Source organism: Sediminibacillus dalangtanensis (genome assembly GCF_017792025.1).
Taxonomy (GTDB): Bacteria; Bacillota; Bacilli; order Bacillales; family Amphibacillaceae; genus Sediminibacillus; species Sediminibacillus dalangtanensis.
Map to the genome: position 1 here is coordinate 3,804,475 of NZ_CP046956.1, position 57,671 is coordinate 3,862,145.

Genomic DNA, 57,671 nt, shown 5'->3' on the forward strand with positions numbered 1-57,671 from the left:
ATATGCCGTTTTCCTTCTTCTGGCCAAGTTCAGCCCGGGGCGCTTTTTCTCCCAGGCTCGAACTCCGATGCTGACCGCGTTCGCCACCCAAAGCAGTTCAGGGACATTACCGTTGACCTTGAACGCTGCTGATAATTTAGGACTGTCCCGCAGCCTCTACGGTTTCAACCTGCCGCTCGGAGCCACGATAAACATGGATGGTGCAGCCATCCGAATCGCCGTTTCTGCAGTTTTTGCGGCCAATATAATCGGTGACCCGCTTAGCTTTACGGATATGCTGCAGGTTGTATTAATCGGGACACTCGCCTCGATCGGCACGGCGGGTGTTCCCGGGGCCGGAATCATCATGATCGCCACGGTTTTCGCCCAGCTGAACCTGCCGATGGAAGCAGTCGGTCTTCTGACAGCTATCGATGCCCTTGTCGGGATGGGCTGTACCGCCCTCAATGTCACCGGCGACCTGGTCGGCACCTCGATTATTGACAAAACCGAAGCAAGAAAACCAAAAACAGCTGCCAATGGATGATCATTGTTATCCCAGCCTGTCTACGCTTGGTGTAGGCAGGCTTTTTGCTGTTAAATAATCTTTTTAATTGAAGGGATTCTCCTCCATATAGAGAAGTAATTAGATTAACAGTCTTAAAAACAGGAGGATAACAATGACACCATCATCCTTTTCTAAGCATCCGATCATACAAGCACCCATGGCCGGGGGAACAGCGAATCCAGCATTGGCAGCAGCGGTGTGCAATGCCGGGGGACTCGGCTTCCTTGCTGCCGGCTACAAGACCGCTCAGCAAATGCGGGAGGAAATCAAGCAAACTCGAAAACTAACGAGCGGCCCTTTTGGAGTCAATCTATTTGTCCCAAGCGAGGATACGGCAGAGTCTGCAACACTCCACGCCTATGCCGACAGACTAGAACACACAGCGAAGCGGTTAGCTGTGTCCCCAGGTGAACCCAGAAACGATGACGACGACTGGGAGAACAAGCTTGAAGTAATAATCGACGAGCACATCCCGATTGTCAGTTTTACCTTTGGCTGCCCCGCTCCCAACGTCCTGGACAGATTAAAACAAAGCGGCAGCTATGTCATCGTAACCGTCACTTCGCCTGAGGAAGCCGCTGAAGCTGCTCATGCAGGAGCAGATGCCTTGTGTCTGCAAGGAATAGAAGCCGGCGGCCACCGCAGTACGTTTCAAAACAACGACGAAACGGAAGATTTTTCGCTCCTTCCTTTACTGCGCCTGGTTAAGCAGCAGGTAGATCTCCCCTTGATTGCCGCCGGAGGCATCATGCATGGACAAGATATTGCTGCTTTGCTGACGGGGCGGGGGCGGAAGCTGTCCAATTGGGCACTGCCTTTTTGCGTTGTCCGGAGAGTGGGGCAAAACCCCTGCATAAACAGGCACTTGCAGGCAACCGTTTCTCGGGAACAATGGTAACCCGAGCGTTTACCGGAAGACGGGCCCGGGGGCTGAAAAATGCGTTTATCCAGCAAAATGAAGGAGCTGTCCCTGCAGCCTATCCTTTTGTCCACTACATGACCAAGCCGATTCGAAAAGCTGCGGCAGAAGCAGGGGACCTGGAAGCAATGGCGTTATAGGCTGGACAAAGCTATCGGATGGCCTTGGATTTACCGGCTGCGGAAATCGTTACAAGGCTAATGGAGCAGCAGCAGAGAGCATTTCAAGCGCAACAAAAGGCTGGACATAACAAAAAATCATGATGATAACAGGGATAGGAAAAAATCTTTTTATGGATTCGGTGATTGGACAATGTTAGTAAAAGCGAAGTAAGGTGGACTTTCCTTAAATGGACTTCCCTTCATTCTGTTGATTGAGTTGCGTTTGCAACCGCTGCGGCAAGATACTTCGCTTTCCACGGGCACGACTTCAACTTCCTCAGTAAGCACAAAACGCTGTCTTCCGGGATTTTCAGTTCGTGCTGTTCCCGCAGGAGTCTCCATAGGCAATTAAATATATAATTTCCTATACAAAGTAAAAACAGGCTTGATTTTGTCAGGCCTGTCCTCTTTAACTCCCTCCTTCGTTACAATAAACGGAAACACGATAAAATTGGCTGTGCATCAGGCACTCTCCTTCATGCATAAGGCATTTTCCATCGGGTTCGTTCATGAAAAAAATCCTTGTGGTGAAAATAATTGTTAACAGAATAGGTATTATGTAGTATATTAGAAAAAAATAGAGTATAGTTTGCCGAATTTATAGTTCTTTTTTCTTATTTGCTTTTTCTCATTCTTACTCTATTTTAAAAAAATTGAAAGGATGAGTGGAATGAAAGTTACACTGCAAAATGAAGCGGGTTTAACAAAAGTAGTGAAGGTAGGCTTTAGTTGGACTACTTTCTTTTTTGGATTTTTCCCTGCCTTGTTCCGCGGGGATTTAAAATGGGCGGCGATTATGTTCATAATTGAAGCCATTCTTGGTTCTTTTACATTAGGAATTGGGGCTTGGATAAGCGGGGTAGTTTTTTCCTTTGTCTATAACAAAATCTACATAAAAGAGCTTATCGAGAAAGGCTACAAACCTGCTGATGAAACAGCCAAAGCGCAATTAGAGCAAAAACAAATCCTTTCTCCAACAGCTTAACCTTTTCTATTAGCTTCAGTGGAGAACGCAAGATAAAACGCTTGGATGAATTCATTATCATTATCCAAGCGTTTATTTGTTATCCCCGGTGATAACCAGATTTTCCCTTCTTTATGAATGGACATGATCAGCACAAAATAATTAGGCCTCCCCGGTTTGATTCACCTTGCTTTGCTCCTGTTTGGCAATCAACGCATAGTACGTGACATTCCGCTTAAACTGACCTTGTTTTTTTAAAAACTCCTGCAACTCCTCTATCCCGATCCCTAGATCCTTCGCTTCTACCATCAAATCCACCCACTCCTGATCAAGCTTTTCATAAAAGTCCACGGTAATTCCCTCCTAAAATACATATGTATTTCAGGCGGCCCAGCCGTCATTATTGTTACCAATAGAAGACCTGTGGCTTTGCGTCCCTATCTTTCAACAGGTTTGCCTTTATCTGAGTTTTTCCGGCAAGAAGCATGAATGAGAACCCTGACATTCGATTTTTTCTTAACCCCATTTTACAAGATGACTCATTACACCTTCATTACATAACCCTTTAAAAAGGGTAATGGACCGAAAAAGATAAAGAAATTTTTTAAATGGTAACCAAAAAAACAGACATGATGGAAAACTCCTCCCATCAGGGACCAAAAAATACCCCTAGCGGCAGTTTTCGGTTTCCTTCATTTTAGTTTGTTTTTATATGAATTCCGAGGTTCCTTCAAATACAGCATCCGATCGTTCAGTTCCTCGTCTTCACCATAGTAGCTACCGTATAATTCCAGATAGAAAGCAGCTGATTTATAATCCCTTGCATCTTCAAACCAGTCGGCCAAAAACAAAGCCATGTCAGCCCATTGCTTCTCAATCCAGCTGCGCATTTCAAGAAACCAGTCTTCATATAATCCAGGCATCATGTTTTCACTCTGTTCAGACAGCAGCTGTTTAAATCTTGCCACCTTTTCTTCGTCGCCTTTCAAGCGATTTGCCAGACGGATTGCATCGATTAGACTCTGGAGATCCGATTTTACTTTTGCTTGGAGAAAAACATGTTCCCTGTCCGTTATCAATATTGGACTTTCATAGGCAAAATTATTTTTTTCCAACAACTGTTTCAAATGATGCAATGCTACACGCAGACGATTCCTGGCGTTGTCCAAGTCGGCTTCAGGCCAGAATAGGTCACAAAGCTCCTCTCTGGTTGCTGATTGTTGAATGCTCAAATAGATTAGGAGCTGTTTCGCCTTCCGTTTTCCCCATCCTTCAAATAATCGGTTACCATTCAAATAAACCGAAAAACCATGGATCGTATTTACCAGAAGAATATTGTCCTGTCCGGATGTTTCCATTTCCTGCTGCATCAACCCTCTTATTTCGGAGTACAATTCAGACGTCAGGTGTTTTTGGTAGTCATATTCCTGCAAACTGATGAAAGAAGTGGAATTCCGATGTTTCTTGATGAAACCGTCGATCCAGTCGGCAACCAATTTTGGCTGATCCATTTGAATCATGAATGCAGCCTCAGGCACGGTATAACACCTTGCATTCGGATTAAAATTCAGGATGGCACTGGAAAGTTCAGGTGGAAATATAATATCCTCTGAACCGGACAAAATCAGAATAGGAACCCTTATCCTGCGTAGGTTTTCGACCCCATCTGGGCCAAAACCGGTGTGGAACAATTCAAAGTAGACCGTCGTAGATACCTTTTTGTAAGCATTCAGCAGTGTAGAAGCCTTTGCTTCTGTGGGTATATAGCAAGCTTTATCGACGATTTCTTTTCCCATGGCCAGCATGTTGTCCTTCCCGTCAACCATATACTTCCTCTGACTGACAACCTTGTCCCCCATCTGTTTCGGATAATGGATGGGTACACTGAACAATACCACTGTCCTCAATTGGTCAGGCTGCTGCCCCGCTATCTTGATACCGATAAACCCACCCAGCCCCTGTCCGATTAAATGATATGCTTCTATTGATAATTCCTTCATCAAGAAGGTAAGATCCTCTGTCAGCAAATCGATGTTTCTTTTCTCCCTGCCTGCATCGCTGTCTCCATGACCTCGCAAATCATAGCGTAAAATATGATAATGTTTACGAAAATAAGGAATGACAAAATCCCATGAGTACATATCCAAGCCAACTCCATGGATAAGAATCAGCGTTTCGTTGGCAAACGGGTCTTGCGATTCAATCCACTGGTAATGAATCGTTAAATCACCACGTTTCATGCAGGACATTCGACCGCCTCCTGTTTGGTAGACTAAGTAAAAATGACTAAATTTTCTTACTACTATGGTTCGCTAAAAGTGTGGAAATTCCTTTATACTCGGTCGTTTGGGGTTCCAAACGACAGCTTGGTGGAGAGATGTTTCCTGAGCATGCAAGAAACTGCCAGTTTATGGTATGCTTGAAAGGATATCCTTAGAACCAGACACAAGTAGGTGAATCGATGGAGCAAAACGCATTGCAGGTGGCTAAAAACTATCAAAAGCAGCGCCAATGGGGGAAAGCGGCAGCACTTTTTCAGCAGTACATGAAAAACAACCAGGAAAACTGTGATGCTACCGTATTTGCTGCTTATGCGCGCAGTCTGCGTTTTACCGGAGAGACAGATAAGGCAGAAAAAGTCCTGCAAACAGGAAAACGACAGCATCCTGAAAGTGAACGGATTTTATTGGAATTCCATAACCTTTATGACTTTTTAGGGCAATGGGAGACTGCTGAAGAAATAGCAAAATCCCTGATCAAGAAAAACCCCAACAAACCAAACTACCATTTCCGATTGGGAAGGACCTATTCGTTTTTAGAGAAACCAAAGCAGGCAAAAAAAGCCTATCGGAAAGCATTGGAGCAGCAGCACGGCCTTTCCTTCAAACAGCTGACAACAAAAATCCAAGCCGGTTTCGCAACAAATCCCGAGGAGGTCTCTTCGACCTATGTATTCATGGACGGGAAGAACAATTTAGGTGCCTTCATCCACGACTATAAAGGAAAGAAATACTTTACAAAAATTGCTTCTTATAAAAACAACAAGGTGGGCGCCGGCCGGGAAGAAACCTTCTACAAGCAATTGTCCGCAGACTTTCCGCAACTGGAAGGCTTGGCACCGAAGTATATCGATGCACAAGTGATCGATAAAATCGCTTATTTAACGATTGAATGGATAGATGCTGTCCCGGCTGCACAAAAAGATATCAAAACGATTATCCCGGCAGTCCAGCGTTTATCCAGTATTGGTTTTCAGTCGCTTAACAACAGCTATCCAAATCCTGATTATGTTTTCCAATACAAAAAAGGCCGTGCCATTTCGGTCGTACATTTTTTCACCCAGATTCATCAGGCAATCTATAATGAGAAAATGTTTGAATCGATACAATTGATCATGAAGCAGCATCGTTACCTAAACGGTGTCAGGAAAATCATCGAGCGATTGAAGACGGTTGTGGTGGGATGCCGATTGTATGAATTTATCGAACCGGAAAAACATTATGCATTGTTGCACGGCGATTTTGCTTTTCAAAATGTGATGATCGACAAAAAAACCGGATCGCCGAAAGTCATCGACTGGACTTCTTTTACAACGGGACCACATTTTATCGATGTCGCCAGGCTGTTTACGAGCCTGCTGATTCCTTACCAGGAAGTGAAACGACTATATTTGGAGGATGATCAAACCGGAGGAAGACTCTCTCAAGTGGAACAAATCTTCTTTTTATACGCACTCATACTCTTTTATTTCCAGAAGCTTGGCCGAAAAGGGCTAGAGACCGAGTTGTCTATTTACTTGCTACCTGCTCTTAAAGACTTGGAAAGACTGGTAGTGGAATTTTCACAAACGGAAGAAGGGAAACATGTGGAGAAAAACCTATCCTTGCCAGAAGACGAAAATGCTTTAAAAATCAAGCAGCTGGAGCAAAAGCTGGACATCATCCAGGAGGAACGGGACCATTTGCAGGAGCGACTAGATGGGGTGTTGAATAGCAAGTCGTGGCGGATTACCATGCCGCTTCGCTTATTTACCGAACGGAAACAAAAAAAGCGTTAGATACATAAAACCGGGACAGCTGTTGGCTAGTTCCGGTTCTGTTTATTTAGCCGGAAGTTGATGGCTTCCTTTCCAGCTCGCTTTTTCGTAAAGCTCCCAGCAATTCTTTTACCATCCGCTTTTTATTCCTTATTGCCTGCTCTTCCTCTCCCAGTCTTTCCTGCATTACCATCAGAGTTTCCGAAACACCCTTTATTAAATGTTCGGAACCACAGCCATTCATCCGCCTCAACCTAACGATAGCCTGAATATCCTTTAATGAAAGTCCGAGTGATTTCATTTCCCGAATTGCCTCAAAATCGCGTTTTTGCTGCAATCCATATAACCGCTGGCCATTATTCCATGCGGGTTCAAGCAATTCAAGATCTTCATAATGACGAACAGTGTCCTTTGTCGTTTTCATTTCTTTTACAAATTCTCCGATTCTCATCATCGAGAAGCCTCCTATCCTTTCCACCAAAACTATTGACGTGGGGTCGACCCCACCGTTTAATCTACCTTTACATCAATAGTAAAAGGAGAGATTTATTTGATTAGCAGTATCTTGATTATTTTGTTCTCATTAATCAGTCTGTCCGGTGTCTTTGTTTTCCTAGGAGCCGGCAATGATCGTCTGGCTCCCCAGCTGCAGCCATTCCAAATCATCGCTTTGACCTTCGCCCATTTGAGCTTTCTCCTGTTGGGGATGTTCGCATTTATCATGCATGCTCCAATTAAATGGATGATATTCGGAATGGCAGCAGTAATCCTTTCGAGAGTGTGTAATGGCTACTTTCTTTATGGAAAGAACAACTGGCAGCATTACCTCGTTACGGGGGGATGGATGGCATGCAATCTCGTACTCCAAGTATCGGGCCTATAACCTTTCCATTCGACTTTAAAAAAAGCGTCTTCCAGGTAAATCTCCGGAAGACGCTTTTCCTTACGCGATGTTGTATTGGGCACTTTTCTGCTTGATACTGCGGTATTTGATGATTTGGCTGGCATACCACAGAATGACAACAAAGGTAAGCGTAAATCCGATAATGGCAGACAGCTGGTAATCAAGGTTCAAGCCTTCGGGCGCATAGAAGATGTACATACAGACAACACCGGTCATAAAAACAGCCGGAATGCCGCAAATCCAATGCAGCTTGAAATTCTTCAGCAAATACAAAGTTCCAGTCCAGAGCATTACTGTGGCCACGACCTGATTAGTCCAGCCTACATACCTCCATAGAAACGTGTAATCGATCGTGGCCAGGAAAAATGCCGGGATGGAAATCGGAACCGTGACAAGCAGTACTTTCCACTTGCTGTCCATCCGATAGAATTTAGACAAAACATCCGTAGCAATCATCCTGGATGAACGAAGTGCCGTATCACCGGTTGTTATCGGCAGAATGATAACTCCGAAAATGGCAAGAATCCCGCCAATCGTACCTAGTAACGAGGTAGAAATTTCATTCACCACTCCGGACGGACCGCCTGCAGCTAGTGCTTCCGAAAGACCAGTTGTTCCGTTAAAAAATGTCATTCCGGCAGCCGCCCAAATCAATGCAATTACCCCTTCCATAATCATTGCTCCATAAAAGATTTTACGTCCATCAGATTCCTTTTTCATCGTACAGGCCATAATTGGACTTTGGGTACAATGGAACCCGGAAATCGCCCCGCAAGAAATGGTGACCATTAGCAATGGCCATATTGGCAGATCCCCTGGATGGAGATTCGCCATCGTCAGGTTCGGCATCGGTTTGCCGGATACAATCGTACCAATCGCAACGGCCACCGCCATGATAAGCAAAATCGCTCCAAGCAACGGATAAATTTTGCCAATAATCCGATTGACAGGAAGAATAGTCGCTAAGAAGAAATACCCGAAGATAATGATCAAAGCAACCATAAAGCTAAGCGGTGTTATTTGCGAAATCAACTGGGCAGGTCCCGCTGTAAAAGCGGCTGCAACCAGCAGCATCAGCACGAGCGAAAGACCGTTAATAAACACCTTCGCCGGTTTTCCTAAGTAACGGCCTACCAGTGCCGGAAACTGTGCGCCATTATGGCGAAGCGACATCATGCCGGAAAAATAGTCGTGTACCGCCCCGGCAAAGATACTGCCGATTACGATCCATATAAATGCCACTGGCCCATAAAGGGCACCTGCTACCGCCCCATAAATCGGACCGAGACCGGCGATATTCAATAGCTGAATGAGGTTGCCCTTCCACCAGCTCATCGGTACAAAATCCAGATTGTCCCGCTTAGTATAGGCAGGAGTAAGTGTTTGATCATCGATTCCAAAAGTCCGTTCTACAAATTTCCCATAGAATACATAACCGAGAATAAGTAAGATGAGTGCCGCAAAAAATGTTACCATTGCCAATCCTCCTGTTGAAAATCTAGTAGAGTATGAACAATCTTAACATGTTTTCGGAGAAAGTAAATATAATTTTCAGAAAAAAGTTACTATTAAGTATATTAAAGGGCTTACACGGTCACCTAACGAAGGAACCTCCTAAGAGATCTTCTTTTTGTTTAGCTCGGCGTCCATATTACGTTATATTCATAAGCAGTCCCGGGAGAGGAAACGATGGAAAAGGTTCAATTTTCAGGCGGATTTGATCTTCTTTGGCCGGGGTTTGATCTTCTTCCGGGCGAATTTGCTCTTCTTCCAGCCGGAGTTGCTCTTCTTTGCCCGCCATTTGCTCTTCTTCCAGCCGGAGTTGCTCTTCTTTGACGACAATTTGATCTTCTTCCAGGCGGGATTGATTTACTGAAAATAGAACAGAAAAAGGTGCCAGCAACGGTTACACTGGCACCTTGTTTATTTACTCTAAATTGGCATGTCTTCCATACATTTTGTCTGATTGCATGTCCTTTTTTTCCATAAGTCGTAATATAATAGAATCAAACAACAGGAGCAGCGATTGTTCAAATAACGACCCCATCGGCTGGATGGATTTTCCGCTAGCGTTGTCTGCTTTTGCCTGCGCCGGGACTTCTAGGACGTTGTCAGCCATTTTTCCAATCGTGGAATCGGGGTTTATAGTAACAGCGGCAACCCTTGCACCAATTTTTTTTGCTTTCTCCGTCATGGCTGCCAAACTCTGTGTTTCGCCTGAACCGGAGCCGACAATAAACAAATCTCCCGGTAACAAACTTGGGGTAACCGTTTCTCCGACTACGTAAGGTTCAAATCCTATATGCATCAACCGCATCACAAAGGATTTCCCCATAAGTCCAGAACGTCCACCGCCTGCAACAAAGATTTTCTCAGCGCCAATAATAGCATTCACCAAACCCTCTACCTGCTGAGTATCCACCCTATTCAGGGTTTGTTTCAGCTCTCCTAAAATTTCGTCGGTATAGGCCATGGTCTGCATCTTATTGGTTCACGCCTTCATCAATCATTTGCTTGATTTTGGCTGCTTCCGTTTTTTTATCATCCTTACTAGTGATGCCACCGCCGACAATGATGAGGTCCGGTTGTGCTTTCATTACTTCAGGCAATGTTTCCCGTTTTATCCCCCCAGCGATCGCTGTCTTGGCGTTTTTGACAACCTGCTTGATGGTACGCAGATCTTCAAATGAATCCTTGCCTTCTGCTTGGAGGTCATATCCTGTATGCACACAAATATAATCTGCGCCAAGCTGGTCAAGCTCCTCTGCACGCGTCTTTATATCTTTTACCGCAATCATGTCGACAAGAATTTCTTTGCCTTGTTTTCTTGCTTCTTCCACAGCTCCCTTTATGGAACTATCCTCGGCAGCGCCCAGTATGGTGACAATGTCGGCGCCTGCAGCGGAAGCTTGGGCCACTTCATATCCTGCAGCATCCATAATTTTGACATCTGCAAGTACCGTCAAGTCAGGAAAAGCGTCTTTTACTTCACGAACTGCTCGATGCCCTTCACTATTTATAATCGGTGTCCCGATCTCCACAATATCAATATGCTCTTCTACTTCCTTTATCAATTCAATAGCTTGTGGGATATTCACTAAGTCTAAAGCTAACTGTAATTTCATGTATACTAACTCCCTTGCATTTTTTTAACTTCTCTACCAGTGTAATGTACTTTACCAAAAATCATAAGTACGCACTTTTCCCTCATATAGTGATCAAAACTATACTGTTTCATGCATGGATCTTGCCCTCCACCGCTCCGTATAGGTGCGTAAAAAAGGGATGAAACAACGTGTTTCATCCCTTGATTAGTTACTGCGATTTCTCCGTAGTTTCTTTAATATGGATTGAACCGGGGACTTCCTTGTCTAAATAGGTTTTGTATGTTTTGCCCCAATCATACATTCTTTCCAACACCGGCATAAGGGATTTACCTTGTTCGGTCAACGAATACTCTACCTTGGGAGGAACGACTGGATACACGTCTCTATGCACGATGAAATCTGACTCTAACTCACGAAGCTGTGTTATCAGCATTCTTTGTGTAATTCCTGGTATAAGCCTTTTAAGTTCGTTAAATCGTTTGGTCCCTTCCCTTCCCAGATGCCATAAGATAATCATTTTCCACTTCCCGCCAATTACCGAAAGTGTTAGTTCTTTTTCACAGTTATATTCTTTTTCGCACACGTGTCCCATGATGATTCCCTGCCTCCTAAAAAGTCTATATGGTATACTTTTTTACACTACTCACATAAAACCCACATACACCACATTATGTCATCACAGTATACAGGCTCCACCCGTTCATGTAAAAAGACCCGTTTCTCCGAAAATATAACCGACAAGCAACATATGGGCTGGCACATAATAAGACAAGCCCTAAACTGAAGGGAAGTAATCCGTCAAATCGCATATGAATTGGTCTCTTATTTTCCCATGTATATTAACGATTTTTGATATTTACACTTTGATTATCAAATCAAAACAGCAATCCAACTAGTATGTTGACCATAGCTGTTGTCAATGTACAAATTACTTGTCAGTTGGTCAGCCATTTTAAAATATTAACTTTTAGTAAAGCCAGTAGGAAAATGAAAATAAATGCAGAACGTGTAGAGGACTGTTCCTAAGCGAATGAAGCAGATAACCTAAGATCAGTTAATCAAGAGGGAAACATTGGTCTATTTATTCGTAATACTCGTATCTTATTAATGAATACAACAAATTTGAGGTGGATAGATGAAAGCAATCTCGTACCAAAAGTATGGTTCCCCCGAAGTTCTTCAACTGAAAGAGGTAGAAAAACCTGTTCCTAAGGAAAAGGAAATACTGGTGAAAGTAAAAGCGACAACTGTAACAGTAGCAGATATCCGTGCACGGAGTTTTACAGTTCCTCTCCCCGTTTGGCTGCTTGCCCGAATAGCATTGGGTGTTAGACACCCCAAAAAAGAAATATTGGGGATGGAGCTGGCTGGAGAAGTAGAGTCAGTAGGAAAAGAGGTCAAGCGATTTAAGGAAGGGGATCAAATTTTTGCAGCTTCCCTAGTGGATTTTGGGGCTTATGCAGAGTATAAGTGCCTGCCTGAAGACGGATCAGTATCTATTAAACCCAACAATTTAACCTTTGAGGAAGCCGCAGCTATCCCAATAGGGGCACGTACAGCACTATTTCATCTTAGAAAAGCTAACATTCAGAGTGGTCAAAAGGTGCTTGTTTATGGCGCATCGGGAAGTGTAGGAAGCTATGCCGTACAAATTGCCAAGTATCTTGGTGCAATCGTTACAGGTGTATGCAGTACCACGAATGTAGATATGGTAAAATCGCTAGGAGCCGATAAAGTAATTGATTACACTACCGAAGATTTCTCTAGTATGGGAGAGACTTATGATGTTATTTTTGAAGCGGTAGATAAGAGCTCGTTTTCAGCTTGTATGAAATCCCTCAAGAAGGAAGGAACCTATATAAATGTCGCTGTGTCGTTACCACGTGGTAGAATGCTATGGACTCAATTGACAAGCGGCAGGAAAATAATTTTGGGTAAAAATTCACCAGAAAATCCTGAAGCCTTAAGCTTCCTCAAAGAACTTGTTGAGGCGGGGGACTTAAAAGTGGTCATTGACAGGTACTATGCGTTGGAAGAGATTGTGGAAGCCCATAGATATGTAGAGAGAGGACACAAAAAGGGAAATGTCGTCATAAATATGGAACGTCCCAATACATCCAAACAAATGAACGCCACCTAAGTGAATAAAAAGTTTGCGTTTCGTAGAATAAATCACCATATTATGTTAATAGGTTTGTGAAGAAACAGACGTAAAGTATCAAGGGCTTTCGTTTAAACAAACAGAACGCTTGGATGTTAATATCCAAGCGTTCTGTTTGCTATTTGTCCGGTTATTCATGGCTCTAACCTTCTCCAGGTTATCGAAACTACTCAATCTGAAGGGGCTGTCTCTTTGGAAACTATCCTTTTTTCTATCGCTCTTCTCCATCTTCCTGCATCGCTTCGAAAGTCCATTCCAAGTTCAATCGCAATCCCTGCAGTTCATTTTGCGATTCGCCGCTATCTTTGAACCTGAATTTCACGTAAAGACTATCCTCTGCATTTTCTCCATTACCCGCTTCAATACCGTCTATTAAACCCATGAAATTACCAGATAATAATTCATGTTCCGTTGCCGCATTTTCCAATACCAAATCTTTTAATTCAAATAATGATGTGCTGTTAACGATGATTGGATAAGCAAAAACGTCGCCATCCCCGGTATTTTTAAGGAAATCAACCCTCAGTGCCTGTGCATACTGATTAGCCAGTTCCTCACTTACAGGATTTCCGTCTTGATCCGTTACCGTATAATCGGTATGGAGCAAAACCTTTTTAATATCCAAGCTTCCTTCATTCGTAAGGAAAAAGCTTTTTTCTGTCCAATCCCCCGGTTTTAAATTTTCCAACTCTACTATTGTGGACGGGTTGGCGCTAAGTTCCAGTGTTCCTGAAGAAAAAGTGCTTGCTGAAGTGGCCGTGTCACTGAAATAAGCAAACGTCCCCCCTCCTACTAAAGCGATCCCCAATACCGCTGCCATGATTGCTGTGCTGATTTTTTTATACACAATGATTCCTCCTCTGTTTTTGTTATATTTCAACCCATTTAAAAGAATGGGAGTGCTTGTTATTTCGTTGATTAATAAAAACGTTCTTTTTAAAGAACGATAAAACCATTTTAACTTCTGTGCAATAAAATTAAAACCGCCATATCCAGTTATTTATTCTTTATAAAGAACAATTTACTGTTACTTGCTCCTTCTTCCGCTTTTTTCCTTTTATTTTCTTATTTTTTTCACTCAAAAACAGATTCCTGTCCTTATTTGAAACCAGTAATCTGTTTTCGCAGTCCGATAGGGAAATTTTTTAATTAGTACCAGTTAGACACGACCTGTTTATCAACCGATTAAGATTCCTACAATTTAGTTCGGGCTAAAATCGGCTGGAAAGTAGAGAATAAAGCATAGATCTTTGCTATACTTTTGCTAGAAGATTAAAAAAGCGTGGTGAACGTTATTGTTTAAAATCCTGCTGATCGAAGATGACACAACCTTGTTTCAGGAGATCAAAGACCGGCTCGGGCAGTGGTCGTACGATGTATATGGAATCGAAGATTATGAACGGGTAATGGAAACATTCACAGCTGTTCAGCCTGAATTAGTCATTATCGATATCCAACTCCCAAAATTTGATGGATTTCATTGGTGTCGGATGATCCGAGAGCACTCCAATGTTCCAATCATTTTCCTGTCTTCCCGTGACCATCCGACAGATATGGTCATGTCGATGAATCTCGGGGCAGATGACTTTGTCCAAAAGCCCTTTCACTTTGATGTATTGATTGCCAAAATCCAGGCAATTCTGCGCAGGGTATATAATTACAGTAATGATGTGAACGAACTGAAGACCTGGGCCGGAGCGACCATCGACCTGGAACGGAACCGTGTCAGCAATGAAACGGGAATGATCGAACTGACCAAAAATGAAATGTACATTTTAAAACTGTTGATCGAACGAAAAAACAAAATTGTCACCCGCGAAGAGTTGATCAATCGATTATGGGACGATCAGCGATTTGTCAGCGACAATACGTTAACCGTTAACATCAACAGACTGCGGAAGCGGCTCGGCGAGCTGGGACTTGGCGACATGATCGAAACCAAATTCGGCCAGGGTTACGTAGCGAAAGAGCAGGGAAGCCAATGATCGGAAGCTTCTTACGAGAACGATTAAGCTGGATTATCCTGTACTTGTTGATACAGCTGCTGGCCCTGCTGATTGGATATTTGGATGAAGCCATCCGCTTTTCATCGATCATTTACTTTGTGTTTCTTTCCCTTGTCGTCTTTGTCATTTTTCTAATCGTCCGGTATCAACGGGAAGCAAAGTTCTTCCAGGAGCTTGCCGACCGCGAATATGACCTGGACGTGACCAGCCTGCCGGAACCAAAATCGCCCTTCCAGCGGCTGATTATCGAGAGCATCGTGATTCCAATCGAACAATTGAAGAAAGATGCTTCAGCCAATCAACAGCTGCTGGAACAAGAAAAAGACGATTTGCTTTCCTGGATTCACGAGGTAAAAACACCGATGACGACCTTGCATTTGATTATTGACCGGATAAATGATCAACAATTGAAGTCACAGTTGAAGAATGAATGGCTGCGTATCCACTTGCTGCTGGATCAACAACTCCATCAAAAACGGATTCCTTTTATTGAAAACGATCTGTATATGGAAACAATAGAACTGGAGCCGCTTTTGTTCGGTGAAATAAATTCCCTCCGTTCTTGGTGCATGCAAAAGCGGATCGGCATCGATGTCGACCTCTCTGTTTCCACTGTCCTAAGCGATGCAAAATGGCTTTCCTTTATTATCCGCCAACTCCTGACAAATGCAATTAAATACAGTGAAGTCTCTTCCGAAATCATGGTCAAAAGCAGACAGAAGGACGGCCGGGATCAACTGCAGATCATCGACAACGGCAGAGGAATCGAAGCCAAAGATCTTCCCCGGATTTTTGACAAAGGCTTCACTTCTACGACGGAGCACCAGGACAATGCAGCAACCGGAATGGGATTATACCTTTCAAAAATGGCAGCGGACATCTTGAAAATGGACATCCGTGTGCAGTCAGAACCCGGTGCAGGAGCCATTTTCACGTTGACTTTCCCGGATCCGGACGAATTCGTGAAAATCCGAGGCATGTGACAAAAGTGTCACATGCTTTTGTTATTTTGTTAGAAGAATGAAAGGACTCCTGGAATCAGACATTATAAAATAAGACTATCAACGCATTGGAGGGTTACAAATGAATGTATTGGAAGCATCAAAAATCCATAAAAGCTATGGAAATAAATTCACCAAACAAGAAGTCTTGACAGGGATAGATATTAGCATCGCAGCGGGAGAGTTCGTCACCATCATGGGTGCGTCTGGTTCGGGGAAAACCACGCTGCTAAACGTGCTCTCGTCCATCGACCGTGTCAGCCATGGGACGATCAAGGTCAACGGAGAGGAAATCACCGGCAGGAAAGACAAGCAGCTGGCGGAATTCAGAAAGCATCACCTGGGATTTATTTTTCAGGAATACAATTTACTCGACACCTTGACGGTTAAAGAAAATATTCTTTTACCGTTATCCATTGCAAAGGTGTCCAAACAAGAGGCTACCAAGCGATTTAAAGGTGTAGCCGATGAATTGGGCATCGCCGATATCCAGGCCAAGTATCCAAATGAAATTTCCGGCGGACAAAAGCAGCGTACGTCTGCAGCCCGAGCCTTCATTCATGAACCAAGCATCATTTTTGCCGACGAACCGACCGGCGCACTCGATTCCAAGTCGGCATCCGACTTACTTTCGAAAATGAGCGACCTGAACGAAAAACGCAAGGCCACCATCGTCATGGTTACCCACGATCCTGTTGCAGCAAGCTACAGCAGCCGGGTCATTTTCATCAAAGACGGCAGCATTTATACGCAATTGAACAAAGGGGATCAGACAAGGCAAACCTTCCTGAAGGATATCATGAAAACCCAAGGCGTACTGGGCGGGATTCAATATGAACATTAATCAACTGATTGTCCGCAACCTGAAAAAGAATTTAAAAAACTACTACTTGTATGTCTTTGCATTGGTTTTCAGTGTGGCTCTCTATTTTGCCTTTGTCACCATGCAGTATGATCCGGCAATGGACGAGGCGAAATCAGGAATAAAAGGTGCCGCAGGAGTACGTGCGGCGTCCGTCTTGCTGGTGGCAATCGTCTCCGTGTTTCTATTGTATGCCAACAACTTATTTATCAAGCGGCGCAGCCAGGAAATAGGACTCTTTCAGTTAATCGGGATGACGAAAAACCGGATTTTCCGGATTCTCAGTGCGGAAAATCTGATGATTTATTTTGGATCACTGGCAATCGGAATCGCAGTAGGGTTTTCGGTCTCCAAGCTGATTACAATGGCTTTCTTCAAAGTAACCGGGATCGAAGCCGTAGCGAATCTTTATTTTTCATCGCAGGCACTCGTTCAAACCCTTATCGTGTTCAGTGCGATTTATCTGTTAATCATGTTGATGAATTATCTGTTTATCAGACGGCAGAGCATTCTTTCCTTATTCCGTGTCACTTCGCGTACCGAAGAAAAAGTGAAAAAAATATCAATTTGGGAGATTTTGATGGGTATTTTAGGACTTGGCTTGATCCTGACGGGTTATTATGTTTCTTCCAAATTGTTTGATGGGGACTTCAACTCCATAACCCAGTTGTATATGTTAATGCTTTTCATCTTGGGGTCGGTTATCATCGGTACGTACTTCTTTTACAAAGGATCCGTCCGATTCGTAGCCAATCTAATCCGGAAAAACAAAGACGGTTATCTGAACATCAACGAAGTGCTGTCCTTATCGTCGATCATGTTCCGTATGAAATCGAATGCCTTGCTTCTGACCATCATCACCACCGTCTCAGCACTTGCGATTGCTTTATTATCCTTGACTTACATTTCCTATTATTCGGCGGAAAAAACAGCAGAAACCATGTCACCGGACGACTTTTCTTTGATAAGTCAAGAAGCTGCCAAAAACTTCGGAGATAAACTAACCGAACATGGCATTGCCTATCAAACAACCGAGATCGAGGTGTTGACGGCCAACGTCGATATTACAGAAATTACCGATGCAAACTTGGAAGAATTTAATACAGACGGCGGAAAAATGACCGTACCTGTTATAAGCGATGCAAGTGTCGAAGGGGTTGATGTGACTGAAAATGAGACACTGTTTACCGGCTATAGTGACGCTCTTCAAAAAATGATCAACCTGGACGGGGAGGGCAACGTAAAGATTTATGGAAAAAATGAAGAAATACTACAACGCTATGCCGGACTTTCCAAGGAAAAAATAATATCCAACTACTTTACCGTAGGCGGTCTTCCTACTGCCATCGTTGATCGTACGACTTATGACCAATTGAAGCGTGATGTAGATCCAGCGTTACAGCAGGAAGCATCGACCTATATCGGCATCACTCTGACAGATGAAGACCAGGTTAAGGTAGCAAATGACATCTTCCAAAGTATGGAGATGAGTGAGGAATTCGGTAACTATTCCCTTTACCAATCGACACTTAACCAAAAACAAATCATGGGATTAACCATGTTCATTGTCGGATTCTTGGGACTGACCTTCCTTGTTACTTCCGGCTGCATCCTTTACTTCAAGCAAATGGGAGAAAGCGAAGAAGAAAAACCCAGCTATACCATTCTGCGCAAATTAGGCTTTACCCGGAAAGACTTAGAAAAGGGGATCCGTGGAAAACAAATATTCAACTTCGGAATTCCGCTAGTTGTCGGGCTGCTTCACAGCTACTTTGCCGTTCGATCCGGCTGGTTCTTTTTCGGCACCGAACTTTGGACACCGATGCTTATCGTGATGGGACTGTATACAGCGCTCTATTCGATATTCGGGTTCCTTTCTTTCCTTTATTACAAAAAAATTATTCATGAGTCTTTGTGAATACAAGCCCTGATTCCGTTGGTATCAGGGCTTTTTTCTTTAGGCTCTTTTCGTCGGTTTTGTTGCTTTTCACTTTTTACACTTTTGATAGAAATTGCGCACTAATGAAAATAACCTTTTATAAGGATCTCACTCGACCTAATGAAGTTGAGTGCTAGTCCAGCGTTGCGGAAACACTCCCCTTCCGGGGGCAGCACAGCCAGTACATCCAGTCAGAAGTAAAGCTTGCGGCATGGCCAAATGCTTTCGTGGCATAGGTGCGGAAAGAACCTGGTGCCGTGTCGTTTATCGTCATTTCTGCCAGGGCGTTGAATACAAAAAATATCGTAAGACCGGCTATCAGATAACCAATAAAAATGGACGGGCCCGCCGTTTTGATGGAAAGTCCTGTACCGAGAAAAAAAACCGCTCCGATGATGGATCCGACTCCGATCAAGGACAGCTGCCACCAATGTAAATTGCCCTTACCTTTTTCTATTTGCTTCTGTTGGCGATGCTTTACAGCTTGTTTTACCAAGTGATGATGCTTCAATCCGATTTCCTTCCGCAACCTGACTTTACCCTTATTATGTTCCAGTTGCAGCTTAAGCTATTACCCCTGCCTGTCACCTATCTTCTTTACGTGACGATAGTGGATGGAATAATTGCAAAGAAAGTAGCAAGGAGTCCTCTTTACTCTCCCCAAATGGTGGCTTGAATATCTTTCAACGTTTTCACCGAATGATCAAACTGGTTTTGTTCTTTTTCATCAAGTGCCAGCTCAACGACCTTTTTCACCCCTGTCCGGTTGATCACGGCCGGAACACCGATATAGACATCCTTCTGACCGAATTCCCCATCCAGCATGGCGCCAACCGGAAGGACGACATTTTCATTTTTCAAGATGGCTCTCGTAATTTTCGCCAATCCCATAGCGATTCCGTAAAAAGTCGCCCCTTTGGATTCGATGATTTTATAAGCTGCCTCCCGCACCTGGGTCGAAATCTCCTGTTTTCTTTCTTCCGTCAACTTAGGGGCTATCGGTGTGCCGGAGATATTCGCAGAACTCCAAACCGGAAGCTGAGAATCTCCGTGTTCCCCGATAATATAGCCGTGAACGCTCGTAGGGGCAGTTTCAAATTCTTCCCCAAGTAAATAACGGAATCTTGCCGAGTCCAAAATCGTTCCCGAGCCAATCACTCGTTCTTTTGGCAGGCCGGAATACTTTCTTGTTGCATAGGTTAAAATGTCTGCCGGATTGGTAGCCACCAGAAAAATGCCATTGAATCCGGAGTCCATTACATTGGTGACAATCGATTCAAAGATTTTCACATTTTTCGTTACCAAATCCAGTCTTGTTTCTCCCGGTTTTTGTGCTGCACCGGCACATATCACGACAAGTGCTGCATCGTGACAATCCTGGTAACTGCCGAACCTTATTTGCATCGAACTCGGTGCATAGACTATTCCATGATCCAAATCCATGACATCGCCTCTCGCTTTTTCTTCATTCAAGTCAACCAACACAAGCTCATCACAAATTCCTTGGTTCATCAGTGTATAAGCATAGCTGGATCCAACCGCTCCTGTACCGACCAATACAACTTTGCTGCCAGGTGTCAAATTCATCATCATGGTTTCCTCCCATTTCCCATTTCATCAGGATAAATTGTGATTCAGTTCACAATGAGACACAAAAATTTTTCACCTTATTTATTTTATTTTGTGAAACACTTCACAATTAAATTATAATATAACCTTTTGTGATTTGCAATGCTTCTTGAAAAAGCAGCAAAGGAACGACTGCCTCTATAGACATTTATTGGTTTCCTTGAAGTATACTCCAAGGTATATACTGTTTCCTAAGTACCTTTCCCATTTTCAAAGATAATCACACAATCAGATAGGATGTTTCCCATGCCAAAAACAATCAAACAAGTCGCGGAGCAATTAAATATTTCACTGATACCATCCGTTACTATGATAAAGCCGGCTTACTCCCTGATTTAGAGCGAGAAAAAACGGCTACCGTCGATTTTCTGAAAGGAACACTTACGCGTTGAAAATGATTTAATGTTTTCGTGCTACCGATATGAGCATCAGGGATCTCCAAAAATTTTTTTCCTTGGTACCGGTGATTCCCGGATTTCATTAGAACAGCGGGGGAAATCATACGTACAACAGGAAAACCTGCTAGAACAGCGCAATGAAATCGATAAGCGTTGGAGCTCGTTGATTATAAGATTGATCGCTATGAACAGATGCAGAAGAAATAATCTTAATACTAAAGCCACCAAGTGAGATACAAATCGTGTACCTGCTTGATGGCTATCTTTTCCTTATAATGTTTTACGAAACGGTGAAAGGAACTCCGGTATTTTCCTCACTCAACTTCCATAAGCGGCGGGCCGCATCAGGATCAACCGCCCACGGTCGGACACCTGTGGCTTTCTCACTGTCTTCCGGAACGACTTCTGCGATATCGACGTCTTCGCAGTAAACTCCGCCAAGCCCATCAAGCTGCGGGCTCACAGCACACCAGACAACGGTGGCGGCTCCCTGCTCAATGGTATGGAATTGCGGCGTCTCCTCCTTGGATCCGGATCCGTTCTTGCTGTTTTTCATTTGCTTCGGTCCAAACTCTTCCTCGGTTAAGTCCCTACCCAAGTCAGTGCTCGGAATCAACCCAGGATGTACCGAAAAGGCACGGACATGGTGGGCCTTTCCTCGTTCGTCCAATTCCAGGGCGAATAAACTGTTCGCTGTTTTCGACTGTGCGTATGCTTTCCACTTATCGTACGCATGATGCTCATAATGAGGGTCCTCAAAGTCAATGTTTCCCAGCCGATGCCCACGCGATGAGACCGCCACAACTCTGGCGCCATCCGCTTGCTTTAAAGCTGGCCACAGACGGGCAGTCAGTTGAAAATGACCAAGATGGTTGGTTGCGAATTGGGATTCATAGCCCCGCTCATCTCGCCTTAATGGTGGCGCCATGATCCCTGCACTGTTGATGAGCATATCCAATGGACGTTTTGAGGCAAGGAAATCCTCTGCGAATTTGTCGATAGAGGCAGGATCAAGTAAATCCATGGTATTTAACTCCACATTGGGAAGACCTTTCAGCGCTTCCTCCCCTTTTTCCACATTCCGGACAGGGACAACCACAGTTGCTCCGGCGTTCGTCAACACCCTGGTAGTTTCCAGGCCGATGCCTGAATAACCGCCCGTTACAATGGCTGTTTTCCCTGATAAATCCATATCTCCTATCACTTCTGAAGCAGTTGCATAAGGATCGAAACCGGACCCAATCGGTTTTTGATCAGGATGTATATTCACTGCTGCAACACTCCTTTCGTTTAGTAGTGAATGCGTGGAACCAAAGTGGTCTTTCTACCAGCTTTTGTACCACATTTCACTATGTAACCTACTATAAACCTCGGAGTGGACTTCAAGGCAAGCATGATGCTCTGCCTATATGGAAAGATCCACAGTCGAAAAGGATAAATGATCGGACACCTTTACATCCTCCCGTTCATTTCCACCCGACAGACGCTCTACAAAACGGTTCCAATCACCGATATAATCGCTAGTGTTCCAAGTATTATGGTAAGGGTGATACCGGGAAAGGCTGTCGGTTTGATCATTCTGTGTCTTATCGGCATAGGATTGCATAGCGGTTTTCACAGCTTGCTTAAATGCAGCATTGAAGTCGTTTTCTCCTAAACTTCCCGCCATGCTGCTGACAATCTCGGAAACAAGTTGTTTATCCCACTCAACGGCATACGATTCCTTATCCCTTGTGAACGGATCATTTCTCCTGTTGATTATATAATCCTCCGCTTTTTGGTTTTGCTTTTCAATAAAGGCATCGAATGCCGTTCCCAGCTTTGCCTTTACGCTGTCACTGATATCGTAGGTATCGGTAAGCAGCGAAAACTTCATGGCAGTCAAACCAAGTTCGACGCCGAATTCTTCTTCCGATTTATGCTTGTTGTACCCAAGCTGCCGGGAGTTATACCCAACGTTCCGTGTCTCCTTAGCCAATATGCCGACCGCGGCTAAGTCCTCCATCACCATACCCTTTGTTTTCCTTATCTTTTCCCTCGACTTTTTCCTTTGTATATGCATGCTGCAGTTGTTCCGCCATAAATTGGTTATCGGCTAGCAGCCACTCATCCGCGGTTCCCCTGATCCCTGCAAAATCCTCATTCTGCTCCACAAATGTTTGATACTGCTCTTTTCTTTGCTGGAATTGTGATAAAACACTATCTTTTAACGCTGTTTGTTCACCACTGACTCCATTATTCTCGAGGAACCCCCCAACGATGGTGGAAAATGATTCTGCATATTCTTCGATTTGCGTACCAATGATAGCTTCAAGCTTTTGAAGCTGGTCTGCCTGCTTCTCACCCGAGTAGCTCTGTTTTATCTGTTGGGCAAACTGAACATATTGTGATGCCAGATAGTCAAGATCGTTCGCAATGTTATCGGTGGACGATACACTTGCATTCCGATTGGTGAGCTGTAACTCCAAAGATGCCCAGTTTATATCCATGCCTTCCAAATCACTTTCGCGCATTGCCAATACTTCCTCCCGGCTATATCCCTGCTTATCGAAAGAAATCGTGCCATCTCCCTTTTTAGATAGGTTCACCAGCACAGGAGACATCATCCGTCGGAGTGCCTCCTCCTTATGAGCATTTATAGAAGCAGGTTTCTCTGCTGCTGGTAATGTTTTATTCCAATCGCTTTTGTTTAGAAAACTCGTATTGAACGGTTGGAACTGGCTGCGCTCACCATAGTGTCCCTTTACACTTAAATCGACTTTCATGTAAAAGCACCCCTTTTGTCGGTTACGTTCTCTTTCTCTATATATCGGTAAGTTGTTGGAAATTTTTAATAATTATTGGAAAAAGGCATTCGAATGCGTTAATAAATCTTCACCTGATTTCGTCCTTCTCCTTTTGCGGCATAGAGCGCTTTATCCGCTTTATTCAAAACTAAGTTCAGGGTCTCTTCCGGTACTTTCTCCGCCTCCGCAACCCCGCAGCTTAAGGTGACAGAAACCATTCCCTCAGTTGTCTGGAGCGCATGAGTCTCCACACTCGTGCGCAGTTGTTCAGCCAGCTCCCAGCCCTCCCGTGCATTCTTTCCTGCCATCCCCAGCACAAATTCTTCCCCGCCGTAACGGGCAAAAAGAATGTTTTCCTGTAATTGGTCCTGGCAGATCTTTGCCACATGGATAAGCAATTGATCCCCGATATGGTGTCCATATGTATCGTTCACATTTTTGAAGAAATCTACATCCATCAAGATCACGGTAAGTGGCAAAGCGTTATTTTTTGCTTCACTGAATGCTTCCTCGCACTTTTGGAAAAACGCTCGTCGGTTATATAGTTGGGTAAGTTCATCATAGTAGGCTAAATTCTCTAACCGTAGCTGAAGCCTTTTTATTTCCGTGATGTCGGTAAAAATAATCAATAGACCCTTCGCTTGCTGGAGTGGAGCTGTCCGAACCTGATAGGTACGCCTTGCATCATCAACCGTTAATAGGACCTCTCTTTGGAAATCCACTGGTTCTATTTTGGAAGGAAGCGGTGCTCCTGAAAGAATCGGCCACACCTGTTTAAATTCCACTCCGAACAAATTTTTACTCAATTTCGGCAACATTTTCTTCACCGCCTGGTTAAACTCAATTAATCGGAAGGATTCATCCAAAACGATTACGCCGTCGTTGATACTATGAAAGATCGCATCCTTGGCAATCGGCATGAGGGTGAACAAACGGGACGAATTGATCGCCCACAAGTACAAAAGAGAAGAAAGCCATAACACCATCGGAACAGGATCAATACCCGAAGGCGTGAAGCCGGTTAAATAGACAAAAGCAGTAACCATGGGTACGAGTTGACCGCACATGACCGCAAATAGTTGTGATCGATAGACTCTCGACGTCTCCTTCCAACGGGATAGCACGAGTAAAAAAGCAACAAACATACAAGCGAAGGTGAAAATACCGTGAATCATATACCATACGCCGATTTCCTGGTGGACATAAGGTACTCCCAGCACGGGGTCGATTTCAAAAATTCGGTAATGGAGATGGTGGAAATCATTGGTGGCAACCATCAGGAAACTCATAAAGGGGAGAATCAGAAGCGCTACCAAACTCTTTTTCGTAATTTTCATCCCTAGGTATTTCATGACAAACAGCAATCCTAAAAGCGGAGAAAATGGCAGCCCAACGTATTGAACGGCTGTCCAAAATTTCATTTCCCAAAGGCTTGTTGCCATCAGGCCGAAAGCATATGCAAAGCAGTAAACGGTTATCGAGGCGGTATAAAGAATGAAATAGTTGGCAATATCCCGGTAATTGTGGCGCTTTTTAAACACATAGAAGCATAGATACAGATTAAGTACACCAGAGGTGCAAACTAGCGTTATAAAGGCAGTTAATGGAGAATGCACGATTTACCGAACCTCTTTTTAATAGGTATTTTTACTTTAATGTAGCATAAATCGTTTTCTTTTTGTGGGGTTTCTTAGGAGATTTCATGATGACCAAGTGAATGAAGAGCTTTTTTACCGGGGCTGAAATTGACTACTCAGATTTCATGGGATTTGCTACCCTCTTTCTGATGTTAAATGGTCTTATCAGTTCTATGGATACCAATAGGACGACCAGGAACATGACCGTTCCATGGAAATAGCTATGATCAAAGAGATTTAACCATGCTACGAGACTAGATATAAAAAGTGATAGGAAAAGCGATCGTTTCTTCAAAACTTATCCACGCCCCTTTCACTTTTTCAAAATGGATAGTTACACAGTTTGAAAAGGAAGTATAAATGAACCAATTAGCCATTTATACTTCCTAAAAATATTACTTGCTACGGGTATACGCAGCGTCTGCCAACCCAAGCGCCCGTCCCGTAGAAGTCTGTATCTCACGGATCAGCTCCGGTTTTTCCAAAAGGGCTTCGCCGTACGACGGAATCATTTCTTTAATTTTCGGTTCCCATTCCTTCAAATACTGCGGGAAGCATCTTTCAATGACCTCAAGCATGACGGATACAGCAGTTGAGGCACCTGGAGATGCACCTAGCAAGGCGGCGATGGATCCATCAGCAGCACTTACTACCTCCGTACCGAACTGCAGCGTTCCTTTGCCGCCATTTTCGGTGTCCTTGATAACTTGGACACGCTGGCCGGCCACAACCAAATCCCAATCCTTGCTGTCCGCATTCGGAATAAACTCCCGCAGTTCTTCCATCCGCTTTTCTTTGGATAATATCACTTGCTCGATTAAATACTTTGTCAACGAAGCATTTTTCACACCTGCTGCGACCATCGTAGCCAGATTATCCTGCTTAACGGATGTCACCAGATCAAGCAGCGAGCCGGTTTTCAAAAACTTGGGCGAGAATCCGGCAAACGGACCGAACAGCAACGATTTTTTGTTATCGATAAACCGTGTGTCAAGGTGCGGCACGGACATCGGCGGAGCACCCACCTTCGCTTTACCGTAAACCTTAGCGTGGTGCTGTTCGATGACTTCTGGATTATTACACACCATAAAGAGACCGCTGACCGGAAAACCACCGATATGCTTTGATTCCGGTATGCCCGTTTTTTGCAGGAGATGCAGGCTCCCGCCTCCACCGCCGATAAAGACAAAGTTTGCCGTGTGATATTCTATTTTTTCATTTTCCATATCTTGTACTTTTACTTCCCAATCGCCTTCGCTTGTTTGCTTAATGTCTTCTACACTATGCTTATAGTTTACTTCGAGTCCTTTGCTTTCCAGATGATTGAACATTTTCCGAGTCAAAGTGCCAAAATTGACATCTGTTCCCGTATCGATTTTCGTGGCAGCGATCGGCTCCTCCATCGTCCGCTCTTCCATAATAAGCGGAATCCATTTTTTGAGTTGTTCTGGATCATCTGAAAATTCCATGCCTTCAAACAAAGGATTATCCGCCATTGTTTTAAAACGCTTTCTTAAAAATTCTACGTTTCGTTCCCCCTGGACAAGACTCATATGAGGCAAAGACATGATGAATTCCTGAGGATTTTCAATGCGTTTGTTGTTGACAAGGTAAGACCAAAATTGTCTGGATACCTGAAATTGTTCATTCACTTTAATGGCTTTGGAAATGTCGATTGATCCGTCTGGTTTCTCGTGTGTGTAGTTCAGCTCACATAATGCAGAGTGTCCTGTTCCGGCATTGTTCCACACATTCGAGCTTTCCTCTCCTGCGCTATCAAGCTTTTCAAATACACGAATGTTCCATTCCGGCACTAATTCTTTCAGCAACGTTCCAAGCGTTGCACTCATGATTCCTGCACCAATTAAGATAACGTCTGCTTTCGTATATGATTTGCTCATTTTACCTTCAAACTCCCTAACGTTTGCTAAAGATGTAGGTACTTCTGCGAAGGCGTTTACAACAGCAAGGTTAGATTCGACAAAGTTCTACATCTTTTCCAAATATTTTTATCTCCTCTCTAGTTTATCACTATTATCAAAAGATTAAAATATCTATTGCCCATAGAAGGGATTTTGAGATGGGAAGAAAAAGTGATTAAGAGAAGTTGATAAAAAAAGGAAGGGACTGATATGGCGGCCCCTTCCTTCTTCCTATACTTTAGCTCTAGCGCGATGTCGGCAATGGAGCATTCGTTGAAATAAAGCCTTCTTGCTTCAATTCGTCCCAGAACTCCTTCGGGATGTCCCGCTGGATCATCTCGATGTCCTCTTGGATTCTTCCTGGATGAGTTGAGCCAGGAATCACAGCTTTGACTGCTGGATGGGCAGTCGAAAATTGAAGTGCCGCCGCTTTTAATGGGACATCGTATTTCTCGCCGATTTTATTTAACTGGTTTACGTGGTCCAAAATTTCAGGGCCTGCTTTTTCGTAGTTATAATGGTCACCGCCAAGCAATACTCCAGAATTGTACGGACTTCCGACCACAATATCGATGCCTTTCTTTTCAGCGGTCGGCATCATCCGCTGCAAGGCATGCTCGTGCTGCAGAAGAGTGTACTGTGTAGCCGAAAGACAAACATCCGGCTGGGTTTCCTCCAGCATCATCGCCAATTCGATCGGTTCAGTCGCATTGACGCCAAGCCCCCAAGACCGAATAACGCCTTCTTCCCGAAGCTGTGTCAGCACACGGAAGGCGCCTTTTCTGGCCTCTTCAAACTTCGCAGTCCACTCTTCCCCATGAAAGTCAGGCGAAACATCGTGAACAAATACCATATCCAACCGATCTGTATTTAACCGTTCCAGGCTCTGCTCGATCGACCGCTTCGTCGCATCCTCGGTATAGTCGGTGACGACTTTATTGTCACGGGCATACTGGAACAATCCTTCTTTGTCTTCTTTCTCATCAAGAACATAGCGCCCGACTTTAGTGCTTATCACATAATCATCCCGATTATAGTCGGACAATACTTCACCGACACGCATCTCCGCCAGGCCTGCACCATAGAAAGGAGCTGTATCAAAGTAACGTACTCCTTGATCCCAAGCTGTTTGAATCGTTGTTTGCGCTTCCTCTTCCGGAACCTCCCGGAACATATTGCCTAATGGAGCCGTACCCATCCCTATTTTATGATGTAATGCTTCTTCTAGAGATTTCATTTATGCTGTTCCTCCTTTGTTCAAATCATTTTATTTCATTGTATAACCATCGGAAGGAAGATTAAAACAATTGATATACACCATTACCGTTCTGTACAGTTAGTTTTTAATAGGGTTCACTTCACGTGTAATTCTACTTCTAAATAACACACCTAAACACATGGTGTTTAACACCAAAAATACCAAACAAATAGCAAACAAAAAACGCTTGGATTTTAATTTACCCAAGCGTTTTTTGTTGTCTTATTAAACTAAGCCTCCTTTTATTTAGTAACCTAGCTATACTTATGGGATATTTCAGTATGTTATCGTTGATTAAAAAACATAATCGCTCGAACCGTAGGGTAAATGACTAAGCTTATAGAAAAGCAGATAACAAGAGGTATATTTTTTAATTCCGCAAGCATTCCGGTTCCTTCAGTTATAAACAAGATTAATCCCAAACAGACCACTAAAATCAAGTAACTTAACCCTGATGCCTTTTTAGATAAATAAGCTTCCCTTTCATCCTGATCTTCTATTCCTGTTCTACCATTAGCTATATAATTAAACAAAAATGCAATAATTAAGGAAAAGAAGATTATTGTATCAAGTCTTAATTCACCTTTAATAAACCATTTATATAAACCAAAAGAAGTAATGGCAATTAGAGCCACAATACATATTGTGTAGACAATATTTCTATTTTTCATAATAACACCTCCAACCCTTTCGTTTTGTCTTTTCCTCATTCTCAAACATAAACAACTAATCAACCAATGTTCGAAGTTAGTGCTTAATTGCTAAAGATATGTTGAATTGTATTTTTTATTTTATAGCATTAATTGTTTTGGCGTGTAACTTTACACTGACTAGCAAGTTCCTCCTACGACCTTCATGGATTTTCTACTCTTTTTTGTATTATTCAATTTCTATTCACCTTTAACATTTAATAATGTATAAAACATTTCACATTTCCAATTATAAGGAAATTCACAAAATTATCAAATCCTCTTTCCATTCTATTGTTGGTTGAATAACCATCCATCAGAATATGTTCATTAACTTTTTGCACATAATTAAGACCATACTTATAAGATTGTAGGAAAGAAGGATACCTTTGGGAAAAAGGAACCGATAAGATAATAATTTTAGACTCCGGGACTTTCTTTAAGAATGCGGTGATATAGTGTCAATATGCCTTCTGCGCTAAAATTTCAACCAGCTGGTATTTGGAAAATACTTGTTTATATGGAGGAAAAGTATGTTGAAAGTATCGTAGTAAATGTGGAATTAGTTTTTTCCATGCAACAAGAAAATGTGGGGAAGAATCACCAATAAAAAAGATGAAAGCCAAGCCCGCTTGGCTTGGCTTCTTTTGCTATTCACTCTTAACCCTCTCAAAAAGGGGAATCATATTTATGTTTATTTCAAATACCGGTATTCCAATAAATCGTTCAGAATCGATACTTGCTGCAATAGTTCCTCGCCGACGTTTGTTTCCCGCACTTTTTTCCTTTCTAGTTCTTTATCAACCAGTCGTTTCACGGATAATACATCCATCCCGTTCTGCAGGATTTCTTCTTTTGAGTTAAAATGTTTGTGGGCGACGAGCTGCATCCCGTAGGAATTGTATAACAACGTATAGCCCGCAATTCCCGTTGTCGGTTGATAAGCCTTGGAGAAGCCTCCGTCTATCACGATCATCTTTCCATTGGCTTTGATGGGATTCTCCCCTTCAATTTCTTTTACCGGTGTATGGCCATTGATGATATGGCCCTGATCCGGGTCCATGTCGAACTCTTCGAGAATTTTCCGGCAAATGTCTTCCTGTTCGCGTAAGTAGTAATAAGGATTTTTCTGCTCTTTGTGCGTTTTCTTGTCCTTGATGAAGTACCTTTCAAAGGTGGTCATCGCTCTTTTTCCGAATAAAGAGGAAGATTCTCCGGTCCATAAATACCAGACCATATCCGTCGCCAAATCGTCTGTCTCTTCCGGATGGGCAAAGGCATGGCGCAAATGGCGCTCAAAAACATCAAATAGCTCCCGCCCTTTGTAGCTTTTGCCATCAACCTCCATGCTCTCCATATTTCCATCTTCATCCAAAGGAATACAGCCATGAATCAACAGGTTGCTGTTATATTTCAAGTAAAGACTGCCTTTTTTCATCAGGAACTTCATGTGTCTGGCCAGCTTTTCCGAGTGCTGAACAGAAAACAGCAGTCGATCGATCACTTCTGCTTCTTCCTCCAACAGTTCTTCCGGACGCTCTGGATTGACTGTGGCAAAGCATGGGTTTTCAATTGGGTACCTTTCTCCGTGAATCGTCACTTCGTTTTTATCGTAATCAACTTTGTCTAGCAGCAGCCGGTCGGACATATTGAAGTATGGACGCCGCTTGATGATCGGACTTTCGAGCTTGAATTGAATCATCGTGATTGCCTGATGAATTTTCGTAATTTGCCATTCTTCATAATCGGACAACTTTTCCTCCGGCTGTTTCTTCGGCCGGAAAGCCGGATTGTCAGCATAGTACTTTTCAGCAAGATTGAGAAGCGGCCGGAGATTGATGCCATAAGCATCTTCGATGATACCTAAATTGTTATAGCGAGCGCATATCCGAATGATGTTGGCGAGACAAACCTTGGACCCTGCAAAAGCACCCAGCCATAACACATCGTGGTTGCCCCATTGGATATCAACGGAATGATAATTGATCAGCGTTTCCATGATTTTGTCCGGTTCCGGTCCCCGATCATAAATATCGCCTACGACATGAAGGTGATCGACAACCAGTCTTTGGGTTGTATAAGCAAGCCCGATAATTAACTTGTCTGCTTGCCCGAGCGAGATAATCTCCTGGACGATTTTTGTATAATATTCTTTCTTGTTGGTGAATTCATCTGTTTTGTACAACAGTTCTTCGATAATATATACGAATTGCTCCGGCAATGCTTTCCTTAGTTTGGAGCGAGTATATTTGGAGGAAGCATAGGAAATCAGCTTGATCATCCGCTCGATCATTTCCGTGTACCATTCATTTAATTCTTGTGTATTGTTGAAATTGTTTTTAATCAACTGAAGTTTTTCTTCCGGGTAATATACCAATGTCGCAAATTCGGTGATTTCTTCCTCTGATAACTCCTTGGCGAACAGGTCGCTTATTTTCTCTTTCACTTTGCCTGAACCATTTCTTAAAACATGCTGAAAGGCTTTATATTCGCCGTGAAGGTCACTGACAAAATGTTCGGTACCCTTGGGCAGATTGAGAATCGCCTCCAGGTTAATAATCTCCGTTACCACTTTTTCTTCACTGTTGTATTTCTGGGCTAGCAAATCTAAGTATTTGGTGTTCAAAACGAATAAATCCCCTTTCGATGCTCCGCTTTCCGTTTGAAAATTTATAAGCAGCCATTGTACTTTTGCAATCAAGTCATGTCTTCCCTTTTCTCCATTTGCCACTGGATTTCCTGCAAGGCTTTGGTATGAAAAATATACCAGGGACCGCCGTATTCTGGATTAAAACATGCCAGTCACTTTCTGCCGATCGTCCTTTGTAAATACCCCATGTGCTTGATTATTAATCGAGCGTTTCATCCATCTTTTTCTTTCATCGACCAGGTCCTTTCGTGTTGATGCCTCTTCCCCCTTTCCCTTGCAACCAGATCATTTCGGGGTTGACTTTCCTTTGATTACATATGTAATATTGTCTTACACGTGTAATCAAAAGATTGTAGGAGGGATAAATGCATAATGTAACAATCAATCCGTCGGGAGAGTACTTTACTTTGACAGAAAGAAGGGATTATGATGAGGAAAACAAGCCCAGCCAAGTCCAGGCTGATGAAATTCACCCTATACATAGCGTTGCTGTGTCTGACAATGCTAACTGCTTGCTCAAATGCAGAAAATAAAACAGATGCATCATCCAATGAAAAAAGTGAAGCAGCGAAAACCATCGATTTAGATGAAGCGTTCACCGAAATCGAGGAAGCGTTTGACACACGACTGGGGGTCTATGCTATTGACACGGGCTCGAATCAAAGCGTCGAGTACAATCCGGATGAGCGTTTCGCTTATTCTTCCACGTACAAATTACTAGCCGCGGCATTCCTGTTGAAGCAAAACGACCTCCAAGATCTTGAGGAAGTCGTGACCTATAGCAAGGATGATCTGGTTACCTATTCTCCTGTAACGGAGAAACACGTGGATACTGGCATGACACTTTTAGAGATAAGCGAGGCGGCCATTCGAAAAAGCGATAACACCGCCGGCAATTTTTTGCTGGATGCTCTTGGAGGTCTTGCCCACTATAAGCAAGCCTTGCGTGAAATCGGCGATGACGTGACACAGCCCGAGAGGTATGAAACCGAATTGAATGCATTTTCACCAGGAAATGAACGTGATACCAGCACTCCAAGAGCTATGGCCAACAACCTGAGAAAAGTCGCACTTGGTGATTTTCTTCCAAAGGAGAAACAAGCATTACTTATCGATTGGATGAAAGGAAATGCAAATGGAGACGCATTGATACGTGCAGGAAAACCGGAAGGATGGACAGTCGGGGACAAAAGCGGAGCCGGAAGTTACGGCACAAGGAATGATATTGCCATTGTATGGCCTCCAGGGAGAGAACCAATCGTCATGGCGGTAATGTCCCGGCACAAAACAGAGGATGCAGAGTATGACGATGAGCTGGTTGCAAAAGCAGCCGAAGCCACACTTAACGCTTTTAAGTAAAAGGAGTACACATGTCGGAAGACCTGGCATGTGTCCCTTTTTTGTTCCACCTTCATTTCTGATTTATTCTCTCATTTCATCATCGTCTATAGTAGTATACTATTTATACGAAGTGCAGCGATTGCCTGCCTTGACTATCATTTTGACGACAACATGGACAAATGGGTTTACAATCGGTTCCCGAACAAGGAGATGAATAGAATGCCAGACTTCCACCTGGCCGTATGCATGTTTGTATCTTCTGTCGTGGTCATTGCCATCGTACTGATCCGGAAGATTTTTCAGAACCAGCTATCATCCAAATGGCAATACAATTTATGGTTTCTTTTGCTGACTGCGCTAACACTTCCCTTTCTCCCTGCACGTATAGTGCACGTTGGAGCTTCATTCGTGTGGCACCAGAACCAAACGAACAATCCATCGCCGACCAATTCTTCCCCAGAGAATCTCCTAACGGAAAACGGAAGAGCTTGGGCGCACGATTTTTCCATTTCCGTCAATCGGTTCGACGTGACATGGCTAAATCAAATCCTGACCATTGTCTGGGTTGCTGGCATCCTTGTGATGGTTGGCCTGAACCTGCATGCATGGCTGAAGCTGCGCCAAGTAAAAAAATCTGCCAGGGCCATGACGAATCAGCAAATACTCTCTATATTCGAGACATGCAAGCAACGTTTGCATGTCTCGCAAAAACCTGTGCTGGCGGATTCACCGCTTTTTAAGTCGCCGATGACGTTCGGCATTTTCAAAACCTATGTCATCCTGCCCCGTGGGGCAGAAGCATGGCTTTCCGAGGAAGAACTGACATACATTTTCCTTCATGAGTTACATCACGTGAAATATAAAGACATTGTCACGAATTACCTGGTCGTCCTGTTTCAAATGTTGTACTGGTATAATCCGCTGATTTGGATGGCATTCCGGAAAATGCGGTTAGACCGGGAAATTGCCTGTGACCATGCCGTCTTGAAAACACTCGCTCCAGACGACTATGCAGCCTACGGAAACACGATCATCAAGTTTGCGCGGAAATCCTCCTTTTCTGCAAGCCGGTTCGCCATGGTCAACCAACTAGCCAGTTCCAAGCAACACTTGAAAAAAAGGATTGAGCGGATCGCTGCCTTTTCAACAGAATCCAGACGATTAACATTAAAAAGCATGGCGATATTCAGCTTGCTTGCAGCCCTGGTCGTTTGTCAGATACCGGTTGTTTCGGCCATGTCTTATGGAGAGGATCGTATCCATTTCGAAAACAACCAGACAACATATGAGGATTTAAAGTTTTTTTTCAACGGGTATGAGGGCAGCTTCGTCCTGTACGATTTGCAGAAAGCACAATACCATATCTATAATAAAGAGAAAAGTGTGTTAAGGGTTTCGCCGAACTCCACCTACAAAATTTACGATGCGTTATTTGCATTAGACGCTGGTGTCATTACTCCCGGGCAGACTTCTTTGAAGTGGGACGGAACAACTTACCCATATAAAGCCTGGAACCAAAATCAAAATCTATATACTGCGATGGAAAACTCCGTGTCCTGGTATTTTCAGGAGCTGGACAAAAAGATTCAAAGGCGTCCTATTCAAGCCTACCTTCAAAAGATACAATACGGTAATCAAAATTTATCTGGTGGAATGGAATCATACTGGCTGGAATCTTCGTTAAAGATCTCACCAGTTGAACAAGTGCAAACGCTCAAAAACTTTTATACAAATCAATTGATGTTTAAGGAAAAGCATGTTCAACTCGTAAAAGAATCCATTAAGCTGGAGACAAAAGACCATGCAGCACTATATGGAAAAACCGGCACAGGCACGGTCAACGGAAAAGATGTGAACGGCTGGTTCATCGGATATGTAGAAACGAAGAACAACACCTATTTCTTTGCAACCAATATCGAAAGCAACAAGCATGCAAATGGCAGTACGGCTGCCGGGATTACAAAATCCATCTTAAAAGACAAAAATCTTTATTAAAAAGGCAAAGGCAGGGATTCACATGAGAAATGAGATACCCAGCATTTCAGAGTCGGAATGGGAAGTGTTGAAAGTGCTTTGGCATAAAGCGCCGCAAACAGCAAATGACATCATTTCCTCTTTGCAGGTCCAAACAACCTGGAAGCCGAAAACAGTGCGCACCCTGTTAGACCGACTAACCAAAAAAGAAGTCATCGGCGTTAACAAGGAACAGCGAGTTTATACGTTTTATCCACTTTATTCGCAAAACGAATGCCAACGCGCTAAAACAGCGTCTTTTGTGAAACGATTTTATGACGGGACGTTAAAATCGATGCTCGTTCAATTTATGGAGGACGAGGAATTGTCCGATGAAGATATTAAAGAACTGCAATCTATTTTAGATAGTAAGCAGGATAGACAATAAGACGCTGCACTGCGCAAAGTGAAGGTTCCACATCTTCATTTTTTTCATGGACTTTATTCCTGTTCAAGGGCTATCCAAGTCATTGATTTACAGAGTCATCTCCCATTCCCAATCGGATAAAACAGTTCTAAATACCTAAAATGACGTGCGTTTTTTTATTTTTCTGCTACTATTATAGTATAAAAGAACGAAGGAGAATGGGAATGTCAATCGAAGAACTAAACCTCAAAACCTTGAGAAAAAAAAATAACGTCATCTTGATGATGCTGATCCTATCGGTCATCTTGGGTACCGTCGTGGAGATGAGTTTAGGAAAACCACTGGAGCTTATTTTGACCATTGCTATCGGCGGCGGAGTACTATGTATCGTTGTCGCTTTCTTGAATATAACCAAGCGTCTGACAAAACAATTGGCTTATTTGTCGATAATCGGGTTGGGGATGCTTTTGGGAGCGATTATCATTGTCAGCCCCTCGGAAAACAACCTTTCTTTAATTTACTTTTTATTGATTTGTTCCGCCCTTTATATGAACCTGATCCTCTATGCCATCGGAACCATTTTCGGAGTCGGATTGCTCATTTTCGCTTTCACTTTAAACGGAGATGTCTATTCATCCGATATCGGCACCTATTTGCTGTTGTTTTCTTTAGCTGTCATAGTTCTGTTTTTCCAACAAAAAATCATGGGCAGCCTGGAAAAGAACCTCAGCTCCACCCAGATTGCAATGGCAGAAAAGCTGGAAAAGGAAGAAGCACAGCGTGTTACGTTAGCAGATAACTCGGAAGTCATTGCAGCCAATATGCATAAGATAGAAGGACAATCGGAAGAAGAGAAAGCAGTGACCCGGGAGCTCAACATGGCGCTTCAAGAGATGGCGTCTGGAACCCAGTCACAGGAAAATGCCATCGCCGATATTACAAATGCAATTGAAAGCACCGCAAATCAAGTGGACGTGATGAATGGCCGAGTGGACCAAATTATCGACTCGACGACTCACATGACGTCACAAATCGACGAAGGCCGCTCGCAGTCGCAAGTACTGAGTAACCAAATGGACGAATTCAAGCAGTTTATTCAATTAACGCAAAAGAATATGCAGCAGCTCAGCGGGAATATCGAATCCTCCCTTGGATCCATCCAGGCAATTCAGGAGATTACTTCACAAACGAATCTCCTTGCACTGAATGCATCCATCGAGGCGGCAAGGGCCGGGGAAGCTGGAAAAGGGTTCTCTGTAGTAGCCGAAGAAATCCGAAAACTTGCTGAAACAACAGATACAACAGCTGTCCAGATTTCTACCACCTTGAATGAAATTCATTCGAACAATCTCGATACACAAGATCAAATGAGTAATGTCGCCAGCAAAATGGATGAAAATATCGAAGGGACGATCAAGAACAAAGCTATCTTTGAATCGATTGAAAAATCGATCGCTAATTTGAAACAGGAAATCCATTCGTTTAGTACTGTCGCGAAAAATATTGATCAAGAAACCGGATCCATCGAAGGAGCAGTCAGCGAATTTGCTTCCATATTACAACAAGCCTCCGCTTCTTTGGAAGAAATCTCGGCAACTGTCCAATCCCAAACGGAAAATAAAGAACAGCTTGCCCAATTGATCCAAAACACAAATAAAGCCACGCAAAACCTTGCCAATCTTTTTTAAAGCAGAAATTTTTCACAGGAGAAACGGACCTGCCCCCGATACCAACAGGGGCAGGTCCGTCGATCTGATTTTAATCTTCTTTGTACTTCTCTTTCACCATACCGGAACCAATTCCTCCCCCGACCATGAGAATCAGCGGTCCGAAATTCCATAAAAAGGACCCGCCATATAAGGTTAAATCCCATCCCGCTACCTTATTTAAAAAGATAACGACTAACTTAATTACCAAAAGAACAACACCGATTAAAAATACGATGTCAAAAAACTCCTTCCATTTTGGATAGGCCAATTGTCTGCTATCGTTTATCACTTTTTCCTTCAGCTCCTCATCACTTCTCAATAATTCATCAATCGTGACTCCGAATAAATCACTTAACTTAATGATAATTTCAATGCTGGGAAAATTTTGGCCATTCTCCCATTTTGAAATCGACTGCCGGCTGACAAAAAGTTTCTCGGCCAATTCTTCCTGGGACCAGCCTTTATCTTTTCTTTCCTTTTTCAACTTCTCAGCAAAGTTCATGTCACCAATCACCTTTCTGTTGTCTATGCATCCATTATGGTTTTAACGTCAGCGAAAAGTAAAGATAACTGTGGTTGCAACACGCCGCACGCTTGGGTTGCCACAAACTAAAAAAGGGAGATAACGGGTTTTAATCATACTTACCTCTATTCACCTGAAGATATTTCCATCAAAAAATTGCAAAAAAAACATTGGCAAGACTGCCAATATTTTTAACGTAGCCATCTAACTGTATTTTTCTGTGGCTGTTTCTCTGATAAAGTGTCCGGATCCAAGCCAAGCGGACAGTGCAAAAATCAGATAAATAGCCTGTGTGGCTTGAGCACCCTGCAAGAGCACTTGTAGCCCCATTCCAAGTCCCAGGGCCGGTATCACCACAAGGAAGGTGCGAAAGATGCGTTCAAACCCTTTGTGAGAAGGCAGCGGCCAGATCCGCGAAAAGGCGATCCCGAGCAGGACACCCCAAACCGTCACCATAAAAAGCTGGATGAGAACCAATGGTGTTGGAAATGGCCAGCCTAACGCGTAAGAGCCTATCAGGTAAAACAGCTCCAAAAATAGCGTAATACCAATTGTCTTGCGAAAGGTTTGCAGCCCCATCCAAGGATGAAACCATACGAGCACTGTTGCCGAAATGGCGATGATGTTTATTAGATCCAACGTATCCGCCTCCTTCTCACCAATTGGCTAACTAGTTATCTTCTGTCGTCGCTGCAATCTCCAGCTCGCTGTCCACTTCAGGTGCCCGCACATTTTCTATCAGCTGCTGGATTTCCACTGGAGGTGCAGGCGTATTGCGGGAGACAATGAAACTTACGATGAAGTTTAATGCCATTCCGATCACACCGACGCCTTGCGCATTGATGCCAAAGAAGCTGTCCAAAATGGCTCCCTCTGTTCCAAAGATAGATTCCGAGAGAATCAGCCCGATCATCAAAAGCGTGAAAATCAAGCCTGTAAGAATACCGGCGATGGCCCCTTCTTTATTCATCCGCTTATCGAAAATTCCAAGCAGGATGACCGGAAAGAGGCTCGCTGCACCTAAACCGAATGCCAAGGCAACGACTTCCCCGGCAAACCCTGGCGGATTGATACCTACATAAGCGGCAATCAACAGAGCAACCAATAAGGTAATCCGTCCGACCCGCAACCGTTGTTTTTCAGAAGCTTCCTTATTAAAAATCCGGTAATAGATATCGTGTGAGACTGCACTCGACATGGTGATCAGCAATCCTGAAGCGGTCGACAGGGCAGCCGCCAAACCACCTGTTGCAACAAGCGCAATAATAAATGGAGCTAAATTGGCAACTTCAGGCGTGGAAAGAACAATAATGTCCCCGTCGATGACGACTTCATTAGCTTCCCCTTCTGAAAAATTGACGATTCCATCCCCGTTGAGGTCATTGAATTGCAGCAACCCGGTTGATTCCCATTTGTTTACCCAGTCGATATCTTGCACTTCCTCCAGCGGTTGGTCGGCAATGGTATTGATCAGGTTATACTTCGCAAATGCACCGACGGCGGGAGCAGTCAAATAAAGCAAAGCAATGAAAATGATTGCCCACACCGCTGACCAACGGGCGGCCCGGACATTTTTGACAGTATAGAAACGGACGATAACGTGTGGCAGCCCAGCTGTTCCTGCCATTAATGCCAACGTAATCATGAACACATTAAGCATGGATAAATCGGTGAAAGGCGCCATGTACTCTGTCATACCAAGGTCGATTTGAATGGAAGTCAACCGATCCACGATATCACTGCCGGTAAGAGCCAGCTGTGGAATTGGATTACCTGTCAATTGTAGTGAAATGGCGATTGCGGGGATTAAAAAGGCAATAATGATGACAAAATATTGGGTAGCTTGTGTCCAGGTGATCCCTTTCATCCCTCCAAGCAGGGCAAAGAAACCGACAATGGCCATTCCAATTAAAACACCAATGATTATGTCTACTTGTAAATAACGGCTAAAGACTATGCCGACACCGCGCATTTGTCCTGAAATATAGGTCAGTGAAATAAAGATTGTCGCTATCGCTGCAACCGTACGGGCAGAGCTGGAATAAAACCGGTCCCCGATAAAATCGGGCACAGTGAATTTTCCGAACTTCCTTAAGTATGGTGCCAATAATAAGGCTAAAAGAACATATCCGCCAGTCCAGCCCATCAAGTAGATGGTCCCGTCATATCCTAAAAACGCAACAAGTCCCGCCATGGAAATAAACGAGGCAGCGGACATCCAATCCGCAGCAATCGCGGCTCCGTTCGCGACCGTCGGAACATTTTGTCCAGCCACATAAAAGCTGGACGTATCCTTTACCCTCGACCACCAGCCAATCCCTGTATAGAGACCAAATGTTATCAGCACCATGATGATGGTAATTGCTTCTACACTCAATGCCATCCCTCCCTGCGAATTTATTCCTTTTTATTGATCCTTCTTTTCAGCATACTCTCGGTCCAATTTGTCCATTCTGATGGCATAGCTTAATATTAACAGGATAAAAACCAGGATAGCGCCCTGCTGTGCAATCCAGAATGACAACGTTACCCCGAAAAAGGGAACTTCATTTAAAGGAGCGGCAAAAAGCACACCTCCACCTAACCCAACAAGAAACCAAATTACTAGTAAAAACGAAATAAGCTTGATGTTTTTCTTCCAGTACCAACTCTGTTTGTCATCAAGTGTTTGTACTCTTTCTGGTTCTCCCATTGTCCAGCCTCCTTTGATTTTCATTAACCATCAAGCCAATGGCTTACTGTCCAATAGATTATGCCTCTTCTTTTTAAAGCGCTTTCATATTTATGAAATAAATCACCCCCTTGTCGGAAGCCATGATTCTTTGCAGCTTCTGTATATTTATATGAGACAATCCCGCTTTTATTTTAGATATTAAAAATTTTAGCCAATTGTGGTAGTAGGGACTTTCCGTAAACGGCGGAAGCAATACGGTGCACAAAAAGTTTTGCTGGCGCTATCCTACTTTTAGGCACTTTAGCTTGATCTAGAGGGACGGGAATCCGGGTTTAAACCCATTGATTCCAACCCGCGAATGTCGAAACGGAGAAGCAATGGACCTAACATTGATTGTTTCCAAATGTAAGATGGTCTGGGGTTATTGTGTGGGTATCTTTAAACTTTTTATTAAAGACTTCTTCCTGCCTAACTATTCAATGAAGATATCTAGACCTTATAACTAAGCACAAAAAAGATCTTGCGAGAGCGGTGGAAGCGGCATTCCAGATTGGGATTTCGGCTGGAACATTTAACATAGTGAGAACTAGGTTAATATTTCGACAGCCAAGCTAATTCTCCTCCCTTTCCTTAAAATTACCGCTTATATTTTTGCAATTTGTTCAGCAAGGTGATCGCTTCTTCATTCTTCTGGATGGATACAACGAATTAACCTGGGCGCAATTAAATATTTGAACAATTACCTTGCTTGGTTTTAAGGGAATTTAATACAGTATATGGAAACGTATGATACACTAAGGTTACTCAGATACACAACATAAACATTCCTTTTATCAGCTGATGAGCAAAAGACTTATAGAATAATTGATAGGGAGGGGTCCGATGGAAGTCTTGATTTTTGTACTTCCGATTATTTCAATTTTGATTGGACTGTACTTTATAACATTAGGACTATGGGAATTAAGAGAGGGCACAAATAGGAAACAATACGTAAAGTATATGTTCACCGGCTTATTTTTGCTGGTTATTTTAACTCCGATGATTTGGGTTTTTGGAAATAGTTTTTTATTTACCCTAATGAGTTAAGTATGAGGAAAATGGACTCAAAGCATTTAATCACCTTGGTTTAATACGATATCATTAAAAAATGTGGCCGTTACAAAAGCATGGTCATCAAAGCAAAAACCGAGCAAACTGGAAATGTCAAATCATATTCGTTCGATTTTTACTTGTCTGTTCAATAAACTTCCTTTTATCCTGTTGTTTGATGCGTGCTTCGTATCGCTACGGCAAGATACTACGCGTTCCACGGGCACGGCTTCAACTTCCTCAGAAAGCACCAACTGCTTTCTTGCGGGATTTTCAGCTCAGAGCTATTCCCGTAGGAGTCTCCGTATCTTGCTTTCGCTAGGTTTTCGTGGTCTGATTTCTACATGATCTAGACAAAATGAGTAGAACCGTATTCTTCTATCTGTGTTAGATTTTTAAACAGTGACGAAGAAGAAAAATAAGCAGGAACTCTTCAGAAATTGGAGGGTGCAGATCAACAGCATAGTAAGGAAAATACCATTAGTTCCCATGCAGTTCAGCTTTCTATCCGAAGCAGCAATAGACAAGGCGGAAATCACACCAGAAGAGAAACCATCTTCATTCCACGGAGGCAAGGTGCGCAGACTCCTGCGGGATGAGCGCGAGCTGAAGATCCACTTGGCAAAGCGGTATTCTTTGCCAAGTTAGCTGAAGCCGTGCCCGCGGAAAGCGAAGTACCTTGCCGGAGTGGAACACGATTCATAAAAGAAGGCTAATATACATCAGGAATGGGCGGATGTTCATAAAGGTGACTGATTCTTTCCCTCACGATCATATACTACCGTTAAGACAAAAAAATAGCCATAACCAATATACTTAATCGCCTTGGAGAATACGCTGGAGCGATGCAGGATAACAGCAACCGCGACTAATAAAGGAATTAAAAGATAATAGTCGCTTACCTCCACTTTTTTCACCTCTTCTTAAGTTGTTTGATATGAAGATATATTCCGAGTAACACAGTGGCTCCGATAGATACGGATACAGAAACTTGTAAGACCTCCACAATGTATTCAAATACTGTTTTTTCTTGAAAGGTCCGTGTATTACCGTTAACAAATACCTCCGTTTGTGAAACAAACAATATACTGTAATAAACTCCTCCAATAAAGCCATATATCAATGCTTTCACTAGTTTGACTTCGTTTTCCTTTAAAAAATTCATTTCTTTCTCTCTCCCCAAAAAAGCCCATAGTCCTCTTATGCTGATCAAGAAGTCTCCTGAACCTGGATTTCTCTATTAACCTTCAACAACAAACTAATCAACCAATAACTGGTGAACTAGTTATGAATTTTCATGATTCGAATCAGCCGTTTAACTTCTTCAGCATCCCCTGGTTCGACATATACTTCCTCAGCGTCTTCGATAATTCCCTCTGTGTATTCCTGCATGAAATTTTCATCAACTTCGGCGTTACCATCCCAGCGCAAAGGAACGTTATATACGTTGATTGTTCCGTCACCGTTGCTGCTATATGTAACAGAGCCATCCACTAACCGGGAACCTGCTAATTGGATGACATCCTCCGGATAAACAGCGCTCGTCTCATCGTCGGGATTGATCAATTCGCCGGCTGATATTCGATGAACGTTCAGTTCCTCTATTTCTTGATTTGGTCCAAGCTGAAGCCAAACCCGCGCGTATTCAATTTCTTCAGCAGAATACTCCGCCAATGGGTCGTTATTTTCTTCACTTTCTGATGTATTAGAGGAATTTCCATTGCTTGCTTCCTCCGAATTTGAAGAAGTGTCATTCGAATCCTCCGGCGTCGTTTCATCTGATTCTGTTGAGGAATCTAAAACATTCCCCTCTTCTTTCGGCTCGTCCGCTTTTTCTTCCGATTCACTAGCGGATTCATTTTCAGAAGTGTCTGTTTCTGATTGTTCATTTGAACTGCCACACCCAATGAGCAACAGAACAAGCCCTAGTAAGGCAAGACTGCAGCAAGTAATCTTTAATCGTTTTCTCATTCCATCAATCCTTTCCTGTACTAACAATCTAGTGTACCCGATTCGGTTGTCAACGGACGAAAGAAGCCTGCCCTAACACCCACACAAAAACTTTCCGGTTACTAAAAAATACGATTTACCTAGACTCTAACATTATATACCAATGTTTTTTTCAATCAAAGAACATTCAAGGTGGTTAATGGTTGTCGAATTTGGATATGCCACTTAAGGTGCTGTCGGGTCAGTTGTCACTACAATTCTCGGAATTCTTTCAGCACCCTCTTTGACCACCTTATCTGGCATGATTATGTGGGCACTAGGAATTAAATAAAAGAGACCCTTTAAGGATCTCTCTTAGTTTTTAGGCGAGGTGATACTTTTTCCATCTCTACCAGTATCCAAGTTCTAAAGGAGGATAACTAAATACTGGTTAAATATGCATACCTTGTCCTCTTTATTTTTAGTGGATTAGCTTATGTTAGTATATAAGTACTTGGAGGTTTTTCTATGGGAAAGTATGTACTCATAAAAAACAAAAAATCATTACACCTTAATTCTTGGTTTGGCTATGTGTTGATTGCAGCTAGCATAGCAGGTTATTTTGGATACTACCTTCCAAACGATGATGCGTTTATATGGCAGTGGATAATATTAGCATTAGCAGGTATTTTATTCTTAAGTTATAAAAATACCAAACTAGAAAAAAATAAACTTAGAACAGTGGTTTTAGACGTACTATACATGACAGTTTTGCCCTTCATAGCGAGCATACCTTGGCCAAGGGGTTTATCAATACTTTTGATGATTTTTGTGGCAGGTCTCTTAGTACCTGTATTAATGCACCTTGCATTTCAACCTTGGTCAAAAAATGAGGTGGTTTTAATTTCGGATTTGTTTCGCGATTGAACAACCCAACAATGAATCTCTTAGGAATACAGCAAAAAAATAAATCACTTCACTAATGCTATAGTCTGCTAAGAATCCACAACAAAAAATATCTTTTCCTTGTTTGTTTAATTATTTTTTCCTATGTTTATGTGGAAAGTCTTAATCGATTAGTAGTTAACGCTTATGAAAAAATACCTTTGTGGAATTCCAGCCGTTCTTTAAGAATCTAAAAACCAGCCCCCTCCTTCTCGAGAAAGGGACTGGCTTGATGGACCAAAACTATTTTAATACAAAACTTTTAATTCCTTGACGCCAAACTCTAGTGCATCATCCAGATCCTCCATATAAACATCCATCCGCCCTTTGGTGATGGCACTTCCCCTGTCTTCACAAGTGAATGTTTTATCAAAGTATGGAATGTAGACTTCTGTCCCAAAGGAGAAGGATGGTGGACAGGCGATCGTTTCTCCTTCTTGCACTTCGGTCCCTGATGCTGTAATGCCGTAGCCGGGGTCTCCTGGTTGTTTTCCAGTTGATTCATAGCCTGCCGTATAAGCAGATACTCTAAACGTTTCTCCCTTTGCATCCGGTATGGTGATCGTCTGGCCGGCAAAGATGACATCCGGGTTGGTGATGGAGGAGTTATACTCCAGCAAGGAATCGATACTTACGTTATGTTCCATTGAAATTTCCGATAGTACGTCGCCTGATTCAACCGTATACTTGCTGCTTGCAGCTACTTCGCCTGCAAAAACGATTAATCCTAAAATTAGTAATGTGATTAGTGTTAAGTATTTGATAGTGATTACCTCCTATGTTTTATCTGCTATAGATATCGAATAGGAGGCTGTCTCTTTTGGACGTTTTAATAGAATTGCAATATAGATGTAAAGAGAAACGCAATAAAAATTATTGCCTTCTTTCCCTTTTATAGTTAACTCTTGGAGTTATCTAATATGATAAAATAACCTTAAGAATAATATTTTTTCTTACGATTTTAAGGAGGAAAGGTATGTTCAAGAAAAAAATTAAAGCAGGTATAATCAACATCAATCTTTTGTACCTTGGTTATTGCAACATATCTAGAACTTAACAGTTATCCGGATGAGACTTTTCCTTTTTATTTTTGGCTATTCTTTATTGCAATGTTTATTTTTCCAGCTATATTGATATTTGGATTATTACTATCATCTATTTGGGATAAAATCTCTGACAAGTATAATGTTAATCACATAATTAGTTTGTTGTTTTACACTTTTTCCGCACTTATGATAGCCACCATTGCAGGTTTTTTTATAGATTCGGAACTCTTTTTGATTATCTTGAGTCCATTATTTTTCATTTTTACCATTCTTTGTGCTGTTACGTTTTGGTTTACTTTGCTTTGGTTGGTTGAGAAATCCCATTGAATACTTTATTAATATGAAACCAACTCCACCGTTATCTCCGTTCCCTCTCCGGGCTCACTAGCAACGTGAATCTGTCCGTTGTGCAATTCAATGATTTTTTTGACAATCGACAAACCAAGGCCGCTTCCTCCTGCATTACGGTTTCTCGCCTTATCGGCTTTATAGAATCGCTCGAACAGATGCATCAAGGTATCCTTCTCCATCCCGATTCCTGTGTCCGAAATCCTCACCTCTACTCTGTTATCAGAGATGTTGTTCGCCTGCACCTCGATGGTTCCGCCAGTAGGGGTGAATTTAATACTGTTATGCAGAAGATTTGTCCATACTTGGTCCATCAACTCCTCATCCGCCCTGAGCGTTACGTTATCAAGAGAAACGTCCATGGTGATTTCTTTTTCGACCCACTGTGGTTCATTAGCAAGAATAATACACCGCAGCTGATGATCCAGCCGGTATTCCTTTCGTTCAAGAGCTAAATGCTCGGACTCCAAAGAGGTGAGCTTCAATAAATTTTCACTCAGTTTGGACAGCCTATAGCTTTCCGTCTCAATAATTTGCAGGTAATGGTCGCGTTCTTCCTGGCTTAAGTTTTTATTTTTCAACGCATGGGCAAATCCACTTATGGACGTCAAAGGGGACTGGATTTCATGGGAGACATTGGAGATGAATTCCTGGCGCATTTCCTCCATTTCCCCGAGTTTATCTGCCATATGGCTGATGCTTTCGACGATTCTGGAGTATGGATGATCGCCCTTGTCCTGAAATTGTGTTTGGTAAAAGGAAAGGTCGATCTTGAAATTTCCTTCCGCCATCATCTTCATTGCCTGAATAATCGGATGCAAGAATTTCTCCTGGTTTTTCCGCATCCATTTCGTTCGACTGAAAATATGCATAGCAAACCCAAACAACAAAAAACCGAGGATCGAATTGATCAACTGCTTGGTAAGGCCATGTGGATGATACCCTATCATGTCATACAGTGGAGAGGTCAACCAATAGGCACAGGACCACCCGATCAACAAAGCAGCAGTGACAGCCAAAATTGGCAGAATCCTTCGTTTGATGAATTCTGATCGCTTCACTGCTTCACCTCCAATCGGTATCCGAGTCCGCGGACAGTCGCGATTTTAAACGGACAATCGTCTTGAGAAAATCGCTGCCGCAACCGTTTGATATGGACGTCCACCGTACGTTCATCACCTTCGTAATCAAATCCCCAAATGTCTTCGATCAATTGTTCCCTGGAGAACGTCTTTTGAGGCTGTGCCGCAAGCTTGAACAGCAATTCAAATTCTTTCGGGGGCAAGTATATTTCCTCTCTGTCGATAAACACTTTATAAGCAGCACGATCAATAAGGACATTGCCTATTTCCATTTGATTCGATATGGTCACCTGATAACGTTTAAGCAGTGCTTTCACCCGTGCCTCCAGTTCAGCAGGAGCGAATGGTTTTACCAAATAATCATCTGCGCCAAGGTCGAAGCCCTTCACTTTTTGGGCTGTTTCGCCTTTCGCCGTCAACATCAAAACCGGCAGCGTGGCGGAATAGTAGCTGCGCACTTCCCGGCAAAAAGCCCAACCATCCATATTCGGCATCATAATATCGAGGATGATCAAATCTATTTTTTCCTTTTCAAGTACGGAAAGGGCTGCTTCTCCGTCTGCCGCCTCTACAATCGTTAATCCTTCTTTGGATAAAATCAACCGAACCAATTCCCGGATGTTGGGATCATCATCTACAATCAATATTTTAGCCATGCAGTTCATTCCTTTTTATCAACTAAAGGGAACCGCTGGCCTGTATTGCGATTCCCAAGTTCTTTTCCCTATTTTATATCATCACGCACGTGATCACTATGCCTTGCGCATATAAGTCCGTACAGTCAATGGTGCAAAAATGGCCACAATGATAGCTGCCCCCACCAAGGAGAGCGTAAAGTCCCAGCCGATGGACCCCGCATTGATCAAATCTCTGACCGCTGTGACCAGATGGGAAATCGGGTTGATTTTTACAAACCACTGCAGCCAATCCGGCATCGTTTCAGCCGGCACAAACGCATTGGAAAGAAACGTCAGCGGAAACAATACAATCATCGAAATGCCTTGGACACTGGAAGCCGTCCGTGCAATCACGCCGAAAAAGGCAAAAATCCAGCTAATCGCCCAAGCACAGCCAATCACGAGGAGCGCTGCAATCAAGACATACCCTAATCCACCTTCAGGACGGAGTCCCATGACATATCCCATGGTAAAGGTGAGCACGGTGGCAATCGTGTAGCGGATACTGTCCGCCAACAGCGCCCCGGCCAAAGGGGCAATCCGGGCAATCGGCAGGGATTTAAAACGGTCGAACACCCCCTTGTCCATATCCTCCCGCAATTGTACTCCCGTGACAATCGAAGTAGTGATCACCGTCTGTACGAGAATGCCGGGAATGATGACGGGCAAATAACTTTGCACATCGCCAGAGATAGCACCGCCGAAAATATACGTGAACATCAAGGTGAAAATGATCGGCTGCAACGTCACATCGAACAATTGCTCCGGCGTGCGCCGTATCTTAATCAACCCTCTAATGGCCATGATGAATGAATTTCTCACCGATTGACGGAAGCTCGTTTTGTTGCGAAGCTTCCGTTCGTGAGCAGGTTTTATTTGTGTACTATCCATATTTATACCTCCACTGCTTTTTCTGATTTATTATTGATTTCATCGGAAGTTCCAGCACCTTGACCGGTAATCGTCAAAAACACTTCGTCCAGACTTGGTTTTTGTACGCTTAATTCAGCCAACTGAATATCCGACTCTCTCAAGGCGATCAACAAGTCCGTCATCCGGTCGACATCTGCCATCGGCGCGGTGATTTTGCCGCCTTCCGTAGAAACAGTCGACCGGACATTCAATACCCGTTCAACAATGAGCCGAGCAGCCTGCATCTGCCGGGCATGTTGAACTCCCAAGTGCAAGGAAGAGGTGCCGATCGATGCTTTCAACTCATTTACCGTACCTTCCGCAACAACCCGGCCATGGTCGATTACTGCAACCCGGTCAGCCAGCTCGTCTGCCTCTTGTAAATACTGTGTCGTCAACAGGACCGTCGAACCTGACCTGACCAAGCGACGGATGGTGTCCCACATTTGATTACGTGTTCGCGGGTCAAGTCCGGTAGTCGGCTCATCCAGGAAAATGAGCGGCGGCTGGGAAATCAGGCTGGCAGCCAAATCCAACCGCCTGCGCATGCCTCCCGAGAAATGTTTTAACGGCCGCTTTGCCGCGTCCGTCAAACCAAATTCCTCCAATAATTCAGTCGCCTTCTTGTTTGCCTCCGCTCTCCCCAGACCCAGCAGCCGGGAGAAAATAATGAGATTTTCGGTAGCGCTGAGTGACTCGTCAACAGAGGCATATTGCCCCGTCACTCCGATTAATTGCCGGACAATATGCGGCTCCTTGACCACGTCATGACCAAAGATACTTGCAGAACCGGCATCCGGCCGCAGCAATGTAGCCAGCATTCTGATGACGGTCGTTTTTCCCGCCCCGTTCGGTCCAAGCACTCCATAAATCGAGCCTGTGGGCACCTGTAAATCCACACCGTCCACCGCCCGGTTTTCTCCAAACGTTTTAGCGATCCCTTTCGCTTCGACAGCCCACTCGCCGCTGCCTTTCGCGGTATTTTTCCTATTATTATTTTGCATGCTAATCCTCCTGTTTCATGTTTCTTATAAAATCTACTGATAAAGCACTTTTTCGATAATCGTCCCTTGCCTTTCACTCCTTGTTTGCTCCATAAGTTTCCATCAATTGGTTAGCAGAAATGTTTACTACTTGTTGGATTATATACAAGGTTTATGAACGTAATATGAACAGCGGGATATGTCTTTGAAAAGAATAGCGAAAGGGATTTGTGCCAAGTATTGGCCAAGTGATAGAAGCCGTAGTCCAAGAAGCGTTCCAGCATCCGGGCCCGGATAAATGTAAGTGGGTATTCGTAAAAGAGGTGATGTTTCCGCAGGAGATAACTGGGAATAGTTTTGGAGAGGTGATACCAAATGAGCATACTGACTACAATAGCTTGGATCGCGATAGGAATCGGCTTGTTATCCTCCCTCATCATCCTTGTGGACATTATCAGACACCCGCAAATGATGTGGATCATGAAATCGTCTGGCCGATCAATGGCTGGTTTCTTGGTCCTTATGCGGTCTGGACCTATTTCAAATGGGGCCGGCTGAAAGCAAAAGATTCGGAAGCGGAGGACAACCGTGGTTTCCCTGCCAAAGTGTACTTTTCAACAAGTCACTGTTCATCAGGGTGTACACTTGGTGATGCGTTCGGCGTACCAATTGTCACGCTGACTGGTTTTACCATCCTGGGCACCACTTTATTCGTCCATTATGCGGTCCAGTTCACCCTGGCATACTTATTCGGAATTCTATTTCAATTTTTCGCTATTTATCAGATGAACAAAGACGCTGGCGTGTTGAAGAACCTCAAAAACTAAATCAAGGCGGATACGCTTTCCCTGATATTGTTTGAAGTAGGCATATTTGGCTGGATGGCTCTCGTGCATTATGTCATCTTCGCCGAACCTCCAAAGCCCCACGAGATGGACTATTGGTTCATGATGCAAATTGCCATGATTGTCGGATTCCTGACAAGCTATCCGGCAAACTGGTGGCTGGTCAAGAAAGGCATTAAAGAAGAAATGTAGACTTGAAAAGGATGCGGGACAGACCTGGACAGACCGGGATTAAAAACTTGATTCCTCCAGACTGATACCAAGAAGAGACCATGGATAATAGACTATCCATGGTCTTACATTAACCAAAACTTTGCTTATCTTGAGCCATTCCCCGGACCGCTGGAAGGGTGGGTAACGTCGCTTACTTGAAATCAAATACTGGCAATCCATGGGTGAAGTCAACTTCTACAGACAGATATTCCAAATCCACTCTATGTTTTATCTCTCGCTCAATTGCTTCTTGCCGGGGGCGTTCAAATTCTAGTGCAAAGGAAAAAAGCTCTAAAAAGTCAGCATTTAAACCATGGCCATTCGACTTATACTTGAAATTGTCCACATCGTCCTTTTTAACAAGTATAAAAGCTGAATTGCCGATTCCTTCAACAACCCGTTTCTTTTTTTGATAGTCAACGAGATTATCTTCGTCTCCTTGAAACGATAGAATTTGCGTCTTTCCATTAAAATTATTATAAAGCGTCTCTAAATTTAAATTTTGCTTGTTTTTGATCATTTTCTTCGCCAAATAATCAAATTCAATAGCAAGAGTGGACCTTCCTATTTTTTGATATAAGACCCTATTGCTTGATAAATATACTGGCTCTATCCACGCTGAGTTATCTACTAAGAAGGAAAACATATTTGGAACAAGCCTGTTGCTCAAGTGCAAAAGATAGGCCCCGTGTGAGTGCCCGTAACCTATGATCCTGTTAACATTAAATGTTAAATCATTCTCCCCCAATATAATTCTGACGGCCTCTATAGCACTAATGATATCGATTGCCTGCATGTAGCTCATATCATTGAACTCTTCTGCGTTTTCCTTTATATCAGCTAGGACAGGAAGCAAAATATTTTTTTCAGCCAAGATTTTTAATAATGCAGAAGAGTCTTTTGCTGTTATCTCTAATTCATCTTTTGTAAGAATTTTTTGTAGATCCTGTGGATTTTTCAATTTAAAATGATCCGCTGATTGCATAAAAGCATTGCCAAAGTAATTACACTGAATGGTTACCATATTGTACGTGTCGGCAAACACTTCTCTCATCTTTTTATAAACCTTTGAGTCTATATTGGCACCGAATCCAGGAACAAATATGAGTAACCCTGTATTATGGTTCACTCCGTTTTGCGGAGTAGAAAAATCTATTCGTAGTTCTCGATTTGAAATACCCGTATATATGTTATGGTGTGCCGCAATATTAATACTATGCTGTTCTGACAACTCATTTTACCCCCGATATTGTTTATCACTGTCTGTTTTTAAAAAAGCTCTCTAATTAAATTTAAACATAAAAAGGACGGAATGTAATAATATATCCTTCTTTTATTTGGTCCCCTTTTCGGTTTCTAATCTCCTTCTCCCTTTCCCACCAATAAACATTCTAAAAGTTTTCCGAATTCCACAGCATTACCTTTCACGCATGTTCATGCTAAAATATACCTATTTGCTATTAAACTATTGAATTTAGGGAATAGATATAGAATCATAGATGAAGGAAATCAATACATAAGGAAGTGAACAACATGAAAAAGCTAGTCCTGCTATTCGCTGGAGTTCTCCTGGTCTCTTTCCTGGTCGCTTGTTCGGAGAACACTTATACGAACGACAACAAGGAAGAAAACAAAGAAGACAAGCAGTCGGAAGAAAGCGCCTCAGAAGATAAGAAGCAAGAAAACAAAGAAACAGAAGAAAAACAGGAAGAACAAGAAAAAGAAGAAACGAAGCCCCCTCAACCATACAAACCGTTAGAGCCGGCAGAAGATGCCGAACCTCTCAAGGATAAGTTGTCTGAGGAAGAGCTGGAGAAGATGCCCAAGGCTGAAGCGCACGGAGATGATCGCACAAGGATGGTTCCAGTCGGAGAAACGTTGGTAAAAGGAGCCGAGGATCAAACGGACGGGCCTTTAAAGAATCATAGACTTGTAGCCTATTACGGTCATCCGAACTCTACCAATATGGGCATCCTTGGGGAAATGGAACCCGACGAACTCATGGAAAAGTTAAAAGAACAAGCGCAGGAATACTCGGATGCCAATCCGTCCCGCCCGGCCATTCCAACGATTGAGCTGATTTCGACGGTTGCGCAGCGGGATCCTGGTCCCGAAGGAAAGTATTTCCACAGGACATCACCGGAACAAATCGACGAGTATGCCGAGCTTGCCAAAGAAAACGATGCGTTATTGATGCTGGATGTCCAGCTCGGTACAGACTCTGTCCTGAATCAAGTGAAATTACTGGAGAAATGGCTGAAGCTGCCTTACGTCCACCTGGCCATCGATACCGAGTTCCATGTAAAAGAAGGGGAAACACCTGGCATTGATCTTGGACAAGTAAACGGAGAAGAAGTGCAAGAAGCAGTGAACTACCTCACGGAGATGGTGGAAGAAAACGACTTGCCGGACAAAATCGTCCTCGTCCACCAGTTCATGGACGAAGCACTGACGAACAAAGATGCCATCCAGCCGACTGAAAACGTAGAAGTCGCTCTGAACTATGATGGCTGGGGTGCTTCCTCTACGAAGATGTCGCTTTACCGCAAATTCGTGCGAAATGAAGCCGTCCAATATGGAGGATTCAAAGTCTTTTATCAAAAAGATGAACCTGTGTTGAGCGCGGAGGATGTATTGAAGCTTGATCCGAACCCGGCGATTGTTAATTATCAGTGAGTGAAATTGAAAACCTAAAACCACGAAGTGAAAGAAACTTGTCGTTACGCAGAGGAATCAAAGTAGCATTAATCGTTCGAACGGTTACTGATATACCTTTGTCTATCGTTTTCAAAGAATAGGTTTATAAGGGGGTACCAATTTGGGTGCCCCCTTATCTCCTTAGAATTCTAATACCCCTCTAACAAGATTGGTTGCTTCTATCGTTATTACTAAAAGGCTGGATGAAGGCCCCTACAAAATAAACCCATTAAGAAGTTTTTTTGCATTTCCTAATTACGCTAAATTAGTCCCGAACCAAAAGAAAAACAATATTACAATGACATTTACGAGTGTTAATACAAGGGCGGTCACTGGTATGACTTTCTTTTCCATATCATCACTAAAAGAAATAATAGCTAAAATAATCGAGACAACTGTACCTGAAAGTATGAACCAAACGAATATGGATCCAACTATCTCAGTGGTTAAGGTAGCAATAGGGTCTAAAAGGACCATGGAGAGAGAAACTAATACACTAAGTGTCAAAAATACATACCCTTTCCATGTGGACTTCTTTTCCTCCATATCCATCCCTCCTAAAATCTTAACTCGCACCAAATATAACATAAATTGACAATGGTTCCATGCTGCTTCTATCCTGATTATGACACCTAATTCCGTTTTCCTATAATAAATAGAAGGAAATGTCTTTCATGTTATGCTTACCTACTTCTCCCTAACTATGGAAAATGCGTTATAGGAGTTCTCCTCGTTAGATTTGAATGTCTTCCCAAACAAGTATTTTTTGCTCCATCGCACACTTTTCCTATCTTGGAATCGATGGACATGCTTATCTATCCTATGATCGAAGCCAATTGGTACAGCAAATTTCTTATTCACTATAGTAAAAAAATCACATTGGGTAGAATGCGATGGAATTTAGAAGGAAACATATGTAATAGACGATTAAAGTTAAGAAAATTTTAACTGTATGTACTTTTTGTACAAATTTAACTATTTTTACTGTTTGTTTTAATCAGAAGGAAAGATGTAATATTTAAGTTAGTCGTTTTTAAATCTCCTATTTACCTTACTAATAAAAAATAATATAAATCAATCTTTATGGAGATTATACGTAGAAAAATAGTAAGAATAACATACTAAGGAGTGTATTACATCATGTCATACTTTAACTGGAAGAAACTAGGGGTAATTGCTGGTTTATCCTTATCGCTTACAATAGCAGGTTGTGGTCAAGGCAATTCAAATGACGAATCCACGGCAAATGTTAGTGAAGAAATGGAATATACCATTACTGGGATTGAACCGGGCGCCGGACAAACAGAGACAAACGAGAAAGCTATAGCTGAATATGATAGTCTTGCTGGTTGGGAACAAAAAACCTCTTCATCAGCTGCCATGCTTACCGCGTTAGGTGAGGCAATGGAAAAAGAAGAACCGATTGTTGTTGCTGCGTGGTCCCCTCACTATATGTTTGCAAAATTTGATATTAAGTACTTAGAGGATCCTCAAGGTGTCTTTGGTGAGGAAGAACACATTGCCACGCTTGTAAGAGAAGGTTTAAAAGACGACATGCCCGGTGCATATACGATTCTGGATAGATTCCACTGGGAACTACCAGTATTGGAAGAAGCATTACTAAAAGCTCAAGAAATGGATTTTGATTTTGAAAAAGTAGCACAACAATGGGTGGATGAAAATCAGGAAACAGTTGAAGAATGGACAGAAGGAGTAGATCCTGTTGATGGTACCCCAATAGATTTAGTTTTAACTCCTTGGGATGCCGAAAGCTTTTCAACGAATGTGGCAAAAATTGTATTAGAACAAAAAGGTTTCAATGTTTCCCTTACACCAGTTGATCCTTCTGTCATGTTTGAGGCAGTTGCAACAGGTGATTCCGATGCTACTCTATCTCCATGGATGCCTGCAACTCACGGTGCTTTATACGAAGAGTATGAAGGTCAATTTGAAGATTTAGGACCAAATCTAGAAGGTGCCAAGATTGGCTTAGCTGTACCATCCTATATGGATATCGATTCCATTGAGGACCTTGAACCTGCAGAGTAAGTACTCAATACGACATTCAAAAGCCCTCCTTTATATAACAGAAGGGGAGCTTTTTTATTTTTGATAGAGATACACAGTATTCTATCTTCATTTCCAAGGAAACCCCCGCTTTTTTTCGCGGATTTTGCACAAATTATCTTATGTGCAAAAGTCGTCTTTAAAATGGAGTGTACTGCCGGAAAGAATATAAATGCAATCCCCCGGTTAGATTAATTGCATTCCCTTTATAAAAGTATTACGGTAAATAAAAAAGGAGAGTGAACCAATGAACTATATTAACTTAAACAACGGATTGAAAATGCCCCAGCTCGGATTCGGAGTATGGCAAGTAGAAAATGACGAGGCAACAAAAGCTGTATCTAAGGCTCTCGAGGTTGGTTATCGCTCTATCGATACCGCGATGATCTACAAAAATGAAGAAGGTGTAGGAAAGGCGATCAAAGAATCATCCGTTCCACGCGAAGATTTGTTTATCACGACAAAGGTTTGGAACAGCGATCAAGGCTATGAAAACACCTTGCGTGCTTTTGATGAAAGCCTGGAAAGACTCGGTCTGGACTATGTTGACCTATACTTAATCCACTGGCCGACACCGGAATATGATGACTATGTGGACACATACAAAGCGATGGAAAAGCTTTATAACGATGGTCGTGTCAAAGCAATCGGCGTTTGTAACTTTGAAATCGAACATCTGCAGCGCCTGCTGGACGAATGCGATGTAAAACCAGTTCTAAATCAAATCGAATGCCATCCACACCTTGCCCAAAACGACATCAAGGAGTTTGGTGCAAAGCATGATATCTTTGTGGAAGCATGGAGCCCATTAGAACAAGGTGGAGAAATCCTCAAAGACGATGCCGTCAAAAACATTGCAGCATCCCATGACAAAACACCAGCTCAAGTAGTGCTGCGCTGGCATCTGCAAAACAACACGATTGTTATACCAAAATCGGTGACACCTTCCCGAATCGAAGAAAACTTTGATGTTTTTGATTTCGAACTAACCAATGAGGAAATGGAAAGCATTAATAGCCTTAATTTGGATAGACGAAAAGGTCCGCATCCGAATGAGATGAATAAACGGTAATGGATTTCTGCCAATATCTGAGATTACTGGTTAATAATATAAGTACAGAAAGAAGAGACAGTTTTCCTTGCTTGCTGTCTCTTCTTTTTCATTTCGAATATTATTTTTTAAATTAAACGACTCTTTAAATTCCCAGAATCCCGGGGTATCGTCGATAAGTTTTTCTGTGACAGTCTCGATTATTTTTAATTTGATTTCTTGTTCTAGGTCCGCTCTTTCCTGTGGATTGGTTGAGTAACTGAGCTTTTGATTTTTGGTTCCATTTTTAAAATAAGTTCAGATAAAATAAGTTCGTCCTGATTCATATTTTTCTCCTCCCATTCATTTGTTTCTTAATTTTCTGAATTGCTTGATTATGAATTTGGGAGATGTTTTGCGGAGTTGTCCTTTTTATTAGTGCAATTTCTTTGTTTTTCAGTCGATGAAGATATACATACTCTAACACTTCTTTCTGGTTTGCACTAAGAGACAGGATAGCGTGGTATAAATCTTCATTTTGTATATGATCTTCCAGGTTATTGCTGTTTTCCAAGACTTTCTCTTCTAAGTTGGTTAAATCCCCCGCAAGTATATCAATTAATTCATCATTTGAGTTCTCCGAATCACCTTTAACTGGTTGATTCAGTATTGGCAGTTGTCTTTCCTTCTGCTTACGTATCTTTTTATCAAAATTTATCGAGTTATAGTAGACCAAACTCGAAAGGTACTTCATGAGCCTTGCTTTTTGATAAAAAATACGAAAAGCCTGGTCTAATTCATAGTAGCTCTCTTCCGACTTTTTGGATAATGCTTCTACCAATAGATTTTTGTTCTTTTTTTCAGCAAGAAAGGATTGAACAATTGGCTGATTCACAAATTCCTGGTTCTCTTCCATGAACTTCTTAATCAAGTCGTCTCTTTCCTTAGTTTGACATTGATATTCCATAGGTGAATCCCTCCTACTATTTAAAGAGAAATAAAAAAGGAAAAAATAAACTATTTTTTCAAAATATAACGAACATACGTTCCTTTTTTGTATAATTTTATTGTGATAATAATTCCTTTTTATTATTTAAATGTAACTAAATTCCACTAATTGATAAATGACCTTTTATTTACTCTCTATATACTGAAGCAGCAAGAGGGGAGGGGTATAATGGATGAAATCTCTATTGAATCTATGGTTTCCCTAATTAGTAATTTGGGGTTTCCTGTAGTTCTTGTAATATATCTTTTAGTCAGATTTGAGAAAAAGATAAGTGATTTGTCAGACACCATTAAAGAGCTCAATGAAGCTATAAGGAAACGCAAATAATCTTAAAACAAAAAAGACCAGGATGTTGGCGATGGCCATCATCCTGGTCTTTTCAGCATTACAACGCATTAATAAGTTTCTAATTTAAGGACCTATAACCTGTTAAATCAGGTTTATAATCAAACTCTTCTAAGCCCTCATCTATTTCCAAGCTTTCTGTATAAAGAGAATCCTTCACTTCTCCACTTGAAGAATATATTTCGTATTGTATTAATATCCCGGTTTCCTTATCCACCCAAAATCGAAAAGAATCTGCTGAATTTAGCTCC

52 protein-coding genes, 3 pseudogenes and 1 riboswitch (2 of these 56 only partly in view) are annotated in these 57,671 nt (G+C 42.7%); of the genes and pseudogenes, 20 read left to right on the forward strand and 35 right to left on the reverse strand.

The genetic code is table 11. The features are described 5' to 3' along the window. The 3 genes and pseudogenes from ERJ70_RS18515 to ERJ70_RS18525 all read left to right on the forward strand — a co-directional run. Window positions 1–526 carry the 3' portion of a dicarboxylate/amino acid:cation symporter gene (locus ERJ70_RS18515; RefSeq protein WP_209366208.1) on the forward strand. Its footprint begins 710 nt before the window's first position, so only the last 526 of its 1,236 coding nucleotides appear in the window; its start codon lies off the left edge, out of view; its stop codon occupies window positions 524–526. Between the two features lie 133 nt (window positions 527–659). Next, window positions 660–1,729 (forward strand): annotated as a pseudogene (locus ERJ70_RS18520) (NAD(P)H-dependent flavin oxidoreductase). Between the two features lie 568 nt (window positions 1,730–2,297). Further along, window positions 2,298–2,612 carry a DUF2628 domain-containing protein gene (locus tag ERJ70_RS18525; RefSeq protein WP_209366209.1) on the forward strand — a complete coding sequence of 105 codons (315 nt, stop codon included), beginning with the start codon at window positions 2,298–2,300 and terminating at the stop codon, window positions 2,610–2,612. Between the two features lie 141 nt (window positions 2,613–2,753). Here the strand turns inward: ERJ70_RS18525 and ERJ70_RS18530 are convergent, their stop codons facing one another. Together ERJ70_RS18530 and ERJ70_RS18535 are read right to left on the reverse strand one after the other, a co-directional pair. Further along, the gene (locus ERJ70_RS18530; protein ID WP_245208061.1) at window positions 2,754–2,942 is read right to left on the reverse strand and encodes an anti-repressor SinI family protein; all 189 of its coding nucleotides are present in this window, start codon (window positions 2,940–2,942) and stop codon (window positions 2,754–2,756) included. 30 nt (window positions 2,943–2,972) lie between these two features. Next, window positions 2,973–3,059: riboswitch (cyclic di-GMP riboswitch) on the reverse strand. 224 nt (window positions 3,060–3,283) lie between these two features. Beyond that, window positions 3,284–4,840, reverse strand: a complete 1,557-nt coding sequence (locus tag ERJ70_RS18535; protein ID WP_209366210.1) for an alpha/beta hydrolase — start codon at window positions 4,838–4,840, stop codon at window positions 3,284–3,286. A 212-nt stretch (window positions 4,841–5,052) separates the two neighbouring features. Here ERJ70_RS18535 and ERJ70_RS18540 point away from each other — a divergent pair, with 212 nt between their 5' ends. After that, the gene (locus ERJ70_RS18540; protein WP_209366211.1) at window positions 5,053–6,648 is read left to right on the forward strand and encodes a phosphotransferase; all 1,596 of its coding nucleotides are present in this window, start codon (window positions 5,053–5,055) and stop codon (window positions 6,646–6,648) included. A 46-nt stretch (window positions 6,649–6,694) separates the two neighbouring features. Here ERJ70_RS18540 and ERJ70_RS18545 read toward each other — a convergent pair whose 3' ends face one another. Beyond that, the gene (locus tag ERJ70_RS18545) at window positions 6,695–7,081 is read right to left on the reverse strand and encodes a MerR family transcriptional regulator (RefSeq protein ID WP_209366212.1); all 387 of its coding nucleotides are present in this window, start codon (window positions 7,079–7,081) and stop codon (window positions 6,695–6,697) included. Between the two features lie 96 nt (window positions 7,082–7,177). Here ERJ70_RS18545 and ERJ70_RS18550 point away from each other — a divergent pair, with 96 nt between their 5' ends. Then, window positions 7,178–7,510, forward strand: a complete 333-nt coding sequence (locus ERJ70_RS18550; protein ID WP_209366213.1) for a hypothetical protein — start codon at window positions 7,178–7,180, stop codon at window positions 7,508–7,510. 60 nt (window positions 7,511–7,570) lie between these two features. Here the strand turns inward: ERJ70_RS18550 and ERJ70_RS18555 are convergent, their stop codons facing one another. The 5 genes from ERJ70_RS18555 to ERJ70_RS18575 all read right to left on the reverse strand — a co-directional run bounded on the left by ERJ70_RS18555 (window position 7,571) and on the right by ERJ70_RS18575 (window position 11,230). Continuing rightward, the gene (locus ERJ70_RS18555; protein ID WP_209366214.1) at window positions 7,571–9,007 is read right to left on the reverse strand and encodes a carbon starvation CstA family protein; all 1,437 of its coding nucleotides are present in this window, start codon (window positions 9,005–9,007) and stop codon (window positions 7,571–7,573) included. Between the two features lie 175 nt (window positions 9,008–9,182). After that, window positions 9,183–9,434, reverse strand: coding sequence for a hypothetical protein (locus tag ERJ70_RS18560; protein WP_209366215.1), 252 nt, complete (start codon window positions 9,432–9,434; stop codon window positions 9,183–9,185). Window positions 9,435–9,458: 24 nt separating this feature from the next. Further along, entirely contained in the window at window positions 9,459–10,004 is a 546-nt protein-coding gene (gene hxlB, locus ERJ70_RS18565) for a 6-phospho-3-hexuloisomerase (protein ID WP_309507158.1), read from the reverse strand. Between the two features lie 10 nt (window positions 10,005–10,014). Then, window positions 10,015–10,656 (reverse strand): 3-hexulose-6-phosphate synthase, encoded by a 642-nt coding sequence (gene hxlA / locus ERJ70_RS18570; protein WP_209366217.1) that lies wholly within the window; start codon window positions 10,654–10,656, stop codon window positions 10,015–10,017. Between the two features lie 190 nt (window positions 10,657–10,846). After that, window positions 10,847–11,230, reverse strand: coding sequence for a winged helix-turn-helix transcriptional regulator (locus tag ERJ70_RS18575; protein ID WP_209366218.1), 384 nt, complete (start codon window positions 11,228–11,230; stop codon window positions 10,847–10,849). A gap of 543 nt (window positions 11,231–11,773) precedes the next feature. Between ERJ70_RS18575 and ERJ70_RS18580 the strand changes: the two genes are divergently transcribed. Further along, a complete protein-coding gene (locus tag ERJ70_RS18580) occupies window positions 11,774–12,778 on the forward strand; it encodes an NAD(P)-dependent alcohol dehydrogenase (protein WP_209366219.1) in 1,005 nt (334 codons plus the stop codon). A gap of 232 nt (window positions 12,779–13,010) precedes the next feature. Here ERJ70_RS18580 and ERJ70_RS18585 read toward each other — a convergent pair whose 3' ends face one another. Further along, window positions 13,011–13,646: a TasA family protein gene (locus ERJ70_RS18585; RefSeq protein ID WP_309507159.1), complete on the reverse strand. Its 636-nt coding sequence runs from the start codon at window positions 13,644–13,646 to the stop codon at window positions 13,011–13,013. A gap of 448 nt (window positions 13,647–14,094) precedes the next feature. Here ERJ70_RS18585 and ERJ70_RS18590 point away from each other — a divergent pair, with 448 nt between their 5' ends. From ERJ70_RS18590 to ERJ70_RS18605, 4 genes are all read left to right on the forward strand, one after another. Then, window positions 14,095–14,784 carry a response regulator transcription factor gene (locus ERJ70_RS18590; protein WP_209366220.1) on the forward strand — a complete coding sequence of 230 codons (690 nt, stop codon included), beginning with the start codon at window positions 14,095–14,097 and terminating at the stop codon, window positions 14,782–14,784. Then, window positions 14,781–15,788 carry a sensor histidine kinase gene (locus ERJ70_RS18595; protein WP_209366221.1) on the forward strand — a complete coding sequence of 336 codons (1,008 nt, stop codon included), beginning with the start codon at window positions 14,781–14,783 and terminating at the stop codon, window positions 15,786–15,788. The genes ERJ70_RS18590 and ERJ70_RS18595 overlap by 4 nt, the downstream gene beginning before the upstream one ends. Before the next feature lie 100 nt (window positions 15,789–15,888). Next, the gene (locus ERJ70_RS18600) at window positions 15,889–16,650 is read left to right on the forward strand and encodes an ABC transporter ATP-binding protein (RefSeq protein WP_209366222.1); all 762 of its coding nucleotides are present in this window, start codon (window positions 15,889–15,891) and stop codon (window positions 16,648–16,650) included. After that, window positions 16,640–18,586, forward strand: coding sequence for an ABC transporter permease (locus ERJ70_RS18605; protein WP_209366223.1), 1,947 nt, complete (start codon window positions 16,640–16,642; stop codon window positions 18,584–18,586). Before ERJ70_RS18600 ends, ERJ70_RS18605 begins: the two co-directional genes overlap by 11 nt. 154 nt (window positions 18,587–18,740) lie before the next feature. Here the strand turns inward: ERJ70_RS18605 and ERJ70_RS18610 are convergent, their stop codons facing one another. From ERJ70_RS18610 to ERJ70_RS18655, 10 genes and pseudogenes are all read right to left on the reverse strand, one after another. Beyond that, the gene (locus ERJ70_RS18610; protein WP_245208062.1) at window positions 18,741–19,136 is read right to left on the reverse strand and encodes a hypothetical protein; all 396 of its coding nucleotides are present in this window, start codon (window positions 19,134–19,136) and stop codon (window positions 18,741–18,743) included. 122 nt (window positions 19,137–19,258) lie between these two features. Then, window positions 19,259–20,194, reverse strand: coding sequence for an L-lactate dehydrogenase (locus ERJ70_RS18615; protein WP_209369548.1), 936 nt, complete (start codon window positions 20,192–20,194; stop codon window positions 19,259–19,261). 720 nt (window positions 20,195–20,914) lie between these two features. Then, the gene (locus ERJ70_RS18620) at window positions 20,915–21,904 is read right to left on the reverse strand and encodes an oxidoreductase (protein WP_209366224.1); all 990 of its coding nucleotides are present in this window, start codon (window positions 21,902–21,904) and stop codon (window positions 20,915–20,917) included. A 135-nt stretch (window positions 21,905–22,039) separates the two neighbouring features. Beyond that, window positions 22,040–22,639 (reverse strand): hypothetical protein, encoded by a 600-nt coding sequence (locus ERJ70_RS18625; RefSeq protein WP_209366225.1) that lies wholly within the window; start codon window positions 22,637–22,639, stop codon window positions 22,040–22,042. After that, window positions 22,605–23,399, reverse strand: coding sequence for a hypothetical protein (locus ERJ70_RS18630; protein ID WP_209366226.1), 795 nt, complete (start codon window positions 23,397–23,399; stop codon window positions 22,605–22,607). The genes ERJ70_RS18625 and ERJ70_RS18630 overlap by 35 nt, the downstream gene beginning before the upstream one ends. Before the next feature lie 98 nt (window positions 23,400–23,497). After that, window positions 23,498–25,036: a histidine kinase N-terminal 7TM domain-containing diguanylate cyclase gene (locus tag ERJ70_RS18635; protein ID WP_209366227.1), complete on the reverse strand. Its 1,539-nt coding sequence runs from the start codon at window positions 25,034–25,036 to the stop codon at window positions 23,498–23,500. A 416-nt stretch (window positions 25,037–25,452) separates the two neighbouring features. Continuing rightward, a pseudogene (locus tag ERJ70_RS18640) lies at window positions 25,453–26,970 on the reverse strand (malate:quinone oxidoreductase); the annotation flags it as partial. Between the two features lie 253 nt (window positions 26,971–27,223). Further along, a complete protein-coding gene (locus ERJ70_RS18645; protein WP_209366229.1) occupies window positions 27,224–28,216 on the reverse strand; it encodes an aldo/keto reductase in 993 nt (330 codons plus the stop codon). Between the two features lie 305 nt (window positions 28,217–28,521). After that, on the reverse strand, window positions 28,522–28,908 hold the full coding sequence (locus tag ERJ70_RS18650) for a hypothetical protein (protein WP_209366230.1): 387 nt from the start codon (window positions 28,906–28,908) through the stop codon (window positions 28,522–28,524). A 712-nt stretch (window positions 28,909–29,620) separates the two neighbouring features. Beyond that, window positions 29,621–31,552, reverse strand: coding sequence for a fructose-1,6-bisphosphatase (locus tag ERJ70_RS18655; protein ID WP_209369550.1), 1,932 nt, complete (start codon window positions 31,550–31,552; stop codon window positions 29,621–29,623). 486 nt (window positions 31,553–32,038) lie between these two features. Between ERJ70_RS18655 and bla the strand changes: the two genes are divergently transcribed. The 4 genes from bla to ERJ70_RS18675 all read left to right on the forward strand — a co-directional run bounded on the left by bla (window position 32,039) and on the right by ERJ70_RS18675 (window position 36,985). Next, the gene (gene bla / locus ERJ70_RS18660; protein ID WP_374099832.1) at window positions 32,039–32,935 is read left to right on the forward strand and encodes a class A beta-lactamase; all 897 of its coding nucleotides are present in this window, start codon (window positions 32,039–32,041) and stop codon (window positions 32,933–32,935) included. 201 nt (window positions 32,936–33,136) lie between these two features. Next, window positions 33,137–34,912, forward strand: a complete 1,776-nt coding sequence (locus ERJ70_RS18665) for a BlaR1 family beta-lactam sensor/signal transducer (protein ID WP_209366232.1) — start codon at window positions 33,137–33,139, stop codon at window positions 34,910–34,912. Window positions 34,913–34,934: 22 nt separating this feature from the next. Then, a complete protein-coding gene (gene blaI / locus ERJ70_RS18670) occupies window positions 34,935–35,318 on the forward strand; it encodes a penicillinase repressor BlaI (RefSeq protein WP_209366233.1) in 384 nt (127 codons plus the stop codon). Window positions 35,319–35,521: 203 nt separating this feature from the next. Next, the gene (locus ERJ70_RS18675) at window positions 35,522–36,985 is read left to right on the forward strand and encodes a methyl-accepting chemotaxis protein (RefSeq protein WP_209366234.1); all 1,464 of its coding nucleotides are present in this window, start codon (window positions 35,522–35,524) and stop codon (window positions 36,983–36,985) included. A 70-nt stretch (window positions 36,986–37,055) separates the two neighbouring features. On the opposite strand, the gene ERJ70_RS18680 is transcribed toward ERJ70_RS18675, so the two are convergent. From ERJ70_RS18680 to ERJ70_RS18710, 7 genes are all read right to left on the reverse strand, one after another. After that, entirely contained in the window at window positions 37,056–37,508 is a 453-nt protein-coding gene (locus tag ERJ70_RS18680) for a helix-turn-helix domain-containing protein (protein WP_209366235.1), read from the reverse strand. A 225-nt stretch (window positions 37,509–37,733) separates the two neighbouring features. Beyond that, a complete protein-coding gene (locus ERJ70_RS18685) occupies window positions 37,734–38,168 on the reverse strand; it encodes a hypothetical protein (protein WP_245208063.1) in 435 nt (144 codons plus the stop codon). A gap of 31 nt (window positions 38,169–38,199) precedes the next feature. Next, entirely contained in the window at window positions 38,200–39,906 is a 1,707-nt protein-coding gene (locus ERJ70_RS18690) for a sodium:solute symporter family protein (RefSeq protein ID WP_209366236.1), read from the reverse strand. 30 nt (window positions 39,907–39,936) lie between these two features. Beyond that, the gene (locus ERJ70_RS18695; protein WP_209366237.1) at window positions 39,937–40,221 is read right to left on the reverse strand and encodes a DUF4212 domain-containing protein; all 285 of its coding nucleotides are present in this window, start codon (window positions 40,219–40,221) and stop codon (window positions 39,937–39,939) included. A gap of 1,811 nt (window positions 40,222–42,032) precedes the next feature. Further along, entirely contained in the window at window positions 42,033–42,200 is a 168-nt protein-coding gene (locus ERJ70_RS18700) for a hypothetical protein (protein WP_209366238.1), read from the reverse strand. A gap of 5 nt (window positions 42,201–42,205) precedes the next feature. After that, complete coding sequence (locus ERJ70_RS18705; RefSeq protein WP_209366239.1) at window positions 42,206–42,457, reverse strand: hypothetical protein; 252 nt, start codon at window positions 42,455–42,457, stop codon at window positions 42,206–42,208. A gap of 116 nt (window positions 42,458–42,573) precedes the next feature. Further along, window positions 42,574–43,263 carry a YdeJ family lipoprotein gene (locus ERJ70_RS18710; protein ID WP_209366240.1) on the reverse strand — a complete coding sequence of 230 codons (690 nt, stop codon included), beginning with the start codon at window positions 43,261–43,263 and terminating at the stop codon, window positions 42,574–42,576. Window positions 43,264–43,749: 486 nt separating this feature from the next. Here ERJ70_RS18710 and ERJ70_RS18715 point away from each other — a divergent pair, with 486 nt between their 5' ends. Beyond that, a complete protein-coding gene (locus tag ERJ70_RS18715; RefSeq protein ID WP_209366241.1) occupies window positions 43,750–44,148 on the forward strand; it encodes a hypothetical protein in 399 nt (132 codons plus the stop codon). 266 nt (window positions 44,149–44,414) lie between these two features. Here the strand turns inward: ERJ70_RS18715 and ERJ70_RS18720 are convergent, their stop codons facing one another. The 5 genes from ERJ70_RS18720 to ERJ70_RS18740 form a co-directional block, all read right to left on the reverse strand. Next, the gene (locus ERJ70_RS18720) at window positions 44,415–44,813 is read right to left on the reverse strand and encodes a 3D domain-containing protein (protein WP_245208064.1); all 399 of its coding nucleotides are present in this window, start codon (window positions 44,811–44,813) and stop codon (window positions 44,415–44,417) included. Between the two features lie 734 nt (window positions 44,814–45,547). Then, a complete protein-coding gene (locus ERJ70_RS18725) occupies window positions 45,548–46,621 on the reverse strand; it encodes a sensor histidine kinase (RefSeq protein WP_209366242.1) in 1,074 nt (357 codons plus the stop codon). Next, window positions 46,618–47,298 carry a response regulator transcription factor gene (locus ERJ70_RS18730; protein WP_209366243.1) on the reverse strand — a complete coding sequence of 227 codons (681 nt, stop codon included), beginning with the start codon at window positions 47,296–47,298 and terminating at the stop codon, window positions 46,618–46,620. The genes ERJ70_RS18725 and ERJ70_RS18730 overlap by 4 nt, the downstream gene beginning before the upstream one ends. 96 nt (window positions 47,299–47,394) lie before the next feature. Then, the gene (locus ERJ70_RS18735) at window positions 47,395–48,210 is read right to left on the reverse strand and encodes an ABC transporter permease (protein WP_026568841.1); all 816 of its coding nucleotides are present in this window, start codon (window positions 48,208–48,210) and stop codon (window positions 47,395–47,397) included. Between the two features lie 2 nt (window positions 48,211–48,212). Further along, window positions 48,213–49,235 (reverse strand): ATP-binding cassette domain-containing protein, encoded by a 1,023-nt coding sequence (locus ERJ70_RS18740; protein ID WP_209366244.1) that lies wholly within the window; start codon window positions 49,233–49,235, stop codon window positions 48,213–48,215. A 305-nt stretch (window positions 49,236–49,540) separates the two neighbouring features. Here ERJ70_RS18740 and ERJ70_RS18745 point away from each other — a divergent pair. Next, window positions 49,541–50,251 (forward strand): annotated as a pseudogene (locus ERJ70_RS18745) (DUF4396 domain-containing protein). 172 nt (window positions 50,252–50,423) lie between these two features. On the opposite strand, the gene ERJ70_RS18750 reads toward ERJ70_RS18745, so the two are convergent. Then, the gene (locus tag ERJ70_RS18750; RefSeq protein ID WP_209366245.1) at window positions 50,424–51,503 is read right to left on the reverse strand and encodes a DUF2920 family protein; all 1,080 of its coding nucleotides are present in this window, start codon (window positions 51,501–51,503) and stop codon (window positions 50,424–50,426) included. A gap of 302 nt (window positions 51,504–51,805) precedes the next feature. On the opposite strand from ERJ70_RS18750, the gene ERJ70_RS18755 reads away from it, so the two are divergent. Continuing rightward, entirely contained in the window at window positions 51,806–52,948 is a 1,143-nt protein-coding gene (locus ERJ70_RS18755) for a hypothetical protein (RefSeq protein WP_209366246.1), read from the forward strand. Window positions 52,949–53,224: 276 nt separating this feature from the next. Here ERJ70_RS18755 and ERJ70_RS18760 read toward each other — a convergent pair whose 3' ends face one another. Further along, window positions 53,225–53,515, reverse strand: a complete 291-nt coding sequence (locus tag ERJ70_RS18760; RefSeq protein WP_245208065.1) for a hypothetical protein — start codon at window positions 53,513–53,515, stop codon at window positions 53,225–53,227. Between the two features lie 594 nt (window positions 53,516–54,109). On the opposite strand from ERJ70_RS18760, the gene ERJ70_RS18765 reads away from it, so the two are divergent. Continuing rightward, complete coding sequence (locus ERJ70_RS18765; protein ID WP_209366247.1) at window positions 54,110–55,018, forward strand: glycine betaine ABC transporter substrate-binding protein; 909 nt, start codon at window positions 54,110–54,112, stop codon at window positions 55,016–55,018. 265 nt (window positions 55,019–55,283) lie between these two features. Next, the gene (locus ERJ70_RS18770) at window positions 55,284–56,108 is read left to right on the forward strand and encodes an aldo/keto reductase (RefSeq protein WP_209366248.1); all 825 of its coding nucleotides are present in this window, start codon (window positions 55,284–55,286) and stop codon (window positions 56,106–56,108) included. Window positions 56,109–56,409: 301 nt separating this feature from the next. On the opposite strand, the gene ERJ70_RS18775 is transcribed toward ERJ70_RS18770, so the two are convergent. Beyond that, window positions 56,410–57,033 (reverse strand): sigma-70 family RNA polymerase sigma factor, encoded by a 624-nt coding sequence (locus ERJ70_RS18775; protein ID WP_209366249.1) that lies wholly within the window; start codon window positions 57,031–57,033, stop codon window positions 56,410–56,412. Window positions 57,034–57,243: 210 nt separating this feature from the next. On the opposite strand from ERJ70_RS18775, the gene ERJ70_RS18780 reads away from it, so the two are divergent. Beyond that, a complete protein-coding gene (locus ERJ70_RS18780) occupies window positions 57,244–57,402 on the forward strand; it encodes a YvrJ family protein (RefSeq protein WP_209366250.1) in 159 nt (52 codons plus the stop codon). Between the two features lie 79 nt (window positions 57,403–57,481). Here ERJ70_RS18780 and ERJ70_RS18785 read toward each other — a convergent pair whose 3' ends face one another. Further along, on the reverse strand, window positions 57,482–57,671 hold the final stretch of the coding sequence (locus ERJ70_RS18785; RefSeq protein ID WP_209366251.1) for a hypothetical protein. Its footprint extends 746 nt past the window's final position; only the last 190 of its 936 coding nucleotides appear in the window; its start codon lies beyond the right edge, outside the window; it ends in the stop codon at window positions 57,482–57,484.

Excerpts from the sequence above, each read along its gene's own strand:
- ERJ70_RS18525 (WP_209366209.1), top strand. The coding sequence starts at position 2,298 with ATGAAAGTTACACTGCAAAATGAAGCGGGTTTAACAAAAGTAGTGAAG.
- ERJ70_RS18535 (WP_209366210.1), bottom strand. The coding sequence starts at position 4,840 with ATGTCCTGCATGAAACGTGGTGATTTAACGATTCATTACCAGTGGATT.
- ERJ70_RS18540 (WP_209366211.1), top strand. The coding sequence starts at position 5,053 with ATGGAGCAAAACGCATTGCAGGTGGCTAAAAACTATCAAAAGCAGCGC.
- ERJ70_RS18545 (WP_209366212.1), bottom strand. The coding sequence starts at position 7,081 with ATGATGAGAATCGGAGAATTTGTAAAAGAAATGAAAACGACAAAGGAC.
- ERJ70_RS18555 (WP_209366214.1), bottom strand. The coding sequence starts at position 9,007 with ATGGTAACATTTTTTGCGGCACTCATCTTACTTATTCTCGGTTATGTA.
- hxlB (WP_309507158.1), bottom strand. The coding sequence starts at position 10,004 with ATGGCCTATACCGACGAAATTTTAGGAGAGCTGAAACAAACCCTGAAT.
- hxlA (WP_209366217.1), bottom strand. The coding sequence starts at position 10,656 with ATGAAATTACAGTTAGCTTTAGACTTAGTGAATATCCCACAAGCTATT.
- ERJ70_RS18575 (WP_209366218.1), bottom strand. The coding sequence starts at position 11,230 with ATGGGACACGTGTGCGAAAAAGAATATAACTGTGAAAAAGAACTAACA.
- ERJ70_RS18580 (WP_209366219.1), top strand. The coding sequence starts at position 11,774 with ATGAAAGCAATCTCGTACCAAAAGTATGGTTCCCCCGAAGTTCTTCAA.
- ERJ70_RS18595 (WP_209366221.1), top strand. The coding sequence starts at position 14,781 with ATGATCGGAAGCTTCTTACGAGAACGATTAAGCTGGATTATCCTGTAC.
- ERJ70_RS18600 (WP_209366222.1), top strand. The coding sequence starts at position 15,889 with ATGAATGTATTGGAAGCATCAAAAATCCATAAAAGCTATGGAAATAAA.
- ERJ70_RS18605 (WP_209366223.1), top strand. The coding sequence starts at position 16,640 with ATGAACATTAATCAACTGATTGTCCGCAACCTGAAAAAGAATTTAAAA.
- ERJ70_RS18615 (WP_209369548.1), bottom strand. The coding sequence starts at position 20,194 with ATGAATTTGACACCTGGCAGCAAAGTTGTATTGGTCGGTACAGGAGCG.
- ERJ70_RS18625 (WP_209366225.1), bottom strand. The coding sequence starts at position 22,639 with ATGGAGGACTTAGCCGCGGTCGGCATATTGGCTAAGGAGACACGGAAC.
- ERJ70_RS18630 (WP_209366226.1), bottom strand. The coding sequence starts at position 23,399 with ATGAAAGTCGATTTAAGTGTAAAGGGACACTATGGTGAGCGCAGCCAG.
- ERJ70_RS18645 (WP_209366229.1), bottom strand. The coding sequence starts at position 28,216 with ATGAAATCTCTAGAAGAAGCATTACATCATAAAATAGGGATGGGTACG.
- ERJ70_RS18650 (WP_209366230.1), bottom strand. The coding sequence starts at position 28,908 with ATGAAAAATAGAAATATTGTCTACACAATATGTATTGTGGCTCTAATT.
- bla (WP_374099832.1), top strand. The coding sequence starts at position 32,039 with ATGAAATTCACCCTATACATAGCGTTGCTGTGTCTGACAATGCTAACT.
- ERJ70_RS18665 (WP_209366232.1), top strand. The coding sequence starts at position 33,137 with ATGCCAGACTTCCACCTGGCCGTATGCATGTTTGTATCTTCTGTCGTG.
- blaI (WP_209366233.1), top strand. The coding sequence starts at position 34,935 with ATGAGAAATGAGATACCCAGCATTTCAGAGTCGGAATGGGAAGTGTTG.
- ERJ70_RS18675 (WP_209366234.1), top strand. The coding sequence starts at position 35,522 with ATGTCAATCGAAGAACTAAACCTCAAAACCTTGAGAAAAAAAAATAAC.
- ERJ70_RS18680 (WP_209366235.1), bottom strand. The coding sequence starts at position 37,508 with ATGAACTTTGCTGAGAAGTTGAAAAAGGAAAGAAAAGATAAAGGCTGG.
- ERJ70_RS18695 (WP_209366237.1), bottom strand. The coding sequence starts at position 40,221 with ATGGGAGAACCAGAAAGAGTACAAACACTTGATGACAAACAGAGTTGG.
- ERJ70_RS18705 (WP_209366239.1), bottom strand. The coding sequence starts at position 42,457 with ATGAATTTTTTAAAGGAAAACGAAGTCAAACTAGTGAAAGCATTGATA.
- ERJ70_RS18710 (WP_209366240.1), bottom strand. The coding sequence starts at position 43,263 with ATGAGAAAACGATTAAAGATTACTTGCTGCAGTCTTGCCTTACTAGGG.
- ERJ70_RS18715 (WP_209366241.1), top strand. The coding sequence starts at position 43,750 with ATGGGAAAGTATGTACTCATAAAAAACAAAAAATCATTACACCTTAAT.
- ERJ70_RS18720 (WP_245208064.1), bottom strand. The coding sequence starts at position 44,813 with ATGGAACATAACGTAAGTATCGATTCCTTGCTGGAGTATAACTCCTCC.
- ERJ70_RS18730 (WP_209366243.1), bottom strand. The coding sequence starts at position 47,298 with ATGGCTAAAATATTGATTGTAGATGATGATCCCAACATCCGGGAATTG.
- ERJ70_RS18735 (WP_026568841.1), bottom strand. The coding sequence starts at position 48,210 with ATGGATAGTACACAAATAAAACCTGCTCACGAACGGAAGCTTCGCAAC.
- ERJ70_RS18740 (WP_209366244.1), bottom strand. The coding sequence starts at position 49,235 with ATGCAAAATAATAATAGGAAAAATACCGCGAAAGGCAGCGGCGAGTGG.
- ERJ70_RS18755 (WP_209366246.1), top strand. The coding sequence starts at position 51,806 with ATGAAAAAGCTAGTCCTGCTATTCGCTGGAGTTCTCCTGGTCTCTTTC.
- ERJ70_RS18760 (WP_245208065.1), bottom strand. The coding sequence starts at position 53,515 with ATGGAGGAAAAGAAGTCCACATGGAAAGGGTATGTATTTTTGACACTT.
- ERJ70_RS18765 (WP_209366247.1), top strand. The coding sequence starts at position 54,110 with ATGTCATACTTTAACTGGAAGAAACTAGGGGTAATTGCTGGTTTATCC.
- ERJ70_RS18770 (WP_209366248.1), top strand. The coding sequence starts at position 55,284 with ATGAACTATATTAACTTAAACAACGGATTGAAAATGCCCCAGCTCGGA.
- ERJ70_RS18775 (WP_209366249.1), bottom strand. The coding sequence starts at position 57,033 with ATGGAATATCAATGTCAAACTAAGGAAAGAGACGACTTGATTAAGAAG.
- ERJ70_RS18780 (WP_209366250.1), top strand. The coding sequence starts at position 57,244 with ATGGATGAAATCTCTATTGAATCTATGGTTTCCCTAATTAGTAATTTG.